We start from the raw sequence: 57,671 nt of genomic DNA, 5'->3' as shown, positions 1-57,671 counted from the left end.
CGCGACCAGGTGCGGGTAGCCGTCCGCCAGCGCGGCGGCCTCCTCGTCGGTGATCACGGTCGGCGGGTGGGCCCGGCGGAGCAGGTCGTGCTGCGCATCCTCGATGACCCTCTCGACAGCGTGCTGCTGAGCCGGGGTAGTGGCGGTGAGGTAGTGATCGCCCTCGACGGACGGAGTGTGATTCGGATCGATCGTGGCCCGCCCACTGCCCGACCAGGTGCTTTTGTCTCGCATGGCTTCGTGGGTGGTACGGATCCGCGAACGGTGGATCTTGAGGGGCAGTCCGTCGTTGCCGACGACCGCATGGCGAACGGCCCACCGCTGGACGGCAACCCGGTCAATCCTGCGGACGCGGCGATCGCCGCCAGCCCGGCTCACTCCCACCCAGAGTTTGCGGCGTTCCTCCGGGGTCACGAAGGTCCGCAGCAGTGCGGAGTGCGCGAGCCATTGTTCCAGCAGGCGGACCGCCCGACGGGGCAGGGTCAGGCTCTCCGCCGCGGTGCGGCGTTTGATGTAGGAGAGCAGGACCGTCGAGTCGCCAGCCCAGTCGATGTCCTCGAGAACCAAGTCGGCAATGCCGTCGGGGACGATGCCGGAGTAGATGCCCAACAGCAGCCGGTAGGCGATCAGCACATCCAGGTGTGGAAAGACCGCCCGGGTCGCGTCGTGGAAGCCGCCTCGGTTATGGACCACCGCCGCCGAGATACCCAGGCACTGGCCGAATTCACCGATACTGACGGGCCCGACCCGGGCCAGCAGCCAGTGCAGATTGCCCGGCTGCCAGCCGCCTTCAAGAGGATGCCGGCCGTCGGCGGCATCGGCGAGGGCCCGGCGGTGGGCGGCGTACGAATCGTCGGCCAAGGTCCGGCAGACCTCGGTCAGCCGGAGCCATTCCTCCTCCGGATAGGGCGGCAACGACTGGCGGAAGGGCTGGACGTTGAAGTGCCGCCCGGCAGCGAGCTCCAGCACTCCCTCCCCGAGGGTGCCGCCGCTCTGGGCATAGCCCTCCAGCAGGCTGCGGGTCATGGCCTCCAGCCTGGGTGGGCCGGGCATCCAGAACTCGGCCAGCTGTCCCCGTCGCAGGTGAGCGGCGCCACCGGTGAAGCCCTGAACCGCGAGGGTGCAGACCATGCTTCGCAGGGACTGGACGTAGAAATTGACGGTGCCCTCCGAGTCCGCGGTGCCGTGCGGATGGATCAGGTCCACGAGACCGATAGCCAGGTCCCGGGCCAGGTGCGGGTTGGGCAGTTCGTCCAGGAGGTAGTCGGCGCGGCTGCCGTCGCTGAACACGCAGGTGAGACCGAGGGGTTCGTCGATGAGCATGGTCGGCATCAGAGATCACCATCCTCGGTCTCGTCATCGAACTCGGCCGCGGCTTCCCGCTCGGCGGCCACGTCCTCGGTCAGCCCGGCCGCGGCTCCGGCCCCCTCGTATGCCTCCCGGTAGATGCGCGTCGTATCCAGGCGGCGGAGGTACTTTTCCGTAGTCAGAACAGTGGAATGACCCAGAAGATCACGAAGCACCAGCAGCGGGTCGGCCTTGCTCAGGTAGAAGACCAGGGCGGCGTCGGCGTCAGTGTCCCGCACGAGCTTCGCGGCCTGCCGGTAGTGCCCGGTGACCAGGTACTCCAAGGTCCTCATCGAAAAAGTGTGGCGGCATCGGTGGGGCCACACATGCGGGAACCGGGGCTCGAAACGGGCCCGGATCCGGTCGGATGTGCGCTCGAAGACCGTGCCCCAGGCCGTGAACGGGCCGCCGCCGTTCTTCACCGCCAGCAGGCACGAACCACCCTCCGGGGCGACCAGACGCCGCCGCTCGGCCGGAGTCAGCGACTCCCAGGGGCGCCGGACTCCGTTGATCAGCCCGCCCCGGGCGTCCGGCTCGCTCACCATCAGCGGTTCACCCCATCGCCGTGGCGGCCGCCAGAGCGAGCCGTCCGTCGTGGCGGCCCGGTCCAGGTCGACATAGTCGTGCAGCCCGGCCAGCGCCTCGTAAGAGGTCCACGTGGTGCGGAACTTCTTGCCCTTGGTGATCCCGGCCGGCACCGGGAACGGGAGGGAACCGCGGTCGGCTCCGGCGGCAGGGCGGGGATCTCCCAGGGCAGCAGGTAGGTGAACTCCTGCAGCCGCATCCCGGAGGCCAACGCGTGATCCCCAACCGCCCCATTACGGGTCAGCTCCCGCCCGTGAAAACCGGTGTCCTGCGAGCCGTCCGGCGCCAGCCCGCGCAGCCCCTTGCGGAACAGCTCGGAGAAGTCCGGCTCCAGGTACTTGATCGTCACATGCGGCTTCGGGGTGCGGCGGACCGCCAGATTCACCCTCACCTCCTGGCCTGTCCCGGCGAACAGGGCCCGCGCGGCCCGGTAGGTAAACGGCTCGGCCGTCGCGTACTCCTCGCTGATCGCCCACCGGTAGAACAGCGACAGGATGCTCATGTGCTGGCTCCACGTCGTCGCCGCAAACCGGGCCTTCAACGGACCCGCCGCCCGATGCTCGGCGTACCGACTCAACGCGGCCTTCAGCCGTACCCGCGAGTCGAACAGCCCCAGACCGTGCTCGGCCAGGAACTCCATCCACTCCTTGACCACCCGTGCGTAGTTCTCCCACGAGCTCGGCGCCGGCGCCCCGCTGGCCGGGAGCTCCCGCAGCCACCGGTTCACCACCGCTGTCGGACGCGGCGCGGCCGGACCGTCCTCGAAGCGCAGGTCATCGTCGAGGAGCACGGGCATCCCCTCGGCGATCAACGGCCGATGCTCGACGTCCCAGGACTGCCAGCCCCGAGACGAGAAGAAGTTCAGGATCATGAGCGCTGACAGTAGAAACACCACACAGTCGAGCGCAAAGCCCAAACACCCAGGTCGACTGCTCAGTTGCAGTCAATCGCCACACGGAAACTAAGCAGAGACAATGTGCCGCAGGTCGTGCCAGCGCCAGCGTCGAGCTGGCAGCAGTGGCGTGGTCTCGTCAGCGAGCGCGTTCATGCGCGTCCAGGCTCGGTGGCGGTAGCCCTTCCAGGCGTCAGCCCCCGGCATCAGACCGCCGCGGCAGACGAACAAGGTCAGGGCCTCCAGGCCGAACTCGCCCTCGAATACGGTGATCCGCCGCAGCTTGGCGTCCATGGCCGACATCTCGAACTCGCGGACAACACCGTCCAAGATGCCCCGCACCCGACCGCCGGCGACGTCGACGTCACCCACCACGAACAGGTCGCGGGCCTTGCGCTCCAGGCCCCGGGCGGCTTTGCGGACGATGTCCGGACGCTCGAGCATGCAGAAGAGATCAGCCGACCCGACCGCGTCCTCGGGGACGTAGATGGAACGCGCTTTGGCGTACTTCGCACAGGCTTGGACGGTGAACTCCGCTGCCCCGCCGGGCATTCCGGGCCACAGACCTATCTCAGGCAACAGCACCGTCGCCCACTCCCGCCACCGCGTCCCCGACCCCAGGGCGATATCGGCGCCCGCTCGATCGCGCAACGGGGACCACCCTCGGAAGGTTGGACTGATCTGAGCGTTGGGCAGTTGCCCGCCCAGCCCGACATCTCGGAGGTACCGGTACTGCTCGAACGTCAGGTGTCGGATGTCCATGCCCGAGCGGACTCGCGGCGCCAACGCGTTGCGTCCCCGGGCGGCCAGCCTGGCCGGGCGGTGCGTCAAGATCTTTCGGTCGACGAGGAAGCCGTAGAAGTCGTCAAGGACGAACGACTCGCGACTCCAGACCGACCCGCCGACCGGCTTCTTCTGCCATTGGGTCCGATGGCCGCGGTATGAGACGAGATCGGACTCGGTCGCTGACAACACATCGCTGTCTAGGCGGCCCAAGTGGTCGTCCAGTCGCCCGAGCACCCGCCCGTAGTCCTTCAGCGTGGTGGTATCCAGCAAGGCCGTCGAGAGGTATCCGCCGAACTCGCACAGAGGCGGGACCGGCATCTGTGTCTCCTCGTCGAGGTACACCGGCGTCCCGTCGAGGACACCCCGCCGTTTCAGCAGTGCGGCCACCTCCGCCGCGGAGATCACATCAGTGTCCAGGTATTTCTCCAGCAGCCCGGACTGCACAAAGGCAAGATCCACAATCGCCCCTCCCTCAGGGGCCTGAGAGGAACTCTCGTCGGCTCACCTGTCTCGCACCGCCACAACAGAGCGAGACTGAACCACACATCTCATGAGACAGATTTGAACAGCAGAAAGAAGAAGTGCGTCAGGATCAGCAGCGCGATCGAGGTCACCCCGAGCGACCGCAGACAGCGGTCCGCCAGCACCGGTTCGGGCCCGGCGTCGATGACGACGGCCGAGCCGTCCCCTCCCGCCAGGACCAGAGAATCCCCTTGGCCCACATCACACATGACGAGCCGCCACCCGGGCGGCGGCCAGCCGGTGATGGCGCGCGGGAGCGGTACGGGACGCAGCAGCGCGAGCAGTAGCAGGAGTGCTGCGGCCACGCAGAGCCAGGGGCGGTGCGCCAGCCGGCGGCCCAGCGTCACAACGGCCACCGTGAGCACGGCGAGCAGCAGGCCGCCGCCCCAGCCGCCGGGCCAGTCGACTCCGGCACCGGGCAGTGCGGCGCCTCGCCGGGCAACGGCCGCGATCCATCCGGTGGGCCACCCGGCGAGCCAGGCCAGCCCTTCGGCGGCCGGCATCGCGAACGGCGCGGCGGCCAGCGCCCCGAATCCGAGCACCGTGGCCGGGCCCACGGCGAGTTCGGCGAGCAGATTGCACGGGATCGCGACCAGGCTGACCTGTGAGGCGAGGACCACGATCACCGGAGCGCAGACCGCCTGCGCGGCGCCCGCCGCGCCCAGCGCCTCGGCGAGCCTCGGCGGCACCCGGCGGCGGCGCAGGGCCTCGCTCCATCGCGGGGAGATCGTCAGCAGCGCCCCGGTGGCCAGCACGGACAGCAGGAATCCGTAGGAGCCGGCCAGCCAGGGGTCGTAGAGGACGAGAAGCAGCACCGCCGCAGCGAGGGCCGGCAGCAGAGCGCGGCGGCGGCCGGTGCCGATCGCCAGCAGCGTGATCAGACCGCAGGCGGCGGCCCGCAGCACGCTCGGGTCCGGGCGGCAGACGATGACGAAGCCGACGGTGAGGAGCCCGCCGAGGACGGCGGTCGTGCGCAGCGGAATCCCGATCCGTGGGGCGAGCCCGCGCCGCTCGGTGCGGATGGCGATGCCGGGCGGACCGATGAGCAGCAGCAGGACGATGGTCAGGTTCGAGCCGGAGACCGCTGTCAGATGCGTCAGGTCCGTGGCCCGGAACGCCTCCCGCAGCTCGGGGGTGAGCCGTGAGGTGTCTCCGACGACGAGCCCGGGGAGCAGCGCGCGGGCATCGGACGGCAACCGGTCCGTCGCCGCACGCAGTCCCGCCCGGAGGCGGCCCGCGAAGCGCTGCGTCGCCGTGGGCGGGCCGGTAATGCGCGGTGGTCCGTGCACCGACAGGACGGCGGCGCTCCGGTCGCCGGACCGGGCGGGTGGTGAGAGCCGTCCGGCCACGGTGACGCGGGTCGACGGCAGCAGCCCGAGCCACGGACCTGGGGCCGCGGCTGAGGTGCCGTCACCTCCGGGCACGGACCCACCCCTGTGCGCATCCGGGTGCGCACCCGGATGCGCGCCCGAGTGAGCGCCCGGAGGCGGGCTCGTTTCGGCGATGACCAGGACGGGGGTACGGATCGCGGTGGTCGCACCGAGCGCGGTGACGCGGTCGGCCTCGGCCTCGACGATCACGGCGTCCGGAGCGCGGGCCGCCCCCCGGACGTGCGGGCGGGCCTGCCTAGGATCCCCGGTGATCGTCAACTCCACGACGGCGTGGGCATGGACAGCCGCCAGCGCCGGAAGCGGCCCGCGATGCCTGTCGGCCGCGTGAAGGGCCGCGACAGCCGTCGCCGCGGACGCGCACAGCAGCGCGGTGGCCGCGGCGGCGACCAGGCCGGCGGGCCTCCGCCGTCGGACCATCAGCAGCAACACCCCCAGTGCGGCGGCGGCCACGGCGCACCAGACCGCCACCCGGCCCGGCATCCCCAGGGCGACCGCCGACGCGAGCCACGCGGCGAGCGCGGGTGGCACGAGCCGCAGATCGCCGGGCCCGTCCTGGTGCGGATTGGACGCGCCGAGCGGTGACGCCGCCGCCGCGTGCACGGCAGATCGCGTCGTGCCCGCCGTAGGCACCGAACGTACCGGCACCGGACGCGCCGGAGCCGCTCGCCGGGGGCCCGCCCTGGGGCTGGTCACGGCTGGACCAGGGGCTTGAGGTCCGAGAAGCGCCGTTCTCCGATGCCGGTCACGTTGCGGAGTTGGTCGACGGAGGCGAAACCGCCGTGCTGGGCGCGGTAGTCGAGGATGTGCTGGGCCAGGACCGGGCCGACACCCGGGAGGGTCTCCAGCTGGGCGCCGGTCGCGGAGTTGAGGCTCACGGGACCGGCGGCCGGCGCACCGCCGCCCGGGACCGGCGCGGCAGGAGCGGCCGGGCCGCCGACGACGACCTGCTCTCCGTCGGAGAGCACCCGGGCGAGGTTCAGTGCGCTGGTGTCCGTGCCCGGGAGCGCCCCGCCCGCCGCCGCGAGGGCGTCGGCCACCCGGGACCCGGCGGGCAGCCGGAGCAACCCGGGCCTGCGGGCCTTGCCTGCGACGTCCACCGTCAGGATCGCCTTGGCACCCGCGGCGGCGGGCGGACCGGGGAGCACCTCCGGCCCCGGCCCCAGCCCCGGCCCCGGTCCCGGTCCCGGTCCCGGTCCCGACCTCGGCCCCCGCGACGCGATCGGGGACGCGCCGGGCGACGGACCGTCGATCCGCGCGGGTGCCGAGATCGTCCGCGGGCGGCCGGTCCAGAAGTGCTGCACCGCGAAACCGACGGCGACGGCCAGGACGACCAGCAGCGCGGCGGCGGTCCTGAACTCGATGCCGCAGCGCACATACAGCCAGCCGCGGAAAGCCCGGAGCCGTTCGATGGAGGTGGCACGGAACCGCCGCCCGGCTCCGGCAGGAACCGGTGCAGCGGCGGGAGTGGAAGGAGCAGCGGGAGCGGAGGAAGTGGCGGAGGAGGCGGCCGAGGCGGCGGGATCCGAGAGGGCGGCGGGAGCGGCGGGCGGTGGCGGGTACGGGCGCGGGCCCGGCGGATCGAAGAGCGTGGCCGCCCGCTGCAGCACCGTCCCCGGGCTCTTCCCGTTGCCCTGAAAACCCTGCAGGCCCGGGATGCCTCGGCTGCTGTGGGGCCCCTGGACGCCCGGGAATCCTTGGTCGTTCCGGCCGTCCCGGGCGTCCCGATTGCCGTGGGCGGCCCGGCTGCCCCGGCTACCCCGGGCGTCCCTACGGCGGCGGCTGATCGCGGTGAGCGCTGTTGTTCCCATGCCGCCGAAACTAAGCGGGATCACCGAACGAAGATGATCACTGCCAATTCCTGTGGATTACCGGCGGGTTGTGGACAACTCGCTCACTCAATGGGGTGAAATCACGGCCCCGAGCAGCCCCGGCCCCGCATGCGCGCCGATCACCGCGCCCACCTCGCTCACCACCAGCTCGTCCAGCCCCGGCACCCGCTCCCGCAGCCGTTCGGCCAGTGCCGCCGCACGGTCGGCGGCAGCCAGGTGGTGGACCGCGATCGCCACCCGGCGGGTCCCGGCCCGCTCCACGACGATCTCCTCCAGCCGGGTGATGGCCCGGGATGCCGTGCGGACCTTCTCCAGCGGCTCGATCCTGCCGTCCACGAGCTGCAGGATCGGCTTGACCGCCAGCGCCGACCCGAGCAGCGCCTGCGCGGCACCGATCCGGCCGCCGCGCCGCAGATAGTCCAGGGTGTCCACGTAGAAGAACGCCAGGGTGTCGGCCGCGCGCTTCTCAGCGGCGGCGACCACTTCGTCGGCCGTACCCCCGGAACCGGCGGTCTCGGCCGCCGCCAGGACCGTGAAACCGAGCGCCATCGCGACCATTCCGGTGTCCACGACCCGGACGGGAACGGGCGCGTCCCGTGCGGCGACCAGCGCCGCGTCGTAGGTGCCGGAGAACTCGGCGGACAGGTGCAGGGAGACGATGTGATCCGCCCCCGCGTCCGCGGCGGCCCGGTAACACGCGGCGAACTCCGCCGGGCTCGGCCGGGAGGTGGTCACAGGACGCCGCCGTTGCAGAGCTCTGGCGACGGCCGGAGCGGAGATCTCCGTGCCCTCCTCCAACGCTTCGTCGCCGATCACCACGGTCAGCGGAACGACGGTGATGCCGTGCCGGGCCAGCGCCTCCTGCGACAGGTAGGCCGTGGAATCCGTGACGATAGCGACATGCGGGGACATGAGCGGGAGGTTACCCGGGGGCCGGGCGTGGCGACAGTGCGGCCCGGGTCAAGATCGGCTGATGTGCTTGCGATCGTGCTTGGGATCCTGCTTGGGATCCTGCTTGGGGTCGAGCTTGGGATCCTGCTTGGGGTCGCCACCCGGAAGCGTGGTCGGCGCCCAGTGCCGCAGTGCTCCGGCCTCGATGTCGATCTGCTGTGCCAGCACGGCAAGATCGTCGTCGTTGAACTGCCGGGCCCGGTCCTGGGCGGCCCAGCGCAGCGAGTCGGCGGAGTGGGTGATCCGCTCGGCGCGCTCGGTCAGGCCGGGCAGCCGGTCGGCGATCCGCGCCTTGTCCGGCTCGCGCTCCAGCAGCTTCAGCTCCCCGTCGAGCACCCGCGCGTGGTCGTTGAGCCGGGCGAGCAGCGCGGCCGCCTCGGAGAGCGAGGCGTCCTCGGACGAACCGGCTTCCAGCGCGCGATGGGTGCTGTCGATGGAGGTGCGCAGGTCCAGGCGCAGTTGCGCCAGGTTTCCGGCCGGTCCCACCAGGGTGTAGCGGCGGGCCTTGAGCGCGGCGTCCTCGACGACCCGGCGGGCCTGCGCGCTGCTGCGTTCCACGCCGCGCTTCACCGCCCGAACGGTTCGCACCGCGGCCACGACGCCCAGCGCCACCAGCGACACGGTGAGCAGCAGCAGGACAGCGACGGCGATATCCACGGGTGCTCCTCCGGTCGGACGGGCGCGGGCAGCCGAACGGCCGCACGGTCAACGGTAAACGCACCGGGCGGATCGGTGGCTCCGTCGGAACCCCCAATCCGCCCGTAAGGGAAACCCCTGGTACCCGGCCACCCCCGCACCGCCGTATCCGGCCGCCCGCGGACGGACCCGCAGACGCCCGCGCACGGACCCGCGGACGGACCCGCAGACGCCCGCGCACGCACCGGCAGACGCCCGCGCACGCACCGGCCGACGCCCACGCACGCACCAGCCGGCCCGCCCGTCTCAGCCGATGACGATGTTGACCAGCTTCGGCGCCCGCACGATCACCTTGCGCACGGCCGCGCCGCCCAGCGCGGCGACCACACCCGCGTCGGCCAGCGCCAGCGCCTCCAGCTCCGCGTCGGAGATCGTCGGCGGCACCTCCAGGCGGGCCTTGACCTTGCCCTTGATCTGCACGACGCAGATCACGGCCTCGTCCTGGACCAGTGCCGGATCCGCGACCGGGAACGGCGCGTGGACCAGCGAGCCGTCGTGGCCCAGCTTGCGCCACAGCTCCTCGGCGATGTGCGGGGCCAGCGGGGCGACCAGCAGCACCAGCGGCTCGGCGACCGCGCGCGGCACCGGGCCGCCCGCCTTGGTCAGGAAGTTGTTCAGCTCGGTGACCTTGGCGATGGCGGTGTTGAAGCGCAGGCCCGCCATGTCATGGCCGACGCCGTCGATCGCCTTGTGCAGCGCCCGCAGCGTCGCCTCGTCGGGCTCACCGTCGGTGACGGTGACCTCACCGGTCTCCTCGTCGACGACATTGCGCCACAGCCGCTGCAGCAGCCGGTACTGGCCGACCACCGCGCGGGTGTCCCAGGGGCGCGAGACGTCCAGCGGGCCCATCGCCATCTCGTACAGCCGCAGCGTGTCCGCGCCGAACTCGGCGCAGATCTCGTCCGGCGTGACGGCGTTCTTCAGGGACTTGCCCATCTTGCCCAGGACGCGGCTGACGGGCTCGCCGTCGTGGAAGAACTTCCCGTCGCGCTCCTCGACCTCGGCCGCCGGGACCGGGAACTCCCGGCTGTCGCGGTAGACGAACGCCTGGATCATGCCCTGGTTGTACAGCTTGTGGAAAGGCTCGGAGGACGAGACGTGCCCCAGGTCGAACAGCACCTTGGACCAGAAGCGCGCGTACAGCAGGTGGAGCACAGCGTGCTCGGCGCCGCCGACGTACAGGTCGACGCCGCCGTGCGGCTGCCCCTCGCGCGGGCCCATCCAGTACTGCTCGATCTCGGGGTCGACCAGCCGCTCGCTGTTGTTCGGGTCCAGGTAGCGCAGCTCGTACCAGCAGGATCCGGCCCAGTTGGGCATGGTGTTGGTCTCGCGGCGGTAGCGCTTCGTCCCGTTGCCGTCGCCCAGGTCCAGCTCGGCGTTGACCCAGTCCGCGTTGCGGGACAGCGGGGTTTCCGGCTGGGTGTCCGCGTCGTTCGGGTCGAAGGTGCGCGGCGAGTAGTCGTCGACCTCCGGCAGCTCCAGCGGCAGCATCGACTCGGGCAGCGGGTGCGCCACGCCGTCCTCGTCGTAGACGATCGGGAAGGGCTCGCCCCAGTAGCGCTGCCGGCTGAACAGCCAGTCGCGCAGCCGGTAGTTGATGGTGCCCTCGCCGATGCAGTGCTCGGACAGCCACTCGGTGATCTTCGCCTTGGCGTCCACGACGCCCAGTCCGTCCAGCGAGAACTCGGCGTTGGCGGAGTTGACCAGCTTCGCCTCGTACGAGACGAAGGCGTCGTCCCACCTCGACGGGTCGGTGCCGCGGTCGTCGCTGGGCTGGACGACACAGCGCATCGGCAGCTCGAAGGCGCGGGCGAAGGCGAAGTCACGGGTGTCGTGCGCCGGGACGGCCATGATCGCGCCGGTTCCGTAGCCCATCAGCACATAGTCGGCGATGAAGACCGGGACGTCGTCCCCGCTGACCGGGTTGACGGCGTAGGCGCCGGTGAAGACGCCGGTCTTCACCTTGGCGTCGGCCTGCCGCTCCACGTCGGACTTGGCGGCCGCCTGCTTGCGGTACGCGGCCACGGCCTCGGCCGGGGTGGCGTGCCCGCCGGTCCATACGTGGTGGGTGCCCTCGGGCCAAGCGGCCGGGACGATCGACTCGACCAGCTCGTGCTCGGGCGCCAGCACCATGTAGGTGGCGCCGAACAGCGTGTCCTGGCGCGTCGTGAAGACGGTGATCTTCTCACCGGAGCCGGAGCCGGAACCGGAATCAGTACCGGAACCGGAACCAGAACCCGACCCCGAGCCAGAACCCGACCCGGAGCCGACGGCGAAGTCCACCCGGGCGCCCTCGGAGCGCCCGATCCAGTTGCGCTGCTGCAGCTTGATGGCCTCGGGCCAGTCCAGCGCGTCCAGGTCGTCGATCAGCCGGTCCGCGTAGGCGGTGATCCGCATGTTCCACTGGCGCAGCTTCGACTTGAAGACCGGGAAGTTGCCGCGCTCGGAGCGGCCGTCCGCGGTGACCTCCTCGTTGGACAGCACGGTGCCCAGCCCCGGGCACCAGTTGACCCGGGACTCCGACGCGTACGCCAGCCGGTACTCCCCCAGCAGGTCGGAGCGCTCGATGGCGCTCAGCGCGTCCCAGGCGCGGCCGTCCGGGGTCGGGCGGGCGCCGGAGGCGAACTGCTCGACCAGGGCGTCGACCGGGCGGGCCCGGCCGGCCTCCTCGTCGTACCAGGAGTTGAAGATCTGCAGGAAGATCCACTGGGTCCACTTGTAGTACGCCGGGTCGATCGTCTCGACCGACCGGCGGTTGTCGTGGCCCAGGCCCAGGCGGCGCAGCTGGCTCCGCATGGTCACGATGTTGGCTTCGGTGCTCACCCGCGGATGTGTCCCGGTCTGTACCGCGTACTGCTCGGCGGGCAGGCCGAAAGCGTCGAAGCCCAGGGTGTGCAGCACATTGTGGCCGGTCATGCGCTGGTGGCGGGCGTAGACATCGGTGGCGATGTAGCCCAGCGGGTGGCCGACGTGCAGTCCCGTGCCCGAGGGGTACGGGAACATGTCCATGATGAACTTTTTGGGCTTGGCGGCCAGCTCGGCGTCGCCCGCCAGGTCACCGCTGGGGTTCGGCGCCTCGTAGGTGCCCGCCGCCTCCCAGAAGTCCTGCCAGCGGGCCTCGATGTCGGCAGCCAGCTGAGCGGTGTACTTGAAGGTCGGCACAGTACGGTGCGGCTCGGCTGCCTCAGTGGCGGCGGTGGTCTCGCTGGCGGCGGTGGTCTCGCTCATCGTCCTCAAAGCTCCATCGTGATCATGACGGGCGTACGCCGCGTCTGCTGCCTGCCTGCGGAAACGAAAAAACCCCTCGCACAGGAGGGGCCGCCGCACTGACTCGGATCGTTGTCAGCGCGGCTTGCTAAGCAGAAGGCGTACGGCACGCATGGGGTCAGGTTACCGCAGCGCGCGAGGGGCCCGCCCCGGGGATTCCCCGGTGCGGGCCCGCGCACTGCATCAGCCGCTCAGCGGCGGTGGCGCCGCCACCGACTCAGCTGCTCAGTGGTGGTGGTTCTTCGGCGCGTACGAGGTCACGTAGTCGGCACCGGGGGTGCCGACGCCGGTGACGTCGTCGTAGCCGACCGTGGCGTGCAGCGACGCGTCCTTGCCGAGGCTGCGGAGCGAGACGGACGTGCCACCGGTCGCGTCGAGGCCGTTCTTGAAGTCGACGCGGACGACCGCCTGGTCACGTCCCTGTCCCAGCGGGTGGTCCGTGACGTCGTGGTAGGCCGAGGTGCCGTACCGGTCGTAGATGAGCGGGTTGGCGAAGCCGACCGGGATACCGTGCCGTGCCTGCTGCACGAGCGCCTGGACGCCCGCGATCACCGGGGCGGCGAGCGAGGTGCCGCCGATCCGGTACTCGCTGTACTGCAGCGACCCGTCCGGGTAGGACTGGGTCTGGCCGACGAGGAAGCCGGTGTTCGGGTCGGCGACGGCCGCGATGTCGGGCTGGACGCGCTGCTTGACGCCGCCGCCGTTGGCGAGAGCGAGCGAGTCCGGCACGATGCCCCGCTGGTAGAACGGCTGCGCGTAGAGCTTGCTGGTGCCGCCACCCGCGCCCGAGGTGTAGGCGCCGGGGAAGCCGGTCCAGCTGTTGCCGTCAGCCGACAGGGCGGCCTTCTCGGTGCCCCAGCCGGTCTCCCACTGGTACTTCTCCCCCTTGCCCACGTTCAGCGAGGTGCCGCCGACGGAGGTGGCCCACGGGGAGTTTCCGGGGGTGTCGGACTGCTTCACACCGGTCTTGGCGACGTTGTCGCCGGAGTCACCGGAGGAGAAGTAGAAGCCGATGCCCTCGACAGCGCCCTGCTGGAAGACCTGGTCGTAGGCCGCGGCCACGTCCGGGGTCTCATTGGCCTCGACGTCGCCCCACGAGTTGGAGACGATGTCGGCCAGCCGGCCGTCGACGACCTTGTTCAGGGCGTCGAGCAGGTCGTTGTCCTGGCAGGACGCGCCACCGACGTAGACGATGTCGGCGTCCGGTGCCACGGCGTGCACGGCCTCGACGTCGAGAGTCTCCTCGCCGTACCAGCCGCCCGCGTCGCAGGCCACGGTCGAGTTGTAGTCGCTGGGCAGCACCTGGGAGAGCTGGCCCTTGCGGTACGCCTTGTCACCGTTGTTCTTCGCGTACTTCTGGGCGTCCTGGACGATGTACGGAGACGCGTACGCATCCGTGATCGCGACCGTGACGTCCTTGCCGGTGAAGCCCTTCGCGCCGTAGGCGGCGCGCAGGTCCTTGCCGGTGTAGCCCTTGATCGCGTACGGCGCCTTGTTGCCGTACGCGGAGGGCAGGTTCTGGTTGGTCTTCGACCCGTAATAGGTCGAGAACGGCCCGGCGTTCTTGAAGACCGCGCCGGGAGGCGGCAGCGCCTCGTCGTGCTTGGACAGCTTGGGAGCGTTGTCCAGGCCGACGACCGTGAGCACCGCACCGTTCAGCGCGGCCGGCGCGGAGGCCGTCGACGCCGGGGCGTGGTACGTCTTGCCGTCCTTGGCGAAGTTGTGCAGCTGGGTGCCGAACGCCTTCTCCGCGGCCTTTGCGTCGCCCGACACCGTGATGTAGTGCTGGCTGGTGCCAGTCACCTTGAGGCCTGAGGATTTCAGCCAGGCGGTGACCTGGGCTATCTGGTCCTTCGTCGCGCCGAAGCGCTCCTGGGCCTGTGCCGCGGTCAAGTACTTGCCGTAGGACGCCGAGTTCGGGTCGGAGACCGAGGTCGCGTAGGCCGTGAGGCCCTTCGCGTCACGGCCCGCGAGGTAGACCCGGGCGGTGACGCCACTGGCGTCCGCCGTGGCGCCCTTGTCTGCCTGAGAGGTCGCCCACAGCGGCTTGGTGCCACTGAGCAGCTGCCTGCCGTGCGGTTGGTCAGCCTGCGCGGCGGGTGTGCCCAGCGCGAGCGCGCCGGCCATCAGCGGCAGCGCGGCGGCCACCGCCAGTCCGGCACGAGTTCTTTTGCGCTCAAATCTCATGAAGCCCCCATGCGAAGCGAGTTGTCGCCTGATGCGGTGTCGCCGCTATGCGTACGGCTCGTACCGCAGAGCGCCACTCTTTCGCCGAACAGTTCATGTCAGGGGCATGCAATTGCCAAGAGCAGGCCAAGGAAACGCCATTGAACGGCAATCGGCGGGAGCTGAGCATGCGTCAGCAGGGATTGGCGGGAGCCGGGGGGCGATCCGCGTGAGACGAAGGGGAATCCGGCACCCGAACGGACCGACGTTAGCAGCGGCGGCCCCGGCGCGGCCGGAGTTGTCGGAAGCCGGGCGGCGGACCGCGGCGGCCCGCCTAACGTCCCCGCCATGCGAATGCGCAACCACCGTGGGTACCGGGAGCGTCGGGAGCACCGGGCACGCGGCATCAACAACGGGACGGCGCCGGAGTCCGCGCGGACCCTGCCCCGTATCGCGGTGGGCGCCGCGACCGCCGCCGTCGTCCTCGCCCTGGCCCTCACCTCGGGGCCGGGGATGCGCGGATTCCTGGACTTCACCTCGGGCGTACTCACCCTGGTCTCGCTCACCGCGACCGTCGTCTGGGGTCTGATCTCCACCGACCGGTTGCTGCTGGGCCCGAGGCACCGGCTGCTCGCCCAGGCCGTGCACCGCGCCACCGCCATCGGCGCGCTCGGCTTCCTGGCCCTGCACGTCTCGGTACAGGTCGCGGTCGGACGGGTCCCGGTCTCGGGCGCGCTGCTGCCCTCCGGTCTGCTGCCGTTCGGCGCCCGGGGCAGCGCGGTGCTGATCGCGCTCGGCACCCTGTCCGGCTACCTCATGGTGCTCGCCGCCGCGACGGGCGCGCTGCGCAGCGCCTTCGCCGGACGGGGCAGGGCCGGACGGTGGCGGGTGCTGCACTCCTGCGCGTACGTGGCCTGGTGCCTGGCGATCGTGCACGGCCTCAAGGCCGGCCGCGCGCCCGCCGGCTGGGTGGTCGCCGCGTACGCCCTGTGCCTGACGGCCGTCGCCGTCGCGCTCGTCGTACGGCTGCGCTCGCCCCTCGGCGGCCGGGACGGAGGACGCGGCCGGGGCCACGCACGCGGAACGCACCGCGCCGACCGCCCCGACCGCCCCGCCGTCGAACCCTCTCGGCAGCGGCCTCCTCTCGCGATCGACGCCCCACGGCGGCCGCGGCTGCCCGCGGAGCGGCGATGAGCGGCCCGCTGCCCGTCGTGCGTTCCATCGGCCTGCCCCGGCTGACCGCCGGCTTCGAACTGGCCGAACGCCTCGACCGGGTGGCGCACCTGTCGGTGCACGGACCGCTGCCGTCCCTCAGCGAGAGCCTGCTGACCGCTCTCGCCGGGCAGATCGACCTGCGCGGGCGCGGCGGCGCCGCCTTCCCCTTCGCGAGAAAGCTGCGCGCCGTCGCCGACGCCGCGCGCCGCCGCGGCGACAGGACCTGCGTCGTCGTCAACGGCTGCGAGGGCGAACCCGCCTGCCGCAAGGACGCCGTACTACTGGCGCGCGCACCCCATCTGGTGCTGGACGGGGCGCTGTTGGCCGTCGACGCACTGGACGCGCGGCAGCTCGTCATCGGCGTCACCCAGGAGTCGGTGGAGCGGTCCGTACGCGAGGCCCTCGCCGAACGCGGCCTCGGCGAACGCCGTGGCCGGCCGCTCAGGGCGCGCGTCGTGCGGCTGCCGGAGCGCTTCGTGTCCGGCGAGGCCTCGGCGCTGATCCGCGCCGCCGACGGCGGACCGCCGCTGCCGCCCGGCCGCCGCACCCACGCGAGCGACGCGGGAGTCGGGGGCCTGCCGACCCTGCTCTCCAACACGGAGACGTTCGCCCAGCTCGCGGTCGCCGCCCGGCTCGGCGCAGGGCGTTTCGCCGCCACCGGCATCGCCGCAGAACCCGGCACCGTGCTGCTCACCGTCTCCGGCTCGGTGCCGGCCCCGGCTCTCGTCGAGACGCCGACCGGCGTCCCGCTGTCGTACGTGCTGCAGCTGTGCGGGGCCGGAGTGGGCCAGGGCGTTCTCGTCGGCGGCTACCACGGCGGCTGGATGGACCCGGTCGCCGCCTCGCTGGCCGCCGTCTCCCGGGAGAGCATGACGGCGCACTCCGCCACCCTCGGCGCCGGCGCCATGCTCCCGCTGGCCCCCGGCACCTGCCCGCTCGGTGAGACGCTGCGCGTCGCCCAGTGGCTGGCCGCCGAGTCCTCCGGCCAGTGCGGGCCCTGCCGGCTGGGTCTTCCCGCACTCGCCGGCGCCCTGTCCGACGTCCTGGGCGGCGGCGGACAGGGCGCGCTCGAAGCCGTACGCCGCTCCGCCCATGCCGTACGCGGACGCGGTGCCTGCCGGCACCCCGACGGGGCCTCGCGCTTCCTGCTCTCCGGCGTCAGCGCCTTCACCGACGACCTCGCCGCCCATGTACTCGGCGGCGGCTGCGGCCGCCCCACCACCGGGGAGCTTCCGCTGCCGGACGAGGAGCGCGGGGCGCGGCTCGCCGTGGACTGGACGCTGTGCCAGGGCCACGGACTGTGCGCGGGCCTCCTGCCGGAGCTCGTACGGCTCGACGGCGACGGCTATCCGTCGCTGGCCGGCACTCCTGTGCCGGGGCACCTGCGGGCGGCGGCGGTACGGGCGCTACGCCGCTGCCCGGCGCTGGCCCTGCGCCTCGAATAGCCCAGGCCCCGGACCCAGGCCCCGGACCCCGGCCCCGAACAGCAGAGTGTGGGGGAACGGTACGGGGGAACGCGAAGAAGGTCCGGTCGCCTGGACGGCGGACCGGACCTTCTTGATTGTGGAGCTACGGAGAATTGAACTCCGGACCTCTTGCATGCCATGCAAGCGCTCTACCAACTGAGCTACAGCCCCGCGTTTCAGCCCCGCCGGGTTCCCCCGGCGACTCGGCATACATTACACGGCCCTGGGGGTGTTTCGCCAAATCGTTTGCCGGGGCCCGGGGGCCCCACCTGGACGAACCGTTACCACTGCTGTTCGGCCGCCGGTCCAGGTACTGTCGGCAATCCGTGCCCAGTTCTCACCGGCCGCCCCGTGCCCCCCACCAGTCTCCTGGAGCAGCGCACTGTGACAGCGACGCAGCTGACCGCCGACACCCGCATTCTGGCGGCCAGGACGTTCATACTGCGGCGCCCGACGCTGCTCGCCGCCGCTTTCTGCCTGGTGTCGTTCGCCGCCTTCTGGGCGGCGCAGCGCGCCTCGCACGTGTCGATGATCGACCTCATGGTCTACCGGGCGGAGGGGGCGACCGCGAGGTCCGGTGGCGATCTGTACGACATGCGGGCCACCTACGCGAATCTCCCGACCACGTATCCGCCGTTCGCCGCGCTGGTGTTCATGCCGCTGACCTGGATCGGCGTGGGCGGGATGCGGGCCGCGGCGACGGTGGTGAACCTGGGTCTGCTGGTGGCGCTGGTGCATCTGTCGCTGCGGCTGACCGGGCGTCCGCTCAAGCTGCCGACCGCCGCGGTGACGCTGGCCCTGGCGTCCCTCGCGGTGTGGTGCGAGCCGGTGTGGACGACGCTGCGGTACGGGCAGATCAACCTGCTGCTGGCCGTGCTGGTGCTGTGGGACCTGACGCGGCGGGCCGACCACCGCTGGGCGGGCTTCGGGATCGGGATCGCGGCGGGGATCAAACTGACGCCCGCGCTGTTCGCGGTTTTCCTGGCGCTGGCCGGCGCGGCCCTGGGGTGGCGGCGGCTGCGCCGTGGCCACAGTCCGTGGAACGTGCACCTGCGGCGGGCCGCGGTGGCCGTCGTGACGTTCATCGGGACGGTGGCGATGGCCGCGGTGGCACTGCCGCACGACTCACGGCGGTTCTGGACCGAGATGCTCTTCGCGGCGGACCGGGTCGGCTTCAGCGAGGACACCGCCAACCAGTCGCTGCGCGGGATCTTCGCCCGCGCCCTGCACACCGGCGACCCGGGGTACGGCTGGCTGCTGGCGGCGGCCGTCGTCGGCTCCGCCGGTCTGGCCATCGCGGTCGCCGCGCTGCTCGCCGGGGACCGGTTCCCGCACAGCCCGGCCTGGGCGACGCTGGCGTGCGCGGTGACCGCGCTGCTGGTCAGCCCGGTCTCCTGGTCCCACCACTGGGTGTGGGGAGTGCCGATGGTCGTACTGCTGGGCACCGAGGCGCTGCGCCGCCGCGACGCGGTGTGGGGGGCGGGGGCGGCCCTGACGGGGCTGGCGTTCTGCTCGTTCCTGCTGTGGATGGTCCCGCACGGCACCGGGCGGTTCGAGCTGGGCCAGAACACCGGTCAGATGGCGCTGTCCGCGATCTACCCGGCGGTCGGCGCGGCGTTCCTCGCGGTGGCCGGCACGTTGGCGTTCCAGGCCTTTCGCGCGCGTCCTCCGGGCCGGCGGCCGGCCCCGGCGCCCGCGATGCGGGCGCGGCGGCCGGCCGCGTACGACTACGTCAACCGCTGACGACGACCGACGACCGCTGACAGCCGAGCGCTGACCGCCGGCTACTGGCCGCGCCGCAGTCCCGCGAGCCCCGCCGCCAGCGCCCCCACCGCCGCCGTGACGGCCAGCGCCGCCGCCGTGACCGCGAAGGCGTGGGCCGAGGGGTGCGGTCCCGCGACGCCGAGGCGGTTCAGGAAGAACGTGCCGAAGGTGGCCACGCCCATGAGCATGCCGAGCTGGGTGACGGTGGCCAGCAGCCCGCTGGCGTCGGCCGCGTCCTGCGGGTCCACGGTTCCCAGCGCGCGGGTGAGGGTGGCGCTGAACGCAGCTCCCAGCCCCGCGCCGATACCGGCCAGCCCGGCGAGGAGCGCGAACCCGCCGTGGCCGCCGCCGCGCAGCGCCAGGCCGAGCACCGCGAAGGAGGCCGCCGCCACGGTGAATCCCACCGGGGGCAGCGCAGGGTGCCAACGCAGCGGCAGACGACGCCAGTTGAGGCCGACCGCGCCGAAGGCCACCGCGGCGACGGCGAACGTGAGACCGGTGCGCAGCGCGCTGTCTCCCAGCCCGGTCTGCAGATGCAGGGCGATGCTGAACAGGAAGCCCGCGTTCACCGCCATGGCCAGGCCGATCGCCGTCGCCGCCCGCGCCATCCCCGGCGCCCGCAGCACCCGCCCGGACACCAGCGGAGCGCCGCCGCGCCGCGCCAGCCGGGACTCCAGCACCACGAACAGCCCGAACAGCGCCACGCTCGAGCCCAGGCAGACCCAGCCCCACACCGGCCAGCCCTCTTCCTCGCCGAGCACCAGCGGCACCGTGAACAGCGTCACCGCCGCGGCCAGCGTCACCAGGCCCGGCAGGTCGAGGCCGCGCCGCCGCGCCGGCGCACTGCGCACGTCGGCCGGGATCACCCGCGGCGCGACGACCAGCATGACCAGCCCGATCGGCACGTTCACCAGGAACACCGGCCGCCAGCCGGTGCCGAACAGGTCCGCGCTGACCAGCACGCCGCCGAGAGACTGGCCGACCGCAGCGCCCGAGGCGAGCACCGCCGAGTAGACGCTGAGGGCCTTCGACCGCGCCTCGCCGGTGAACGTCAGCTGGATCAGGCTGAGCACCTGCGGGATCATCAGGGCCGAGCCGGCGCCCTGGACGAACCGGAAGCCGATCAGCTCCCCCGTGGACTGCGCGAGCCCGCAGGCCAGCGACGAGGCCGTGAACAGGGCAAGGCCGGTCAGGAAGGCCCGCCGGTGCCCGAACAGGTCACCCAGCCGTGCGCCGGTGATCAGCAGCACGGCGTACGCGATGGTGTAGCCGGCCACGATCAGCTGCAGGCCCGCGCCCGAGGCGTGCAGATCGGTACGGATGGTGGGCGCGGCGACGTTCACGATGAAGACGTCGAGCAGGGCCATGAACTGGCCCGTCAGGATGATGCCCAGCAGCAGGCCGGTGCGCGGGCGCCGTACGGCGCCGGTAGTGGTCTCCTTGTCGGTGACAGGGTTCGGGAGCACGGAATTCGTCATGCCCGTCAGCCTGCGGGCGGCGCGCTACTGGTAACGAGAGCCCTGTGATGCTGGTACTGGCAGCACCTGGCAAGCCGCTCCGGTCCCGGGGAGTATGGACACCATGCCTCCCCGCCGCACCGAGCTGGCCGCCTTCCTCCGCAGCCGCCGCGCCCGCATCACCCCCGCGGACGTCGGCATGCCGCCGGGGCTGCGGCGCCGTACGCCCGGACTGCGCCGCGAGGAGGTCGCGCAGCTCGCCGGGGTCGGTGTCACCTGGTACACGTGGCTGGAGCAGGGCCGCCCGATCAACGCGAGCGTGCAGGTGCTGGACGCGGTCGGCCGGGTGCTCCAGTTCGACGTGACCGAGCGCGAGCACCTCTACCGGCTGGCCGGGGTGCCGTTCGTCCGCCAGGACGTCTCCGACGCGGAAGTGGTCGGCGACGAGGTGCAGGGCATCCTCGACGCCCTCGACCCGCTGCCCGCCGTCGTCTACAGCGCGCGCTACGACGTCCAGGCGTCCAACGCCGCGTACCGCGACATCTGGCCGGCGACCTCGTTCATCCCCCGCTCGGAACGCAATGTGCTGCTGAAGCTGTTCACCGTCCCGGAGTGCTGCTCGACGATGGTGAACAGCGAGGAGGAGCTGCCCCGGATGGTCGGGCAGCTGCGCGCCTCCTACGGACGGCACGTCGGCGAGCCGGCCTGGGAGTCGTTCATCGCGCGCCTCATCCACGAGAGCCCGGAATTCGCTCAGATGTGGGCCCGCGGCGATGTGGCCTCGCCCGGATCGCGGCTCAAGTTGTTCCGGCACGCGTCGGTCGGCCTGCTCAGCCTGACCTTGGTCTCGCTGGCCATCGACGGCATGGCCGAGCACCGGATGATCGTCTACACCCCGGGCGACGAGGAGAGCCGGGCGCAGATCGAGCGGCTGCGCGCCCTGGAGGACCCGATGATCGGCTGCCCGGTGCATGGGCGGAGGGTCTCGCAGATCGTGGCGGACCGGGCGGCGGGGGCGGCCCGCGAGGCCTGGGAACAAGAAGATCCCGCCCGGTCGCGATGACCGGACGGGATCCTGATTGTGGAGCTACGGAGAATTGAACTCCGGACCTCTTGCATGCCATGCAAGCGCTCTACCAACTGAGCTACAGCCCCGCCGTTTCCAGTGCGGTTCGCGCTGGGAACGAGAAGAAGCTTAACCGGTATTCGGGGCAGAAGCGAAATCCGCCCGGTGATCCCGGGACGCCGGCTCAGCTGTCGTCGCCGAGCACCGGTTCCGGCAGGGTGCCCGCGTTGTGCTCCAGCAGACGCCAGCCGCGCGCGCCCTCGCCCAGCACCGACCAGCAGCAGTTCGACAGACCGCCGAGAGCCTCCCAGTGGCCCGGTTCCAGACCCAGCAGCCGGCCGATCGTGGTGCGGATCGTGCCGCCGTGGCTGACCACGACGAGAGTGCCGCCGTCGGCCAGCTTCTCGGCCTCGCTCAGCACCACGGGAGCCGCCCGGTCGGCGACCTCGGTCTCCAGCTCGCCGCCGCCGCGCCGTACGGGCTCGCCGCGCTTCCAGGCGGCGTACTGCTCGCCGTGCAGCGCCACGATCTCCGTATGGGTCAGACCCTGCCAGTCACCCGCGTACGTCTCGCGCAGCCCCTCGTAGTGGGTCACGCCGAGACGGGTCACCGCGGCCAGCTCGGCGGCCGTGGCGGAGGCCCGCTGCAGATCGGACGCGATGATCGCGGCCGGTTCCAGTGCACCGAGCAACCGGGCCGAGCGACGGGCCTGGGCGAGACCGTCCGCGGTCAGCGGGATGTCGGTACTGCCCTGGAAGCGCTGCTCCAGGTTCCACTCGGTCTGGCCGTGCCGCCACAGAACGATCCGGCGGCCGCGGCCCTTGGTGTGCCCGTTCAGCTCAGGTCTCCGTCCGCTTCGGCGGCGTACAGCTTCGCGTGCTCCTCGCCCTTGCCACGGGTCGCGACGGCGTCGGCGGGCAGCTCGATCTCGGGGCAGTCCTTCCAGAGCCGCTCGAGGGCGTAGAAGACCCGCTCCTCGGAGTGCTGGACGTGGACCACGATGTCGATGTAGTCGAGCAGCACCCAGCGGCCGTCGCGCTCGCCCTCGCGGCGCACCGGCTTGGTGCCCAGCTCCTTGAGGAGCGCTTCCTCGATACCGTCGACGATGCCCTTGACCTGCCGGTCGTTCGGGGCGGAGGCCACCAGGAACGCGTCGGTGATGGAGAGGACGTCGCTGACGTCGTAGGCGATGATGTCGTGCGCGAGCTTGTCGGCGGCGGCCTGCGCGGCGGCCTTGATGAGCTCGATGGAGTGGTCAGTGGCGGTCACAGGTGAGGCTTTCGGGTCGAGGGCGTGTCTCTCCAGGGTCTCACGCCCCACGGACAGCCCCCGACCCGTTATACGTCACTGCTGGTCAGGCCACCTGAGCCGGTTCCTGGCCGGTCCTCAGGGGGTCCCCGGCGGGTCCTCAGCCCTTGTAGTCCTTGCCGAGGACGACCGTGATGTCCGCATTGGCCGCGACCGTTCCCTTCTTGACCGCGCCCGCCGGCAGACCCAGCGTCTTCGCCACGTCGTCCGCCGCCGCCTTGCGGGCGTCGGTGCCGTAGACGACCTCGGAGGCCGCCTGCGTCGAGGCGGCCGTGCCGCCCGCCACGTAGATGTACGAGCCGCCGTTCAGGATCGCGGCCTGGGCCAGGCCCGGCGCCTTCTTGTCGCCGGTGGCGTCCTTGACCATCACCCGTGGCTGCGCCGTGGACCCGGCGTTCTTCACCGTGCCGCCGAGCACGTCCTTCACCACGCTCTCGGTGGCCTGCGCGCTGAGCGTTCCGTTCTGCTGCACCGGGAGCAGCGCGGTGCTGTACGCCCCCGTCTTGGCCTGTTCCGCGAGCTGCGCCAGGGAGGCGCCGAGCGCGTTGGCGGGCAGTGAGGGGTCGGGGATCGAGTTCAGCGACTCGACAGTCTTGGTCGCCATGGCCGCGTCACTGGGCATCTTCGCCAGCACGGCCTGCATCACCTGGCCGAAGCGCATCAGCTGCTTCGCCTGCGCCTCGCCGGGCCCGCGGTGGATCGCGTACGCGACGGCGGCCTGGCCGTTGAGCTCCTGCGCCTTGCCCTCGTTGACCAGGACCTTGTCGCCGTCCTTCTTCGCCCCGTGCACCGTCGCGTCGGTGTCCACCGTGATGCCGCCGAGGGACTCGACGAGGATTTCCAGATACGGGGTGTCCAGCCGCCAGCTGCCCTTGATGTCCGAGCCGAGCAGGGTGTTCAGCCCCTGCCGGGTCGGCTCCTGGCCCTGGTCGATCTGCTTGCCAAGGGTGGTCGCGCCGCCGTCGTCCGTACTGAGCGACAGCGCGTTCGGCAGCAACACGGTGGTGCCCTTGCCGGTGGTCCGGTTGCTGACCAGCAGCGCGGTGGAGGACTCCGTGCCGTCCACCGGCCGCAGGTTCACCACAATCACATCGCGCTTCTGGCCCGCGCCGGGCGCCGCCGTGCTCGTCCCGGTGTCGCCGAGACCGGGGATCCGGCCGGCCTTCCAGAGGTAGCCGACCCCGCCGACCAGCGCCAGGACGACGAGCAGCACCAGCGCGATCTTGCGCTTGCGGCCCTTCCGCTTGCGCTCGTCACGGCGCTCGGTGCGGGACTCCGAGAACTTCAGCCAGTCGATGACCTCTTCCGACTCCTCGTCGTCCTCGTCGACGAACGCGAACTGCTCGGTCCTGTAGTCCTGGCCGTCCTGCTGTGCCTGCTGTTGCCGGTTCTGCGGCGCGGAGTCGGGTGCGGGGCCGGGACCCGGGATGATCGGCGCGGGAACCGCGGCAGGCGCCTCGTAGTACGGCTGCGGGGCCGGCTGGTCGTACCGGGGCTCCTGGTACTGCGGCGGTTGCTGGTACTGCGGCTGCGCGTACTGGGGGTCCGCGTACTGCTGCTGCGGGGTCCAGCCCTGCTGCTGCCCGGCGTACGTCTGCGACGGGTCCGCGGAGTACGGGTCGGCGTATCCCGGCTGTTGCTGTTGCTGTTGCTGCTGTTGCTGCTGCTGTTGCTGCTGTGACTGCTGCTGCGGGGACTGCGGCTGGGGCGGGCTCTGCGGCTGCCGCGCATACGGGTCGTAGCCGTACTGCTGCTGGTAGTAAGGGTCCTGAGGCGCGGGTGGGTCCTGCGGGGCGTACGGGTCCTGACCGTTCTCAGGACCGCCCTCGGCGAATTGCCAACGGGGGTTTGCGTCGTTCACGAGGACCCCTTCACTGCGATGCGAGCTACCCGGCGTCCCGGTACAGCTTGCGCTTGTCGATGTAGCGCACCACTCCGTCCGGCACCAAGTACCAGACCGGATCACCCTTGGCGACCCGCTGGCGGCAGTCCGTCGACGAGATCGCCAGCGCGGGGACCTCGACCAGCGAGACCCCGCCCTCCGGGAAGCCCGGATCCGACAGGGTATGCCCAGGACGGGTCACTCCGATGAAGTGCGCGAGGGAGAAGAGCTCCTCGGCGTCCCGCCAGGAGAAGATCTGATTGAGCGCGTCCGCACCCGTGATGAAGAACAGATCCGCGTCGGCGTGCTCGGCGCGCAGGTCCCGCAGGGTGTCGATGGTGTACGTCTTGCCGCCGCGGTCGATGTCGCTGCGGCTCACCGAGAACTGCGGGTTGGACGCAGTGGCGATCACCGTCATCAGATAGCGGTCCTCGGGGGGCGACACCGCCTTGTGGGCCTTCTGCCACGGCTGTCCGGTCGGCACGAAGACGACCTCGTCGAGCTGGAACAGGCTCGCCACCTCGCTGGCGGCGACCAGGTGACCGTGGTGGACGGGGTCGAACGTGCCGCCCATCACGCCGATCCGCTTCTTCACGCGCTCAGCCATCGCGGAGACTAGTCCCGGTTGAAGCGGGTCGTGATCCACAGCAGGAGCAGCAGCGCGAACAGCGCGCCGCCGCCGGTGAGATACGGGCTGAGACTCTCGTGGTTCCCCCCACCCGACGCCTCGGCGAGAGTGGTCAGTGCGGCAGCTGCGTGTGACGTCATGGTCGGCAGGACCTTTGCGGTTTTGAGGGCGGACGGGAAGACTCACGCACATCGTACGGGCGGGCCCTGTGGAACTTCGCGCAGGCTCCGCGCGTCCAGAGTATGTACCGGTTGGCTATCAGGGGGTTGGGTCACCATGTCCGTGCCGAACGATCCGCGCGACTCCAACGAGACCGACGGCGGTGCCGAGAGGGTGCCCAGCCGCACGCGCAAGCGCTTCCCGGGGATCTCCTCGCGAGCGTACGAGCATCCCGCCGACCGGTCCGCGCTCGTCGCGCTCCGCAAGCTGACCGGCTTCGACACCGTCTTCAAGGCACTGAGCGGACTGCTCCCCGAGCGTTCGCTGCGACTGCTCTTCCTGTCGGACTCCGTCCGGGTGAGCGACCAGCAGTTCGCGCACCTCAATGCCATGCTGCTCGACGCCTGCCACATCCTGGACCTGGAGAAGGTCCCCACGATGTACGTCACGCAGGACCCGCAGCCGAACGCGATGTGCATCGGCATGGACGCGCCGATCATCGTGGTCACCACCGGCCTGGTCGAACTGCTCGACGAGGAGGAGATGCGGGCCGTCGTGGGCCATGAGGTGGGCCACGCGCTGTCCGGCCACTCCGTGTACCGCACGATCCTGCTGTTCCTGACGAATCTGGCGCTGCGGGTCGCGTGGATACCGCTGGGCAACCTCGCGATCCTGGCGATCATCACGGCGCTGCGCGAGTGGTTCCGCAAGTCCGAGCTGTCGGCCGACCGGGCCGGGCTGCTGGTCGGTCAGGACCTGCAGGCGTCCATGCGCGGGCTGATGAAGATCGCCGGCGGAAACCACCTGCACGAGATGAACGTGGACGCGTTCTTGAAGCAGGCCGACGAGTACGAGTCCGCGGGCGACCTGCGCGACTCCGTCCTGAAGATCCTGAACGTCCTGCCGCGCAGCCACCCGTTCACCACGGTGCGCGCCGCCGAGCTGAAGAAGTGGGCCGCCAGCCGCGACTACCAGCGGCTGATGGACGGGCACTACCCGCGCAGGACCGAGGACAAGGACACCTCGGTCTACGACACCTTCAAGGAGTCGGCGAACCACTACGCGGAGAACGTCAAGACCAGCAAGGACCCGCTGATGGGCCTGATCCGCGACATCTCCACGGGTGCGGGCGACATCGGCGGCAAGCTGCGGGACAAGTTCGGCGGCGGGGGCACCCAGACCCGCACTCAGGAGCGGCCGGCGGACGAGGCGCAGGACGGGCCGGAGGACACCCCGGGAGACCGGCCGGAGAACGGCCCGCGCGCCGAGTGACCGGGGCCGGGTGACCCGCGCCAGGGGACCCGGGGGCCTAGGGAGCGGCGGCGGATGCGGTGGAGCGCGCTGCCGGGCGACCGGCGGAGCCGTCCGCCAGCGCCGCGCAGACCGCGGCGGGCGGCCGGCCGCGGTCGTTCGGATCGGCGGCGGTCGGGCCCAGCGGCGACTGGCCGGCCAGCAGCGGCCGGAGGTAGGCGGCCGGGGCCGTCGCCGAGCAGGACATCGGCCCGGCGGCGACATCGGCCTGCGTCACCTCGATGTGGTGGTCCCGCAGGTCGTCACGGTCGAAGCGGAACCGCATATCGCGCCGCACGGTGAACAGCGAGGTGGCGCCCTGTGCCGGGTCGGCGCCGGCGCCGGCGCTCTGCACCGCGTACACGAAGGTGTGGTCCGCCACGACCTCCAGCCGGTCGTCGCTGACCTGGCTCACGGTGATGGTGCCGCTCACCCGCACCTTCGGATCGGCCAGCCGCACCCTGACCGGATCGAAGCGCACCAGCCAGCCGGTCGCCTCGTGCAGTCCGTCGTCGGCCGGAGCGCTCAGGCTGCGGTCGAACTGGTCGACCTGGCCGGGATCGATCAGATTGCGGACGGTGCGCACATCGCCGCCCGTCACCGATCCCGGGTCGAGGGACGAGGCGACCAGGTACTCCTTGGCGGTGCTGAGCGCCTGCATCACCTGGCTCTCCGTGAAGTCGCCGACACGGCGCGCGGTCGGCAGCGGCAGGCCCTCGGCGCCGGCCCGGTAGTGGCCGGCCGGCTGGTTCTCGTAGAGCGACGTCCCGCTCACGGACGGTACCGGCCCCGGCGGCACCAACGGGATCAGCGTGATCCGTAGCGGCTCCACCGCGGCAGGCGCAGAATTGCTGTACGGGTGACGTATGCCCAGGTAGATCGCGGTACCGAAGGCGATGGCGATGAGTACGACCAGGAGCAGCGCCTGACGCGGGGCGCTGCTGACGGGCCACACCCGGCGGACGCGCACCGCCCGCGACGTGCCGTCGAGCCGCTCGCGGGCCGAGTACTCCTGGATCCGGGCAGCACGGACGAACGATTCGTCGAAGACGACGGATCGGTACTCGTCCTCACCGCCTGCCGGGACTCCTTCAGGGGTCCCCTCAGGAGGGTCTCCAGGACCGGCCATACCACAAGGTTAAGTCTCCGGAGGCACATATAAACGCCGTGATACGCGACAACTTCTGACATGAAATCAGGGCAGCTGGGTAGCGGCCACCGGCGGCAGGGTCTGGGTGCCGATCCGGCCGCTCGACGGCGGCGCCGGTACGGCCGGCTGGCGGCCGCCGCCCGCGCCCCGGTAGACGGCCGCGAACGTCAGCGCCACCACGCCGATGCCCATCAGAACGGCCAGCAGCCAGGCCACCGACCGGTGCCATCGCACGCTGCCGCCGCGGTACGGGCGGCCTTCGGCCATCCGGGCGTGCTGCAGATACAGGTCGTCCGATTCGCTGTCGTCGTATCGGACGGGATCGACCGGCACAGAACCGGTGACGGCCTCCGCCTCCGCGCGTGCCCGGGCGGCGGCGAGCATCCGCTGCCGCGCGGTGGGCTCGTGGACGGGGGCGGACCGTATGAAGTCCTCGTCGAAGACCAGGGATGCGAACTCGTCATCATCCGGCATCGGACCAGGGTAGTCCGGGCGGCGCCGGTTTGGGCAGGGAGCGGATGAAATACGCGCCCCGCCCGGTCAGTTGGCATCACCCGAACGGGCGTATGGACCGACCGCCTAACGGATGTGACCGTCGCCGGTCACGATGTACTTGGTCGACGTCAGCTCCGGCAGGCCCATCGGGCCCCGGGCGTGCAGCTTCTGGGTGGAGATGCCGATCTCCGCGCCGAAGCCGAACTGACTGCCGTCGGTGAACCGTGTCGAGGCGTTGACGGCGACCACCGCGGAGTCCACCAGTTGGGTGAAGCGGCGGGCGGCGGGCTGCGAACCGGTGACGATGGCCTCGGTGTGGCCGGACGACCACAGCCGGATGTGGTGGACGGCCGCGTCCAGGGAGTCCACGACGCCCGCGGCGATGTCGTAGCTCAGATACTCGGTCTCCCAGTCCTCCATCGTGACCGGCACCACGGTGGCCTTGGTCCCCGCCCGCGCGGCCAGCGCCACCACCCGCTCGTCGCCGTGCACGGTCACCCCGGCCTCGGCCAGCGCCGCCAGCGCCAGCGGCAGGAACTCCGCGGCGATGTCCTGGTGCACCAGGAGGGTCTCGGCGGAGTTGCAGACGCTGGGGCGCTGCGCCTTGGAGTTGATGAGCACCTCGACGGCCATCGCGAGATCGGCCTGCGCGTCCACGTAGACATGGCAGTTGCCGGTACCGGTCTCGATGACCGGCACCGTCGACTGTTCGACGACCGTCCTGATCAGCGATGCTCCGCCGCGCGGAATGAGGACGTCGACCATGCCGCGGGCCCGCATCAGCTCCTTGACGGACTCCCGGCTCTCGCCGGGGACCAGCTGCACCGCGTCGGCCGGCAGCCCCGCGCCCCCGACCGCGTCGCGCACCACCTTCACCAGCGCCTCGTTCGAGGCGTACGCGGAGGACGAGCCGCGCAGCAGCACCGCGTTCCCGGACTTCAGGCACAGCGCGGCCGCGTCCACGGTCACATTCGGCCGGGCCTCGTAGATGATGCCGACCACGCCGAGCGGCACCCGCACCTGGCGCAGGTCGAGCCCGTTGGGCAGCGTCGAGCCGCGGACGATCTCGCCGACCGGGTCCGGCAGGCCCGCCACATGGCGCACATCGGCGGCGATGGCCGCCACCCGCTCGCGGGTCAGCGTCAGCCGGTCGATGACCGTCTCGCTGGTCCCCGCGGCCCGCGCCTGTGCCACGTCCCGCGCGTTCGCCTCGACGATCTCCTTCGTCCGCACCACCAGCGCGTCCGCGATGGCGAGCAGCGCGTCGTCCTTCACCGAGCGCGGCAGCGGTGCCAGGTCGGCCGCGGCGGCCCTGGCCCGGTAGGCAGCCCGCAGCACGGCGGACTCGGGCAGGGGGGAGGGCAGGGAGGCGGTGTGATGGCTGCTACTGCTCATACCAGGCAGCCTACGGCTCGTTTCGGGGACGCCGGAACGTGATTCCGGCCGTTGAGACGGCCCTCCCCTCGGCCTCAAACGCCGGCCGGGCTCCAACCATGGCCTCAAACGCCGGCCGGGCTGAAACGGAGGCCTCGGGCTCCCGTCGGACCGAAACTGTGGCCTCGAACGCCGGCCGGGCTGAATCGGCCGAGGCGGTCACCCCGAGGCCACGCCGGGCCAAGCCGATCGCCCAGGCCCCCGCCAGGCCGCCGGCAGCGGCTAGAACGGGTGTACGCCCACCGGGACGGCCGGTGGGGGGCCGTAGCCTTCGGCTATGCGTTGGTGGTAGGTCTCACGGTCGATGACCTCGAGGCCGACCGTCTCCCACGGTGGGAGATTGGCTGTCGAGCGGTGTTCGCCCCACAGCCGCAGCGCGATGGCCGCGGCATCGTGGAGATCACGGGCCTCCTCCCAGTACCGGATTTCGGCGTGGTCGGTGGCATAGCGGCTGGTCAGCAGGAACGGGTGGTCGTGCGCGAGCTGCTCCAGCGCGCGTCTGACCTCCGGGAGCGGGGCCCCGGGCCCGGAAACGCTGAGCGTGACGTGCCAGAGCCGGGAGGTGGTGCGTGGCTCCGGCGGATGGCCCGCACTGGTGTCCGCTCCGCTGTCGACGCTGACCAGTGCCCGTTCCGTCGTCCCCCGGGGGAACGAACCTGGGCGCCCTCGTCTCACCGGCGGCCTCCCTGTGGCGTTCTGCTTTGCGAGCGCCCGCCCGTCCCCGCGGCGGTATTGGCGACTCCTCCGCTTCAAAGTTGACCAGGGTGCGGGCTACCGCGTGGCCGTTTTCGACAAGAAGTCCCCTACCGGGTCAGCTTGGCCGGCCCGCCGGGTCGGCCCCGCGGCCGCCCCGGGTCAGTGCTGGTGCAGCACGACGAGGTCGTCACGGTGCACGACCTCACGCTCGTACGCAGGGCCGAGTTCGCGGGCGAGGTCGTGGGTGGAGCGGCCGAGCAGCGCGGGCAGTTCCCTGGCGTCGAAGTTGACGAGGCCGCGGGCGACGGCGCGACCGGACTCGTCGAGCAGGTCGACCGGGTCGCCGGCCACGAACTGCCCCTCGACGCCGGTCAGTCCGGCCGGCAGCAGCGAGGTGCGGCGTTCGGTGACGGCCTTCACCGCGCCCGGGTCCAGCCGCAGCGCGCCGCGCGGGGTGGAGGCGTGGGCGAGCCACAGCAGCCGGTCGGCGGACCGCTTGCCGGTGCGGTGGAAGAGCGTGCCGGTGTGCCGCCCGGCGAGGGCGTCGGCGACGTGGGTGGCGGAGGTGAGCACGACGGGGATGCCGGCCGCGGCGGCGATACGGGCCGCCTCGACCTTGGTGACCATCCCGCCGGTGCCGACCCCGGCCTTGCCCGCGCTGCCGATGGTGACGCCCTCGAGGTCCGCCGGTCCCGCGACCTCGTCGATCCGGGTGGCTCCCGGCGTGCGCGGGTCCCCGTCGTAGAGCCCGTCCACGTCGGAGAGGAGCACCAGCAGATCGGCGCGGACCAGGTGGGCGACGAGAGCCGCGAGCCGGTCGTTGTCGCCGAACCGGATCTCGTCGGTGGCGACGGTGTCGTTCTCGTTGACGACCGGCACCGCGCCCATGACGAGCAGCTGGTCCAGGGTCCGGTACGCGTTCCGGTAGTGGGCGCGGCGGCTGATGTCGTCGGAGGTCAGCAGCACCTGGCCGACCCGCACCCCGTACCGGGCGAAGGACGCGGTGTAGCGCGCCACCAGCAGCCCCTGGCCGACGCTGGCGGCGGCCTGCTGCCGGGCCAGGTCGCGCGGGCGGCGGGCCAGTCCGAGGGGAGCGAGTCCGGCGGCGATGGCGCCGGAGGAGACCAGCACTATCTCCTTCGGGCCGCTGTCACGCGCTGTGGCCAGCACATCCACGAGCGCGTCGACGCGGTCCGCGTCCAGCCCGCCGGCCGCCGTGGTCAGCGATGAGGAACCGACCTTGACCACGACCCTGCGGGCCTTCACCACGTCCTGCCGCGCCGCTGCCACGTACGTCCCCTGTGCTCGCCTGTGCCCGTCGGTCTGCCTGCCCCGATCCGTGCAATCTACGTGATCCGGGGCATCACGCGGCCTGGCGTATCGCGCCCTGGACACCCGCGTCCCGGACCCGCCGGGCCGCGCGGTGCCCGGGACTCAGGCCTGCGGCTCCCCGCGGCTCAGGCCTGCGGCCCGGGGTGCCTCAGCTGCCAGCCGGCCCAGGCCGAGGTCACCATCTGCCGGACGTCGTACTGGGCGGACCAGCCGAGTTCCTTGCCGATCAGCTCGGCGGAGGCGACGACCCGGGCCGGGTCTCCGGCCCGGCGCGGGACGACCTCGGCGGCCAGGTCGGTGTGGCCGGAGATCTCGCGGATGAGGTCGATCATCTCCGCCACCGACACGCCCTCGCCGGTCCCGATGTTGAGCTTGAGGGACGCCGAGGGGTCGGCGGTCAGCCGCCGCGCCGCCGCGACATGAGCGGAGGCGACGTCCTCGATGTGGATGTAGTCACGGACGCAGGTGCCGTCCGGCGTCGGGTAGTCGTCACCGAAGATCAGCGGCGGCTTGCCCTGGGCCAGTCGCTCGAACACCATCGGCACCAGGTTGAAGATCCCCGGGTCGCCGAGCTCCGCGGAGGCGGCGCCCGCCACGTTGAAGTAGCGCAGCGAGGCGGTGGCCATGCCGTGCGCCTTGCCCACGGCGCTGACCAGCCACTCGCCCGCGAGCTTGGTCTCGCCGTACGGGCTCATCGGGTCGCAGGGCGTCCGCTCGGTGACCAGGTCGACGTCCGGCATGCCGTAGACCGCGGCGGAGGAGGAGAAGAGGAAGCGGCCCACCCCGGCCTCGGCGGCGGCCTCCAGGACCGTCTGCAGACCGGTGACGTTCTCGCGGTAGTAGTGCAGCGGGAGCTCGACCGACTCACCGACCTGCTTCTTCGCCGCGATGTGCACGACCCCGGTCACCGCGTGTTCGCGGAGCACCCGGTCCAGGACCGACCGGTCCAGCACCGTGCCCAGTTCCAGGGGCACTCCGGCGGGCAGCCGCGCCGCGTCGCCGGTACTGAGGTCGTCGAGAACGACCACTTGTTCGCCGCTGTCGACAAGCGCCTTGACGACATGAGATCCGATATAGCCGGCGCCGCCGGTGATCATCCAGGTCATTCGGTCAGTCTAAGTCGGAGGGTAGCCATGCGATAAACTGCGGGTGAACCCTCAGCAGGCTGCGCTCCCAGGAGCAGGACCTCGGTTCGTCAGTGCCCGCCACGGAAAGGTTGTCCTGCCCCATGGTCCCTCGGCTCTCGGTGGTCGTGCCGATTTACAACGTCGAGACGTTTCTCGAGGAGTGCCTCGAGTCCCTCGCCGGTCAGACTCTCCGTGAGCTCGAAGTCATCATGGTCAACGACGGTTCGACCGACAGAAGTAGTGAGATCGCCGCCGCCTTCGCCGCCCGTGACCCGCGTTTCCGCCTCGTCGAGCAGACCAACGGCGGCCTCGGACACGCCCGCAACACCGGTGTGCGCAACTGCACCCCCGGGGTGGGGTACCTCACTTTCGTCGACAGCGACGACGTCATTCCCGATTACGCGTACGAGCACTTCGTGACGACCCTGGACGAGACCGGGTCCGATTTCGCCTCCGGCAATGTGTTCGTGCTGGACTCGACGGGGACCGCGCAGTCGGCGATGCACCGCAAGGCTACCGCGACGACACGGCTGAAGACCCACATCACCCGGGACCCGGCCCTGATCGCCGACCGGCTGGCTCCCAACAAGGTGTTCCGCCGCACCTTCTGGGACAAATACGCCATGGCCTTCCCCGAGGGCGTGCTGTACGAGGACACTCCGCTGACCGTCCCGGCCCACTTCCGGGCCAACAGCGTCGACATCCTCGGCGAGCCGACGTACTACTGGCGGCAGCGCGAGGGCGGCGCGGCACCGTCCATCACCCAGCGCCGCACCGAGCTGAAGTCGGTCCGCGACCGCGTGGCCGCCGTCGACTCGGTGAGCCGGTTCCTCGCTGCGCAGCCGGGCAAGGAATACCGCAAGTACAAGCGCTGGTACGACGAGACGGCCCTCGCCAGCGACATCCGGATCTTCATCAACGTGCTCCCCGACGCCGACCAGGAGTTCCGCGAGCTCTTCATGAAGGTCGCCTCGGACTTCCTGAGCCGGGTCGATCCCCGCGCCCTGGACGCGCTGCCGGCCCTCATGCGGCTGAAGTGGCACCTGATCCAGCACGGCAAGCTGGACGAGCTGCTCGAAGTCCTGTCGTACGAGAAGAAGGAGACCGGCGCCTCGCTGCCGGTCGTCCGGCGGTTCCGCCGCTACGGCAAGTTCCCCTTCTTCGGGAACCGCGCCGTCGGTGTGCCGAAGCACGTCTACCGCCTCAAGCAGGAACTGGCGCTGCGCACCAAGGTGTCCTCGATCACCTGGCACGGCGACGACCTGCACATCGAGGGCTTCTCCTACGTCAGCAACCTGAACGTCCACAAGCGGCGGATGTCGCTGAAGGTCATCGCGCTGCGCAACAGCAAGTCCCGGCGCACGCTGGTCATTCCGGCCCGTACCGTCTTCCGCCCCGAGGCCACCTCCACCTCCGGGCAGAACCGCTACTCGTACGACTGGTCCGGTTTCGAGCTGAAGGTCAACTCGCTGAAGCTGCGGCACCGGGGCCAGTGGACCGAGTCCACCTGGCGTTTCGCGATCGGCAACCTCAGCCGCGGCCTGCTGCGCAAGGGCGCCCTGAACCCCGGCGCCTTCGGCTCCGGCACCCACCCGCCGGTCCACTACGTCGACGAGGAGACGCGGATCGTTCCGCTGTTCATCGGCGGCCGGCTGCGGCTGCGGGTGGAGAAGGTCCGCGCCCGGGTGACCGGGCACGAGCTGGCCGACGGGTTCATCGAGGTCCGCGGGATGGCGCCCGGTGTGCTGCCCGAGGGCAGCCGGCTGTCCATGCAGCACCTCAAGACCCCGAGCTCGCACGACTACCCGCTGGAGATCACCGGCACCGCCCCCAAGGGGCAGACGGCCTTCACCGTGCGGATCCCGGTGGACGACATCGTCGACGGCCGGATGACCGAGACCTCCATGCAGTCGCTCAAGGGGCCGGACAGCGAGACCTGGCGTACCGAGATCGTCGTCCCCGGCGAGGCCAAGTCGCGGCAGCTGATCGCCGACGACGATCTGGCGCCGGGCCGCTACGCCCTCGCCCCGTCGGCGTCCGGTCTGCCGCGCGAGCTGGCGCTGCACCGCAACGCGCCGGGCTATCTGCTGCTCAGCGACCGGATCGTGCGGCCCGTCGTGGACCGCCTCAGCTGGCAGTCGGACGGTTCGCTGCTGGTCGAGGGCGAGTGCCCGACCAGCGCCACCGACCCGGCGAACCTGGTGCTGATGCACCGGGCCCACCACGAGGAGAAGATGTTCCCCGTGGAGGTGGCCGACGGCCGTTTCTCCTCCACCCTCACCGTGCACGCCGTCCCGGGCATGGCCGGCACGCTGCCGCTGCGTCCCGGCCGCTGGAACCTGATGTTCCAGAACTCCGTGCGGGGCAACGAGCGCACCCCGGTCGTCATCAGCCCCGCGCTGATCGACGAACTGCCCGCCGAGACCTTGGTCGGCGGCCGCAAGTACGTCGCGGCCGCGCACGCCTACGACCGGCTGGCTCTCGAGGTCACCGCCTCGCTGCGGACCGACGAGCAGGGCCCGTACCGGCAGCGCCAGCTGCGCACGCAGTTCTACCCCGAGGCCCGCACCCAGCCGCTGCGCGAGTCCGTGCTGTACGACAGCTACACCGGCAAGCAGTTCTCGGACTCCCCGCGCGCCGTGTTCGAGGAGCTGATGCGGCGCGGCGACGACCTGGAGCACCTGTGGGTCGTCCGCGACGAGCAGGTCGAACTGCCGCCGGGCGCCAAGGCCGTGCGCATGTGGGGCCGCGAGTGGTTCGAAGCACTGGCCCGCAGCCGGTACATCGTCACCAACGCCCACCTGCCGTACTGGCTGAAGCGGCGCGAGGGCCAGGTCGTCGTCCAGGCGTGGCACGGCACCCCGCTGAAGAAGATCGGCCATGACATCGAGGACGTCCAGTTCACCAATGGGCGGTATCTCGAGAACGTGGCCAAGGAGTCGAAGAGCTGGAGCTTCATCGTCTCCCCCAACCGTTTCAGCACCCCGATCCTGAAGCGCGCGTTCGCCTTCGAGGGCGAGCTGCTCGAAGCGGGCTACCCGCGCAACGACATGCTCTACACCCCGGAGCGCGACGAGATCGCCGAGCGGGTACGGGAGCGCATCGGGCTCCCCGCCGGCAAGAAGGTCGTGCTCTACGCCCCGACCTGGCGCGATGACCAGTACTATGGCCCCGGCCGCTACAAGCTCGACCTCCAGGTCGATCTGGTGAAGGCGAAGGAAGCCCTCGGCGATGACTTCGTTCTGCTGATCCGCCGTCACCCGAACGTGGTGGACACGGTGCCGGGCGCGGGCGAGGGCTTCGTCTGGGACGTCTCGGAGTATCCGGAGATCGGCGAGCTGTTCCTCGCGGCGGATGTGCTCATCACGGACTACTCGTCGCTGATGTTCGACTACGCGAACACCGGGCGTCCGATGCTGTTCTTCACCTATGACCTGGCGCACTACCGCGACCAACTGCGGGGCTTCTACTTCGACTTCGAGAAGGAGGCCCCCGGGCCGCTGATCTCCACGTCGGACGAGCTGATCGCCTCGCTCAAGGAGCTGGACGCGGTGACCGACCGGTACAAGGACGCGTACAAGAAGTTCCAGGACATCTTCTGCGATCTGGACGACGGCCATGCCGCAGGACGGGTCATCGACCGTATGCAGGAACTGGCCAAGGAGGCATAGCCCTCCCCGCGCCGTCCCACACGAAAGGGTGGGCCACCCCTCGGGGTGGCCCACCCTTTCGTGTGGGCGGGATGAGACGGATTCGCGTGAGGCGGGCCGCTACCGGCCGAGCAGTCTGCGCATCCGGGCCTCGGCGACCCTGCGGGCGCCCTGCATCCCGTCGGCGACCCGCAGGACCAGGGCGCGGCCCCCGGTGATGTGCGTCTGGACCAGCAGCACCCGTCCGGTGGGGCGCACCACGATGCCCCGGCGGGGGCTCTGGTCGTCGGAGGCGCGTACCTCCACCGGGGTGCTGCCGCCGTCCGCGTACCGGATCTCGGCCCGTACGTTCCAGACGCCCAGCTTCCCGGCGCAGGCGAGATCCCCGGTCGACAGCCGTATGTCGGCGGTCCAGCCGTCGCCGTCCGGGACCAGCGGTGCCTCCACGCCGACCAGCGGCCTGCTGTGGGTCCGCTCCTCCAGTTCGACGTGGATGCTGCGCGGGCCGAGCTCGGCGAGCCGCCCGTACAGCTCGTGCACCCGCAGGCTCAGCCGGGTGCTGCCGCCGGCCCTGACCCGGCCGTCGACGGCCACCGGCAGTTCGGCGGTCGCCAGCAGGCCGAGGCCCACGGGGGGCGCGGCCGGGTCGTACGGGGGGGCCAGCCGCGGCGGACGGGCGGTCAGTTCCACCAGGCGGCTGAGGCCGGCAGGTTCCGGCGAGGCCAGGATCGCAGCGGCGATCCAGCGGGAGACGACGCCCGCACACGCGATGCCCTCCGCGTCGAACCCGGCGAGGTGGTCGCGGGTGATCCGCCACCAGTCGGCCACGTACTCCTCGCCGCGCTGCGGGAGTTCCCGCAGATACAGCGGCACGTCGTAGTCGGCGAACTTGGCCTGCGCGTGCAGTGCCAGCTCATCGCGCCCGGCGGCGCGGAGCACCTCCACGACACCGCGGTGGGCGGTGACGCGGTGCTGCCAGTTCTTGATGAGGCCGCGGCTCAGCGAGATCGACAGCTTCGCCGCCTGCCGGCGCACATGCCAGATGTAGACGAGCTCGTCGGTCACGGCCAGCCGCGGGTCGGCGGCGTAGACCCGTGCGGTGAAGACGAAGTCCTCGTAGTGAAAGGCGCCGTCGGGGAAGGTGATGGCGTGCCCGATCAGGAACTTCCTGCGGTAGAGCTTGTTGACCGACAGGGTGTCCCACAGGAATTCCGGCCGCTCCTCGATCCCCGCGAGTACGGTTCCGGGCAGATCGGCGCCCGCCGACCGGTCGTACAGCTTCGGGGCCCAGACCGTGGTCGGGCCGTCGGGCAGCTCACGGCGCAGGCACTGGCCCGCGACGACGTCGGCGCCCTCCCGCTCGGCGATCGTCAGCAGAGTGCGGACGGCGCCCGGGGGCAGCACGTCATCGCTGTCCAGGAAGAGCACATACGGGAAGGCAGCGGCGGCGAGGCCGTCGTTGCGCGGTGTCCCGCAGCCCCCGCTGTTGGTCTCCCGCAGCAGCAGCCGGAGCCGGGGGTCGGCGGTGAGCGGCTGGAGCGCGTCGAGCGTCCCGTCCGTCGAACAGTCGTCGACGACGATCACCTCGCCGACCTCCGGCCCCTGGGCGAGCGCGGATTCCACGGCGCCCACCACCCGGGCGGCGTCGTTGTAGACGATCACAACGATGCTGACGTTTCCCATACCCGACCCCATGTCCCTGACCACCCGGAGATCCTCTCATCCGGAGCGGACCGGACAGGACACCCCTCCGAACGCCCCCGGCAGCACTGCCCGGGGGTGGTTCGAAGGACGCCTCAGAAGGCCTCGAAGTCGTCGAACTCCTGCTGCGCGTCGTCCTTGCCGTCCTTGTCGCCCTTGTCGCGGCGGCGGTTCACGGCCGGGCGCGGCGGGTCGAAGCGGTGGTCCTCGCCGCGGCGGCCGAGCATCTCGGCGCCGGCGGCCATCGTCGGCTCCCAGTCGAAGACGACCGCGTTCTCCTCCTCGCCGATGATGATCTCGTCGCCCGCCTGGGCTCCGGCCTTCACCAGCCGCTCCTCGACGCCGAGGCGCGAGAGGCGGTCCGCGAGATAGCCGACGGCCTCGTCGTTGGAGAAGTCGGTCTGCCGCACCCAGCGCTCGGGCTTCTCGCCGCGCACGCGGTAGGAGCCCTCCTCCTCGGTGACGGTGAAGCCGGCGTCGTCCACCGCGACCGGGCGGATGACGACCCGGGTCGACTCCTGCGCGGGCTTGGCGGCACGGGTTTCGGCGACGATCTTCGCCAGGGCGAAGGACAGCTCGCGCAGGCCCAGCCGGGAGACGGCCGAGACCTCGAAGACCTGGTAGCCGCGGGCCTCGAGGTCCGGGCGGATGATGTCGGCGAGGTCCTTGCCGTCCGGAACGTCGATCTTGTTCAGAACGACGATGCGCGGCCGGTCCTCCAGGCCCCCGTACTCGGCCAGCTCGGCCTCGATGATGTCGAGGTCGGTCGCCGGGTCGCGGTCGGCCTCCAGCGTCGCGGTGTCCAGGATGTGCACGAGCACCGAGCAGCGCTCGACGTGCCGCAGGAACTCCAGGCCCAGACCGCGGCCCTGGCTGGCGCCCGGGATCAGGCCGGGGACGTCGGCGATCGTGTAGACGATCTCGCCGGCGGTGACCACGCCCAGGTTCGGGACCAGGGTGGTGAAGGGGTAGTCGGCGATCTTCGGCTTGGCGGCCGAGAGCACGGAGATGAGCGAGGACTTGCCCGCGCTCGGGTAGCCGACCAGCGCCACGTCGGCGACGGTCTTGAGCTCCAGGACGATGTCCCGGCTCCTGCCGGGCTCGCCGAGCAGCGCGAAGCCGGGCGCCTTGCGGCGGGCCGAGGCCAGCGCCGCGTTGCCCAGACCGCCGCGGCCGCCCTGGCCCGCGATGAACGTGGTGCCCTGGCCGACGAGGTCGGCGAGCACATTGCCGTCCCTGTCGAGGACGACGGTGCCGTCGGGGACCGGCAGCACCAGGTCCTGGCCATCGGCGCCGGTGCGGTTGCCGCCCGCGCCGCCCTTGCCGTTGGTGGCCTTGCGGTGCGGGGTGTGGTGGTAGTCGAGGAGCGTCGTGACGTCCTGGTCCACGACCAGGATCACATCGCCGCCACGGCCGCCGGTGCCGCCGTCCGGACCGCCGAGCGGCTTGAACTTCTCCCGGTGAACGGAGGCGCAGCCGTGGCCTCCGTTACCCGCGGCGGCATGCAGCTCGACGCGGTCCACGAAGGTGGTCATACGGATTGCCTCCAGATAAATACGGGATTGTCTCAGTACTAACGCACCAAGGGCGGACCCTCTTCCCGCGCGCGGTGCGCGTCGGGGAAGGGGGATCCGCCCTCAGTGGTGTCTGGGTTCGTCGCGGAGAGCCGTACTTAGACGGCGACCGGAACGATGTTCACGACCCTGCGGCCACGCGCGGTGCCGAACTCGACCACACCAGCGGCGAGGGCGAACAGCGTGTCGTCCTTGCCACGGCCCATGTTGGAACCGGGGTGGAAGTGCGTGCCACGCTGGCGGACGATGATCTCGCCGGCGTTGACGGCCTGGCCGCCGAAACGCTTCACGCCGAGAAACTGAGCGTTGGAGTCACGTCCGTTACGGGTGGACGATGCACCCTTCTTGTGTGCCATGTCTTCTCAGTCCCTTACTTCGCAGCCGCGGGGATACCGGTGATCTTGATCGCCGTGTACTGCTGACGGTGACCCTGACGACGGCGGTAGCCGGTCTTGTTCTTGTACCGCAGGATGTCGATCTTGACACCCTTGTGGTGGTCCACGATCTCGGCCGCGACCTTGATACCGGCCAGGACCCACGGGTCACTGGTGACGGAGTCGCCATCGACGACGAGCAGCGTCGAGAGCTCGACCGCGTCGCCCACCTTGCCGGTGGAAATCTTGTCAACCTCGACGACATCGCCAACGGCCACCTTGTGCTGGCGGCCGCCGCTGCGCACGATTGCGTACACGCGGAACTCACTCTCAAGCTCGAATCGGGTACTCCTGAAGCCAGCCATCCCTGTCCAGCATTGGGGGGCCTCTCCCGGCGGACCGGGAGGGATTTGCTCAGGAGCGGGCGCAAAAACGCCGAAGGCCAAGGCTACGGGGCCCTTGGCGCAGGGTCAAACCGGGTGGTGAACCAGCCGGCGGTCGTAGTGCCGAAGGGCGGGCCCGAGGTCTCCGGGCCCGCCCTTCCCCGTCTCAGGACGGCTTGTCACCCCAGCAGTCGGGCTACTCGGCGTCGGCCGCGTCGGCGGTCTTCTTGGCGGCCGCCTTCTTGGCCGGTGCCTTCTTGGCGACGGTCTTCTTGGCCGCCGTCTTCTTCGCTACGGCCTTCTTCGCCGCCGGCGCCTTCTTCGCGGCCGCCTTGCGCGGCGCCCGCTTCTTGGGCTCCGCGACGGCCCCGGTGGCCTCAGCGGCCTCCAGGACGGCCTCTGCGGGCTCGCCGGCGGGCTCGGGGCTGACGACCACCACAGCGGCGTCCTCGCCTGCGGGAGCGGTCACCTCGCGGGTCGCACGGCGACGGGCGCGGACCGGGACGGGCTCGGCGACGGGCTCCGCCGCCACGACCGGCTCCGGCGCCGGCTCGACGACCGGCGCGGCCGCCACCACAGTGACGGGCTCGGCCTCGGAGGAGGCCGGGGAACCCGCCGGGGCGCTCACCTTGCGGGTGGCACGGCGGCGCGTACGGGCCGGAGCCGCGGTCTGCGCATCGGCGACGGGCACGGTGACGGGCGCAGGCGCAGGCGCAGGCTCGGGCTCGGCCACCCGCACCGGCTCCGGCTCGACGACCGGCACGATGACGGCCTCGACCGCCAGCGCGCTGACGCGCTCGTTCACCGGCTCGGCGACCGGCGCCAGCTGGGCCGCGAACGGCGCGCCCGCCGGGGCGGTGACCTTGCGGGTCGCCCGGCGGCGGCCACGGCCACGCGTCGTCGCCGCGGCTTCCGCCTCTGCCGCGCTGCTGAACCACTCGTCGTCGGTCGCGACCGTCGGCACCAGCTCGGCCTCGGTCACCGCGACGGGCTCCAGCTCGGGGTACTCGTCCGCGTCCTCGTGCGCCTCGTACTCGTCGTTCTCGTCGTTCTCGGTGTCGTGCTCGTGGGTGTGCTCGTCGCCCGAACCGATCCCGGCCTTGCCGCGGCGCTTGCGCTTGCCGCCGCCACCGGTGGTCGTGGCCTGGTCCATGTGGACGATGACGCCACGCCCGTTGCAGTGCACGCAGACCTCGGAGAACGACTCCAGCAGGCCCTGGCCGACTCGCTTGCGGGTCATCTGCACCAGACCCAGCGAGGTCACCTCGGCGACCTGGTGCTTGGTCCGGTCCCGGCCCAGGCACTCCAGCAGCCGCCGCATGACGAGGTCGCGGTTGGACTCCAGGACCATGTCGATGAAGTCGATGACGACGATGCCGCCCAGGTCGCGCAGCCGCAGCTGGCGCACGATCTCCTCGGCCGCCTCCAGGTTGTTCCTGGTGACGGTCTCCTCGAGATTGCCGCCCTGCCCGGTGAACTTGCCGGTGTTGACGTCGACGACGATCATCGCCTCGGTCTTGTCGATCACCAGCGAACCGCCGGACGGCAGCCAGACCTTGCGGTCCAGCGCCTTCAGCAGTTGCTCGTCGATCCGGTACGTCGCGAAGACGTCGACCTCGGAGGTCCAGCGCGACAGCCGGTCGGTCAGGTCGGGGGCGACCTGGCTGACGTACTCGTGGATGGTGCCCCACGCCTCGTCACCGCTGACGAGGACCTTGGTGAAGTCCTCGTTGAAGATGTCGCGGACGACGCGGACGGTCATGTCCGGCTCGCCGTAGAGCAGCGTCGGAGCGTTGCCGCTCTTCGCCTTCTTCTGGATGTCGTCCCACTGGCCCTGCAGCCGTTCGACGTCGCGGCGCAGCTCGTCCTCGCTCGCACCCTCGGCGGCGGTGCGCACGATGACGCCCGCGTCCTCGGGGACGATCTTCTTGAGGATGGCCTTGAGCCGGGCGCGCTCGGTGTCGGGCAGCTTGCGGCTGATGCCGGTCATCGAGCCCTCGGGCACGTAGACCAGGTAGCGGCCGGGCAGCGAGACCTGGCTGGTGAGGCGGGCGCCCTTGTGACCGATCGGGTCCTTGGTGACCTGTACCAGCACGGACTGGCCGGACTTCAGCGCGCTTTCGATCCGGCGCGGGCCGTTGGCCATGCCGAGCGCCTCAAAGTTGACCTCACCGGCGTACAGCACCGCGTTGCGGCCCTTGCCGATGTCGACGAAGGCGGCCTCCATGGACGGCAGCACGTTCTGGACCTTGCCCAGGTAGACGTTGCCGACGTACGAGGTGGCCTGCTCCTTGTTCACGTAGTGCTCGACGAGGACGTCGTCCTCCAGCACGCCGATCTGGGTGCGCTCACCGCTCTGCCGGACGACCATGACGCGCTCGACGGCCTCGCGGCGGGCCAGGAACTCCGCCTCGGTGATGATCGGGACGCGGCGGCGGCCCTGCTCGCGGCCCTCACGGCGGCGCTGCTTCTTCGCCTCCATGCGGGTGGAGCCCTTGATGGACGTCACCTCGTCGAAGCCAGTGCCCAGGCTGGGCTCGGCGGTCTTGGCGCGCGGCTCACGGACCTTGACGACCGTACGCTCCGGGTCGTCGGCGCCCGTGCCGTCCTCGCCACCGGAGTCGCCACTGCGGCGACGGCGACGGCGGCGGCGACGGCTGCTGGTGGAGCCGTGCTCGTCATCGTCGGAGGCGTTGTCCGACGCCTCGGCGTCGGCGTCGTACTCGCCCTCTTCGTCCTCGGCGGACGGCTCGTCACCGTCGGCGGCGTCGCCACGGCGACGGCGGCGGCCGCCCCTGCGGCGACGGCGCGACGGGCGGTCGTCCGACTCGTCGTCGTCCTCGTCGGAGACGGCCTCCTCCTCGGACACCGCGTCGGCGGTCTCCTCCTCGGCCTCCACCGGTGCGGCCTCGATCACGGTGTCCTCGGCCGGGGCGCCACGACGGCGACGGCGGCGGCGCGAGCCGGCCTCCGGCTCCTCGTCCTCGTCACGGACCCGGGCGGCCGGAGCCTGCGGCTCCTCCTGGACCGGGGCGGCGGAGACGGAAACGGGGGCGGTGACGGTCTCGGGCGCCTGGAAGACCGGCGGCTGGAAGACCATCGTGGGCGGGCGCACCGCACGGCGGCGGCCACGGGCCGGCGCCGGCTCGGCCGGGACGTCCTCGGGCTCGACGGCCACGGGTGCCTCGACCACGGCGGGCTCTACGGGCTCGGCGACGGGCGCGACGGGCCGGGTGGCCTCTACGGTCTGCTCTGCGGCGACCGCGCGCTTACGGGTGCGGCGGTTGCGGGCCGGGGCTTCCGCCTCGGCCGGCTCGGCCACGGGCTCGTCAACGGGGGTGAACTGGGGGGCGGCCGCCTCGGCGGTCCCCTTCCGGGTGGCGCGGCGGGCGGCACGGGGCGCCTCGGCGTCCTCCTCGGCCGGCACGACGGCCTGCGCGGCCGGTGCGCTCTGCGCGGCGGTGTCGTCCTTCGGTGCCAGCGCGCCCGGCTTCAACCGGCGGGCGCCGTCCCCGGCGGGGGGCGACGACGGCGCGGAGGGCGCGGTGCGCTTGCGGGAGGAGCGGCGGCCACGGCCCGGGGCCTCGGCCTCGGGTGCGGCGGGCGCGGCGATCGGGGAGGACGCGGCGGACGGCGCTGCGGCGGCGGGCGCCTCTTCGGCGAACTGCGGGGCGGCGGCGGGCGCGGCGACCTTACGGGTCGCGCGACGGCGGGCCCGGGTCGGGGCGGCCAGGTCCACAGCCGGTTCCGCGACCGGATCCTCGGCGGCGGCCGGGGTCTCGGCGGCGGCCGGGGTCTCGGCGGCTGCCGTCTCCTCCGCTGCCTGCGGGGCCTCCGCCGGAGCGGCGACCTTGCGGGTCGCACGGCGGCGGGCGCGGGGCGGCGCGGCTGAGGTGTCGGGGGCGTCAGCGGCCTCGGCGGCGGCTTCGGCCGGTACGGCGGGTTCTGCGGCCGGGCTCTCGGCCGCGGCGTCCGGAACCGCGGGTGCGCCGGCCGGGGCCGTCACCTTGCGGGTCGCACGACGACGCGCGCGGGGCGGCGCGGCGGAGGAGTCATCGGCGTCGGCGGACGCGCCGGACGCCGGTTCTGCGGCCGGGGCGGCCGCGGAGGTGTCCGTGGCCGGTATGGCCGGCGCGGTGGGCGGGCCCGCCGGGCGGGATACCGCGCGGCGGCGACGGCGGGGGGCCGTGGCTTCTTCGCTGGGGGTGGCGCCGTTGTCCGGCGCCTCGTTGGGCTCGTTGTGATCGAGCATTCGGGCAGTGCTCCCGTCATGCTCCCGGGCGCCGCGCTCTGTTCCGGTGGCGGCGGGCCGCGACGTCGGTCGTGGTGCCGCTGTCCGGGGGCGCGGGCGCCGCACGGGAGCTGTTGTCTCGCTCGTCGGCACGCCTGTGACGGGCCGACGAAAGTCTCATCAGGTCAGCGTCGCCGGGCCCGGGTGGCTCCCTGGCGCGTCGGCAACACGTCGACGGCGTTCCTACGCGGAAGCTTCCCCAGCCTTCGGCGGGGAGTCCCCACTCGGCACCGTCGCGGCGTCGCGATCTGGCGCGAGCGGGTCGGTGACCGTCCCGGACTCTTCGTGGAGCGGCCCCTGCGCCAGCCTGGTCACCGCAGTGGGGACCGGCGGCGCGAGGTCGGCCGTCACACGGAGGCCGGACAGGACGTCGTCGGGTCGCACGGCAGGTGTCAAGTGCCGAACAACTAGGCGCAGTATCGCACAGGCGGCAGGCCCGGGCCTATCGGCACCCTGTTCGAGCGCGTCAACCGGTACGACTTCGAGTCGGGTGACGGCGCCGCGCGCGTCGAAGGTACGCATGCCGTTCTTGGTCTTCCGCTCGACCTCGACGGTCTCGGCGGCGAGGAAGAGCGCGACCGCGCGCTCCGCCTCGGCCGGCTCGACGCCGTCGAGCCGGAGCTGCCAGACGGATGCCTGCAGCCGCTCGGCGAGGCCTGAGGTACGGGCCTCCACCGCCTCGGTGATGTCGAGCCCGGTGGGCAGCGACTCGTCGAGCAGGAGCCGGAGCTTCTCGGGGTCGCGGGTCTCGGTGAGGCCGATCTCGAGGTATTCGGCCTCACTGCCGACGCCGGTGGGTGCGGCGTTGGCGTACGAGACCTTGGGGTGCGGGGTGAAGCCCGCCGAGTACGCCATGGGCACCTCGGCGCGGCGCAGGGCCCGCTCGAAGGCGCGCTGAAAATCGCGGTGACTGGTGAACCGGAGGCGGCCGCGCTTGGTGTAGCGCAGGCGGATGCGCTGCACCGCGAGTGCGGGCGGCGGGCCTTCGGGCTGTCGCTTGCCCAGTGTCGTTCAGTCCCTCATGCGTCTGTGGGGGCCCTGTCGGGGCCCGTTTGTCATACCCAAGGTTACGCCGCGTCGCACACAGGTGGTTACGGGCCGTGCGGCGCGAGCGGGCCCGCGGGGTTTCAGGCAATGTTCATCCGCCCCTCCGGCCACCGCCATAACGGTCTCGTATTCATAACGGGTCTGGACCAGAACCATTCCGTGGGACCGGCCCGCGGATGTGATGAAGGAGCCCCCCGAATGAGTCCTGAGCTCTCCCGGCGCACCCTGCTCGGCAGTGCCGCCGGAGCGGCGATGCTGTCCGCGCTGCCGCTGAGCGTGCAGACCGCGCTGGCCGCCCCGCCAAGCCCAGCAGGCTGGAGGACATCCAGCACGTGGTGATCCTGATGGAGGAGAACCGCGCGTTCGACCACTACTTCGGCACGATGGCCGGCATCCGCGGCTTCGGCGACCGAACCGCCGTACGCGGCGTCAACGGCCGGCCGGTCTTCCACCAGCCGGACGCCTCCCGCAAGGACGGCTGGCTCTCGCCGTTCGCCATGAACGCGGCACACACCAACGCCTACCGGCAGGGTGCCCCCGCCTTCGGCTACGTCGATTCCATGAGCGCGCGCAACGACGGCCTGGCCGACGGCTATGTGTCCCGGCGCGGCGGCGGCTGGCTCGGCCAGGGCTACTACGAGCCGGCCGACATGCCCTTCTACAACGCGCTGGCCTCGGTGTTCACCATCTGTGACCACTACCACGCGTCGATGGAGACCAGCACCAACCCCAACCGCGAGCACTTCATGACGGGCACCAGCGGCGGCACCGTCCGGGATGTCGTCGTGCACGACAACACCGAGACCGCCGACGGCTATGAGTGGACGACCTACGCGGAGCGGCTGGAGGCGGGCCGGCGTCAGCTGGAGGACGTACCAGGCGCACGACAACTTCGACGACAACGCGCTCGCCTGGTTCGCGGCCTTCCACCAGGCCAAGCCCGGCGAGCCGCTCTACGAGCGGGGCCTGCGGATGGTCGGGGACGCCGCGCAGAGCGGCGACCCGTTCGCGATGGGCGACGCCCTCGTCGCGGCCTTCGCCGCCGATGTGAAGGCCGACACACTGCCCCAGGTGTCATGGCTGGTGGCGCCCGCCGCGCTGTCGGAGCACGCCGACTACGCGCCGCCGAACGGTGAGGACCTGACCGCCCGGCTGCTCGGCGCGCTCGCGGACAACCCGGCGGTGTGGGCGAAGACCGTCTTCATCCTCAACTACGACGAGCACGGCGGCTTCTTCGACCACCTGCTGCCGCCCGTCCCCCCGGTCGCGGCCGGCCGCGGAAAGAGCACGGTCTCGCCGGACGGCGAGGTCGTGATGCGGGTGACCAAGGCCGGCAGAACGTACCACCGGGTGGTCAGCCAGCAGGGAAAGTACCGGGTGCGGGCCGCCGACGGGTCGCGGACCTGGTCCGACGTACTGCCGGAGGGCGAGAGCGTGGTATCCGGCCCGTATCCGCTGGGCCTGGGCACCCGCGTGCCGATGATCGTCGCCTCGCCCTGGACCCGGGGCGGGGTCGTCGACTCGACGGTCTTCGACCACACCTCCGTGATCCGGTTCCTGGAGCGGCGCTTCGGCGTGCGCGAGCCGAACATCAGCCCCTGGCGGCGGGAGGTCACCGGCGACCTCCTGTCGGTCTTCGACTTCTCCGGCGACAACCCGGTGTGGCCCGCGCTGCCCGACACCAGCGGCAACAAGAAGAAGGCCGAGGACGCCGGCTCGCGCCCCGCGCCCACCGTGCCCAGCCCACAGGCCCTCCCCCAGCAGCAGCGCGGGACCCGGCCCGCGCGTGCCCTGCCGTACGCACTGCGGGTGCGGCCCCAGGTGCGCAAGGGACGGCTGGAGCTGGACCTCCGCAACCGCGGCGGGCAGGGCGCGGTGCTCGCCGCGTACCCCGCCCCCGGCGAGAAGCCGCGCTTCTACACCGTCGGCGTGCAGGGCCGGCTCTCCGACACCTGGACGATCGACGCCGGCGGCTACGACCTGCGGGTCCACGGCCCGAGCGGCTCGCTGTGGCACTTCCGCGGCGCAGAGCAGCGACTCGAGGCCCAGGCCACCGAGGACACCGACCATCGCCGGGTCGAGTCGGACTGACCAACGACGAGCGCACCGCCCGGACGTTCCTGATCGGCGATCTGGCGTACGGCAACGGCATCCGCGAGGTGCGGGTAGGCAGCGGCGGCAGCCGTACGGTGACGGGCTTCGACTCCCACTACCGCCAGGAGGCCCCGCAGACCGCGACGGTCACGGCCGTCTTCGACACCGGCGAGGAGAAGGTGCTCCTCACCTACAGCGGCGCCGCCACGGGCAACGACAACGCGGGCCTCGACATGGAGAACCAGCTCGTGGCACGGGAGTTGGCCGTACCGGCCGGAGCGAAGTCCGTGACCCTGAAGTTCCGCATGTTCAAAGCGGGCAACAACTGGTACTGGGCCATCGACCACATCCGGCTGGCCACGAAGGCGATCACCGGCTGACGGCGGCGTGGGCGCCGGGCGCGCTGCCGGGCACTCATGCGCGCACGGTACGGGAAATCGGCCGGAAGCCAGAAGCGGTCTCGCGTCCGTACGGCGGGGTCACCCCTTTTCGGGGCCCCGCCGCACGTCCGTCAGACGTCGGATGTCGGATGTCAGGCGTCAGGCGTCAGGCGTCGGACGTCGGACCTCCGTCAGACGACCGCCGCCGCCGTGTCCTGCTCGGTGTCGGGATCGATCCCCTGGAGGTACTCCTCGGTGATCTCCTTCGGCCCGAAGGGCCAGACCTTCTCGAAGCGGGCCCACAGGACGAAGGCAACACAGCCGAGGGCGACCCAGGCCAGGGACCATTCGATGGGGTGCCGGCCGGGCGAGCTCTTGTCCGCGTAGCCGTAGATGACGAGCCACCCGACTAGCGCGATGATGCTCGGCAGCGGGTAGAGCCACATCTTGTACGGCCGGTGCAGACCGGGCTGGCGGCGGCGCAGCACCGAGACGGCGAGGATCTGCGCGAGGGCCTGGACGATCACCATGACCGTGGTGAGCAGCTGGATGAGGGTGTTCAGGTCGGTGTGGCGGCCAATGAGGAAGCCGACGGCGGTGACGGCGCCCATGGTGGCCAGGCCCAGCACCGGGAAGCGGTGCTTGGCGTGCAGCTTCCCGTACTGGCGGAAGAAGACGCGGTCGCGGGCCGCGTCGTAGGGGACCCGGGAGCCGCCGAGGAGTCCGGTGAAGACCGAGGCGAAGGCGGTGATCAGGATGAGGACGGTGACGGTGTCGGCGGCGCCCTTGCCCCAGGTCTTCTCCATGACCGCGGAGGCGACCGACGAGGAGGCGATGTCGTCGGCGTTGAGCATCCGGTGCCAGTCGATGACGCCGAGGGTGCCTATCTGGAGCAGCAGGTAGATCCCCATGATGCCGAGGATCGAGAAGATGATGGAGCGCGGCAGGATGCGGCCGGGGTCCTTGATCTCGGCGCCCATGTACGCGGTGGTGTTGTAGCCGAGGTAGTCGTAGATGCCGATGGTCAGGCCCGCGGCGAAGCCGATCCAGAAGGTGTGGCTGGTCAGTTCGAAGGCGTGCGCGGGGTAGGTGAACGCCAGGTCCGTGTCGAAGTGGGTGAACGCCGCGAAGATGACGAGCGCGACCGAAAGGATCATCACGCCCCACATGACGGCGGTGATGCGGGCGATGTGCTCGATGCCGCGCCACAGCAGCAGGATGGTGAGCGCGATCATACCGAGCCCGATGGCGTCCCCCGTGTTCTGGCCCATGTCGGGCGCCAGATAGCCGAGGTACTGGACGAAGCCGACGACGCCGGTGGACATGATCAGCGGGATGAAGAGCATGGCCGTCCAGACGAACAGGAACGGCATGAGCTTGCCCGAGCGGTACTGGAACGCCTGCCGGAGGTAGACGTAGGAGCCTCCGGAGCCGGGCATGGACGCGCCCATCTCGGCCCAGATGAGGCCGTCGGCCAGAGCCAGGAGGGCGCCGGCGAGGAAGCCGATCACAGCCTGCGGTCCGCCGAACGCGGCGACCATCAGGGGGATGGTGACGAAGGGTCCGATGCCGCACATCTGGCTCATGTTGATGGCGGTGGCCTGGAACAGGCCGATACGGCGGACGAAGCCGCCGGGGGGTGGCGGGGAGCCGGACACGGTGCCTCCCTGGGCAGGTGACGGGGACGGGGAACGAGCTGCCGTTTCGCCAGTGCAGGGGTTCGCCTCGGCGCCGGGCGTGCTTAAGTTAAGTATCTTTACTTGATGCGTCAAGGGGTCACGGCGATATGCATGAGAATGGTTCGATGAGCAGCAGCGACGGCGGTGCCGAACAGCCCTGGAACCGGCAGCGCCTGCGCAGCACCAACGAGCGGCTCCTGCTGGAGCGGCTGCGGACCGGCGGCGCCGCCTCCCGCGCCCAACTCGCCCGCGAGACCGGGCTGTCCAAGCCGACGGTCTCCAGCGCCCTCGCCTTCCTCGAACTGGCCGGGCTGGTCCGCGAGGCCGGTCTGCACGCCCCGGAACGCGGCCGGGTCGCCGTGCTCTACGCCCCCGACGCCTCGGCGGGCTACGCGCTCGGCATTGACATCGGCCGCGCCTGGCTGCGGGTTGCACTCGCCGACCTCGACGGAGCCGTCGTCGCCCGCGCCGATGTGCGCAACCGGGCCCGCACCTCCGCCGCGATGGCCGACCTCGTGGTCGCCACCGCCCACCGGGTCGTCGCCGATTCCGGCGTCGCCCCCGCCAAGGTCGCCCACGCGGTCGTCGGCACTCCCGGCGTGTACGACGAGGCGCAGCGGCGCGTGCGGTACGCCCAGCATCTGCCCGGCTGGGGCCGGGCCGGTCTCTTCGACCGGATGCGGGACGAACTCGGCGTCCCGCTGGCCGTCCACAACGACGCGAATCTGGCGGCGCTCGGCGAGTACACCTTCGGTGTCGGCGCGGGCAGCAGGCTCTTCGTCTACATCATGATCGGCACCGGCCTCGGCATGGGCGTGGTGGCCGAGGGCCGGCTGTTCACCGGGGCGCACGGCGCCGCAGGTGAGATCGGCTATCTGCCCTGGCCCGGCCGGCACAAGCCGGACACCCTGGAGGATGCGGTCGCGGCCGACGCCGTCGTCCAGGCCGCCCGCGACCTGGGCATGAGCGGCCCGCTGACCGCCAAGGACGTCTTCGAGGCCGCCCGAGCCGGTGACCCCGCCGCGGTCGCGGCCGTCCGCCAGGAGGGCGAACGGCTCGCGCACACCGTCGCCGCGGTCGCCGCGGTCCTGGACCCGGACCTCGTGGTGCTCGGCGGCGGCGTCGGCCACAGCGCCGACCTGCTGCTCAGTACGGTGCGGGACACCCTGCGGGCGCTCACGCCGCTACGGCCGAAGATCGTGCCGAGCGCGCTCGGGGAGGACGCGGTGGTGCTGGGCGCCGTTGCCACGGCGCTCGACACGGCGCGGGACGTGGTCTTCGAGCAGCGCTCGGCCCCGCAGTAGTGGCCTCAAGCGCCGGCCGGCGCTTGAGGCCATCCCCTACTTCACCGTGAGCGGCAGAAGCTTCTTCCCCGTCGGGCCGATCTGGATGTCCAGGTCGAGCTGAGGGCAGACGCCGCAATCAAAACACGGGGTCCAGCGGCAGTCCTCGACCTCGGTCTCGTCGAGGGACTCCTGCCAGTCCTGCCACAGCCAGTCCTTGTCGAGGCCGGAGTCGAGGTGGTCCCAGGGCAGGACCTCTTCCTCGGTCCGCTCGCGGGTGGTGTACCAGTCGAGGTCGACGCCGGTCGCGGGGAGCGCCTTGCCGACGGCCCGCATCCAGCGGTCGTAGCTGAAGTGCTCGCGCCAGCCGTCGAACCGGCCGCCGTCCTCGTACACGGCACGGATGACGGCACCGATCCGGCGGTCGCCGCGCGAGAGCATGCCCTCCACGATGCCGGGCTTGCCGTCGTGGTAACGGAAGCCGATGTTCCGGCCGTACTTCTTGTCGTTGCGGATCGCGTCCCGCAGCTTGGCGAGCCGGGCGTCGGTCTCCTCGACGCCGAGCTGCCCCGCCCACTGGAACGGCGTGTGCGGCTTGGGTACGAAGCCGCCGATGGAGACCGTGCAGCGGATGTCGTTCTGCCCGGTGACCTCGCGGCCCTTCTGGATGACGTTGCGCGCCATGTCGGCGATCTGCAGGACGTCCTCGTCGGTCTCGGTGGGGAGGCCGACCATGAAGTACAGCTTCACCTGGCGCCAGCCGTTGCCGTACGCGGTGGCGACGGTACGGATCAGGTCCTCTTCCGAGACCATCTTGTTGATGACCTTGCGGATCCGCTCGCTGCCGCCTTCCGGGGCGAACGTCAGGCCGGACCGGCGGCCGTTGCGGGTCAGCTCGTTGGCGAGGTCGATGTTGAAGGCGTCGACGCGGGTGGAGGGCAGCGACAGGCCGATCTTGTCGTCCGTGTAGCGATCCGCGAGGCCCTTGGCGATCTCGCCGATCTCGCTGTGGTCCGCGGAGGACAGCGAGAGCAGGCCGACCTCCTCGAAACCGGTGGCCTTCAGACCCTTCTCGACCATCTCGCCGATGCCGGTGATGCTTCGCTCCCGCACGGGGCGCGTGATCATGCCGGCCTGGCAGAAACGGCAGCCGCGGGTGCAGCCGCGGAAGATCTCCACCGACATCCGCTCATGGACGGTCTCGGCGAGCGGGACCAGCGGCTGCTTCGGGTAGGGCCACTCGTCGAGGTCCATGACGGTGTGCTTGGACACCCGCCACGGCACGCCGGAGCGGTTCGGGACGACGCGGGAGATCCGGCCGTCTTCCAAGTACTCGACGTCGTAGAACTTCGGGACGTACACCCCGCCGGTCTTCGCGAGCCGGAACAGCAACTCGTCACGGCCGCCGGGGCGGCCCTCGGCCTTCCAGGCGCGGATGATGTCGGTGATCGCCAGGACGGCCTGCTCGCCGTCGCCGATCACCGCCGCGTCGATGAACTCGGCGATCGGTTCGGGGTTGAAGGCGGCGTGGCCGCCCGCGAGCACGATCGGGTCGTCGAGCGTGCGGTCCTTGGCCTCCAGCGGGATGCCCGCGAGGTCGAGGGCGGCCAGCATGTTGGTGTAGCCCAGCTCGGTGGAGAAGCTCAGGCCGAACACGTCGAACGCCTTGACCGGACGGTGTGCGTCGACCGTGAACTGCGGGACCTGGTGCTCGCGCATCAGCGCCTCCAGGTCCGGCCACACGCTGTACGTGCGCTCGGCGAGAACGCCCTCGCGCTCGTTGAGCACCTCGTAAAGGATCATGACGCCCTGGTTGGGCAGCCCGACCTCGTAGGCGTCCGGGTACATCAGCGCCCAGCGCACATCGCAGGAATCCCACGGCTTGACGGTGGAGTTCAGCTCCCCACCGACGTACTGGATGGGCTTCTGGACATGCGGGAGAAGCGCTTCCAAGCGGGGGAAGACCGACTCGACAGGCATCAGAGATGTCTTTCATCAGCGGGCAGGGTTGACCCTCAAGACTAGCGTGCCTTCCGGGCCGCACTCGCCGGAGCGGAACCGCGCACTGCGCGCGGGCCACGTCACGGCCAGCGGTCGGCCTTCTCCCAGAGCTGCGGCAGGTGCTCCTCCACCTCGGTCGCGCGGGCCCGCTCCAGCTGGCTGAGGGCGCCGTACGGGAAGGCGCTCTCGCCCGCCGCGACGGCCTCCTCCGCGAGCCGGGCGATCGTGACCCGGCACATCACGCTGTCCTGGTGTTCGCCGAGCAGGGACTGCACGGACTTCATCCGGGAGGTGTGCCGTTTCTCCGGGGCTCCGAGCACCGGCTGGGCGGCCTCGGCGCAGTACCGGGCGCGCTTGGCGGCCTTACGGGCCTCGTGCAGCGCCACGTCGCGCTCCTGGCCGGGGCCGAGGGCCAGCGCGGCCTCCACCAGCTTCCGCAGCCGGCGGTGGTCGTGGTGCACGGCCTTCTCCATGGCGGCGGGCGCGGGCGCCTTGGCGTCCTCCAGGTACGGCGGGTCCGCGAGCAGGGTCTCGACGGCGTCGAGCACGCTGAAGTAGTGCGAGCCGCCGAGCACCCGCACCACTGCGGCGTGGGTCTCACCGTGCGCGCCGGTGCCCTCCGCGAGCAACCGGTTCCGCAGCGCCACGCCGGCCAGCGACGGGTCCAGCTCCGCGAGCCGCGCCGCCAGCCGCTCGGCCAGTACTTCGCGGTCCCGCTCCATGCCCAGCACCGTCCCGAGCCACTTCAGCTCCTCGCCGAGCGGATCGGTCACGGCACGGTCCAGCTCCCCGCGGAAGCTCTTCAGGGCGCTGCGCATCCGCCGGGCCGCGACCCGCATCTGGTGCACGGCGTCGGGCTCGGCCCGCCGGACCTCGGGGTCGAGGGCGATCAGGGCGCGCAGCTGTTCGTGCAGATAGGCCAGGGCGGCGTCCCCTGCCGTGTGGAGGGCGGCGGGCGGCTCGGGCGGAACGGGAGCGGCCGTCAGCCGGTCGCCGAGCGCACGGGCGAGCTTGGAGGACGACGCCGACCGCTGGATTCCCGCGGCGGCCAGCCGCTCCTCGACCGCGTCCAGCAGCGCGGGTTTACCGCCGATGAGCTCGACCTCGAACTCGGTCCAGGTGATCGCTACGGCCTTGTCCCCCGGCCCCGCGCCCAGCAGCTGCGCCGTGACATGGTCGTGCGCGATCTCCGCGAGCGGCTCCCCCGCCGCGTCGAGCAGATGCCGCCGCTCCCGGTGGTTCTTGAGCCGGACGACGGGCACCAGTTTCTGCCCGCGGGTGTGCACGGCCACCTCGGCCGCCAGGTCCTTCGGTACGGTGCGGGTCGCGCGCCCGAGCGGGGCGTGCACTTCGGTGCGGGTGTCGGCCTCGGTGGTCGGCAGTTTCAGGTGCCAGCCCGCGTCGTCCCCGCCAGTACGCCGCCGCAGGGTGATCCGGCGCGCCGCGAGGCGCAGGTCCGCGGTGTCGAAGTAGACCGCGTCCAGTTCCGCCGGATCCAGGTCACAGCTGCCGAAGACCTTGGACAGCCCGCTGAGATCGGGCTGCTCGAACCGGCCGTCCGCTTCGTACTTGCGCTCGGTCTCCCGCACACGCTTACCCATGAAGGGACCGTAGTCGTGGGTTCCGCTCCGGGCAATGGGGCAGATCCCGGTCAGGCCGACATGGGGCGCTGCATGCGGACCGCCTGCAACAGCCCGATGGCGATCCAGATCGCGAACATCGACGAGCCCCCGTAGGACACGAAGGGCAGCGGCAGACCCGCGACCGGCATGATGCCGAGCGTCATCCCGATGTTCTCGAACGCCTGGAAGGCAAACCAGGCGACGATGCCGGCCGCCACGATCGTGCCGTACAGGTCCGTGGCGCTGCGGGCGATCGAGCAGGCCCGCCAGACGATCATCCCGAGCAGGACGATGATCGCGGCGGCCCCGACGAAGCCCAGTTCCTCGCCCGCGACGGTGAAGACGAAGTCGGTCTGCTGCTCGGGCACGAACTGGCCGGTGGTCTGGCTGCCGTGGAAGAGCCCCTTGCCGAACAGTCCGCCCGAGCCGATGGCGATGAGCGCCTGGTGGGTGTTGTAGCCGACGCCCGCCGGGTCGAGGGCGGGGTTGGCGAACGCGGCGAACCGGTCCACCTGGTACTTGTCCAGCACGCCGAGCTGCCAGATCAGGCCGGCGCCCACCGCGCCCAGCGAGAGCAGGCCCGCCACCCAGCGGTTGGAGGCGCCGGAGGCGAGCAGCACACCGAGGACGATCACCGCCATGACCATCACCGAGCCGAGGTCCGGCATCATCAGGATGATCGCTATCGGCAGCGCGGCCCAGCCGAGGGCCTGCAGGACCGTGCGGTGGTCGGGGTGGACACGGTCGCCCGCGTCCACCCGTGCGGACAGCAGCATCGCCATGCTCAGGATGATGGTGAGCTTCACGAACTCGGACGGCTGGAGCGAGAAGCCGCCGCCGATCACGATCCAGGAGTGCGCGCCGTTGATCGTGCTGCCCAGCGGGCTGAGCACGGCCAGGATCAGCAGCACCGAGATCCCGTACAGGACGGGCACGACACCGCGCAGCCGGCGGTGGCCGAGCGCCACCACGCTTGCGGCGAGACCGAAGCCGATCCCGGTGTTCATCAGGTGGCGCAGCAGGAAGTAGTACTGGTCGCCGTGGGTGAGATTGGTGCGGCCGCGGGTCGCCGAGTAGACCAGCAGCGTGCCGATCCCGGACAGCGCGAGCGCCGCGCCGAGCAGGACCCAGTCCATCCGGCGCAGTATCGAGTCCCGGGCGAGCAGTTTGCCCAGAGCGCTGCGTTCGGGGGTGAAGCGCCGGATCGTGTAGCCGTGGGTGGTCATGAGAGATACCGCCTGCCGAACAGAGCCTTGTCGCCGCGGCCGGGGGTGAGCGCGGCGAGCAGGGGACCACCGGCGAGCGCGTCGGGCGCGCCGGCCGGCGGGGCGAACGTGCTGACGGCGGAGGCGGGCTGGACGACCGTGCCGTCGTCGGCGAGCTTCGGCAGGTTCTTCTCGGGCGCCGGCAGCAGCGCCTTCTTGCTGTCGATCGAGCCGTTCGGCTGGATGCCGTACATCGCCTCGTAGATTTTGCGGATCGCGGGGCCCGAGCCGCCGGAGCCGGTGCCGCCCTGCGAGATCGTCATGACGATCGCGTAGTCCTTGGTGTACGTCGTCAGCCAGGACGTGGTCTGCTTGCCGTCGACCTCGGCGGTGCCGGTCTTGGCGTGCAGCTGGATCTTCTCCTGCGGCCAGCCGCCGAAGCGCCAGGCGGCGGTACCGCTGGTCACGACGCCCGCGGTGGCCTCGTTGATGTACTTCAGCGTCTCCGCGCTGTCCGGCAGCTTGCCGGACACCTTGGGCGCGATGGGTGTGACCGTTTTGCCGTCGGCGCTGACGATCGCCTTCCCTATGGTCGGCTGGTAGAGCGTGCCGCCGTTGGACAGGGCCGAGTAGATCCGCGCCATCTGGACCGGGGTGACGAGGGTGTCGCCCTGGCCGATCGCGAAGTTGACCGAGTCACCGGCGCGCATCACATTGCCGTCCTGGCAGTTCTCGCGGGCGATCTTGGTCGCGTAGTCCTGCTTGCTGGTCTTCCCCTCGCGGCACCAGTAGTCCACGTTGGCCTCGTAGTAGGACTGCTTCCACTGGCGGTCGGGGACCCGGCCCTTGACCTCGCCCGGCAGGTCGATGCCGGTCTTGGCTCCGAGGCCGAACTGGTGGGCGGTCTTGTAGAAGAAGTCCTTGGGGTTCTTGGGCTTCACGCCACCGTCCGCGAGCCACTGGTTGTACGAGAGGCCGTAGAAAACGGTGTCGCAGGAGATCTCCAGCGCCTTGCCGAGATTGATCGAGCCGAAGCTCTCGCCCTCGAAGTTCTTGAACACGCGGCCGCCGATGGTCATCGACGAGGTGCAGGGGTAGGCGCCGTCGAGCGGGTACCCGGCGTTGACCGCCGCCGAGGTGGAGACCACCTTGAAGGTCGAGCCGGGTGCCGACAGGCCCTGGATGGCCCGGTTCAGCAGCGGGTAGTTGGAGTCCTTACCGGTGAGCTGCTGGTAGTCGGCCGCGGAGATGCCGCCGACCCAGGAGTTGGGGTTGTACGTCGGGGCGCTGGCCATCGCGATGACCTGGCCGGTGTGTACGTCCATCACCGTGACCGCGCCCGAGTCGGCCTTGTAGTTGGTCTCGGTGACCTTGTCGTAGGTCTTGCGGGCCTCCTGCATCGCCGCGTCCAGCTCCTGCTCGGCGACGGCCTGGACGCGTGAGTCGATGCTGGTCACCAGGTTGGAGCCGGACTGGGCGGGAGTGT

The 57,671-nt window shown here is 71.3% G+C and carries 42 protein-coding genes, 2 tRNA genes and 2 pseudogenes (2 of these 46 running past the window's edge); 11 read left to right on the top strand and 35 right to left on the bottom strand.

The annotated features are described in order from the left end of the window. The 10 genes from QMK24_RS01185 to QMK24_RS01145 form a co-directional block, all read right to left on the bottom strand. Positions 1-1,332, bottom strand: the 5' portion of a protein-coding gene (locus QMK24_RS01185; protein ID WP_283463106.1) for a hypothetical protein. Its footprint begins 384 nt before the window's first position; the window shows 1,332 of its 1,716 coding nt (coding positions 1-1,332); the start codon lies at positions 1,330-1,332; the stop codon falls past the left edge of the window. Next, positions 1,332-1,892, bottom strand: coding sequence for a site-specific integrase (locus QMK24_RS41410; protein ID WP_349307818.1), 561 nt, complete (start codon positions 1,890-1,892; stop codon positions 1,332-1,334). The genes QMK24_RS01185 and QMK24_RS41410 overlap by 1 nt, the downstream gene beginning before the upstream one ends. Beyond that, a complete protein-coding gene (locus QMK24_RS41405; RefSeq protein ID WP_349307819.1) occupies positions 1,892-2,803 on the bottom strand; it encodes a site-specific integrase in 912 nt (303 codons plus the stop codon). Before QMK24_RS41405 ends, QMK24_RS41410 begins: the two co-directional genes overlap by 1 nt. Positions 2,804-2,893: 90 nt before the next feature. After that, positions 2,894-4,069, bottom strand: a complete 1,176-nt coding sequence (locus tag QMK24_RS01175) for a site-specific integrase (RefSeq protein ID WP_283463105.1) — start codon at positions 4,067-4,069, stop codon at positions 2,894-2,896. Positions 4,070-4,158: 89 nt separating this feature from the next. Further along, entirely contained in the window at positions 4,159-6,123 is a 1,965-nt protein-coding gene (locus tag QMK24_RS01170; protein WP_502962461.1) for a ComEC/Rec2 family competence protein, read from the bottom strand. 89 nt (positions 6,124-6,212) lie between these two features. Next, positions 6,213-7,331, bottom strand: a complete 1,119-nt coding sequence (locus QMK24_RS01165) for a ComEA family DNA-binding protein (RefSeq protein ID WP_283463104.1) — start codon at positions 7,329-7,331, stop codon at positions 6,213-6,215. An 87-nt stretch (positions 7,332-7,418) separates the two neighbouring features. Then, positions 7,419-8,264 carry a DegV family protein gene (locus QMK24_RS01160; protein ID WP_283463103.1) on the bottom strand — a complete coding sequence of 282 codons (846 nt, stop codon included), beginning with the start codon at positions 8,262-8,264 and terminating at the stop codon, positions 7,419-7,421. A gap of 48 nt (positions 8,265-8,312) precedes the next feature. Next, entirely contained in the window at positions 8,313-8,960 is a 648-nt protein-coding gene (locus tag QMK24_RS01155; protein ID WP_283463102.1) for a hypothetical protein, read from the bottom strand. A gap of 285 nt (positions 8,961-9,245) precedes the next feature. Continuing rightward, positions 9,246-12,227: a leucine--tRNA ligase gene (gene leuS / locus QMK24_RS01150; RefSeq protein WP_283463101.1), complete on the bottom strand. Its 2,982-nt coding sequence runs from the start codon at positions 12,225-12,227 to the stop codon at positions 9,246-9,248. A 264-nt stretch (positions 12,228-12,491) separates the two neighbouring features. Then, positions 12,492-14,453, bottom strand: coding sequence for a S53 family peptidase (locus QMK24_RS01145; protein ID WP_283463100.1), 1,962 nt, complete (start codon positions 14,451-14,453; stop codon positions 12,492-12,494). 327 nt (positions 14,454-14,780) lie between these two features. Between QMK24_RS01145 and QMK24_RS41400 the strand changes: the two genes are divergently transcribed. After that, positions 14,781-15,626, top strand: a complete 846-nt coding sequence (locus QMK24_RS41400) for a hypothetical protein (protein ID WP_349307820.1) — start codon at positions 14,781-14,783, stop codon at positions 15,624-15,626. Continuing rightward, positions 15,623-17,159: pseudogene (locus QMK24_RS01135) on the top strand (NADH-ubiquinone oxidoreductase-F iron-sulfur binding region domain-containing protein); the annotation flags it as partial. The gene QMK24_RS41400 and the pseudogene QMK24_RS01135, both read left to right, overlap by 4 nt. A gap of 52 nt (positions 17,160-17,211) precedes the next feature. On the opposite strand, the gene QMK24_RS01130 reads toward QMK24_RS01135, so the two are convergent. After that, a tRNA-Ala gene (locus tag QMK24_RS01130) sits at positions 17,212-17,284 on the bottom strand. Between the two features lie 213 nt (positions 17,285-17,497). Between QMK24_RS01130 and QMK24_RS01125 the strand changes: the two genes are divergently transcribed. Next, complete coding sequence (locus QMK24_RS01125; protein ID WP_283463098.1) at positions 17,498-18,856, top strand: glycosyltransferase 87 family protein; 1,359 nt, start codon at positions 17,498-17,500, stop codon at positions 18,854-18,856. Positions 18,857-18,897: 41 nt separating this feature from the next. On the opposite strand, the gene QMK24_RS01120 is transcribed toward QMK24_RS01125, so the two are convergent. Then, positions 18,898-20,355, bottom strand: a complete 1,458-nt coding sequence (locus QMK24_RS01120) for an MFS transporter (RefSeq protein ID WP_283463097.1) — start codon at positions 20,353-20,355, stop codon at positions 18,898-18,900. 94 nt (positions 20,356-20,449) lie between these two features. Here QMK24_RS01120 and QMK24_RS01115 point away from each other — a divergent pair, with 94 nt between their 5' ends. Further along, complete coding sequence (locus QMK24_RS01115; RefSeq protein WP_502962462.1) at positions 20,450-21,397, top strand: helix-turn-helix transcriptional regulator; 948 nt, start codon at positions 20,450-20,452, stop codon at positions 21,395-21,397. 19 nt (positions 21,398-21,416) lie between these two features. On the opposite strand, the gene QMK24_RS01110 is transcribed toward QMK24_RS01115, so the two are convergent. From QMK24_RS01110 to QMK24_RS01085, 6 genes are all read right to left on the bottom strand, one after another. Beyond that, positions 21,417-21,489, bottom strand: a tRNA-Ala gene (locus QMK24_RS01110). A 95-nt stretch (positions 21,490-21,584) separates the two neighbouring features. After that, positions 21,585-22,238 carry a histidine phosphatase family protein gene (locus tag QMK24_RS01105; protein WP_283463132.1) on the bottom strand — a complete coding sequence of 218 codons (654 nt, stop codon included), beginning with the start codon at positions 22,236-22,238 and terminating at the stop codon, positions 21,585-21,587. Then, entirely contained in the window at positions 22,235-22,669 is a 435-nt protein-coding gene (gene rsfS / locus QMK24_RS01100; protein ID WP_138353142.1) for a ribosome silencing factor, read from the bottom strand. The genes QMK24_RS01105 and rsfS overlap by 4 nt, the downstream gene beginning before the upstream one ends. Before the next feature lie 139 nt (positions 22,670-22,808). Continuing rightward, positions 22,809-24,569, bottom strand: a complete 1,761-nt coding sequence (locus QMK24_RS01095; RefSeq protein ID WP_283463095.1) for an LCP family protein — start codon at positions 24,567-24,569, stop codon at positions 22,809-22,811. Between the two features lie 25 nt (positions 24,570-24,594). Next, the gene (gene nadD / locus QMK24_RS01090; protein ID WP_283463094.1) at positions 24,595-25,197 is read right to left on the bottom strand and encodes a nicotinate-nucleotide adenylyltransferase; all 603 of its coding nucleotides are present in this window, start codon (positions 25,195-25,197) and stop codon (positions 24,595-24,597) included. Positions 25,198-25,205: 8 nt separating this feature from the next. Continuing rightward, positions 25,206-25,358 carry a hypothetical protein gene (locus QMK24_RS01085; RefSeq protein ID WP_283463093.1) on the bottom strand — a complete coding sequence of 51 codons (153 nt, stop codon included), beginning with the start codon at positions 25,356-25,358 and terminating at the stop codon, positions 25,206-25,208. 136 nt (positions 25,359-25,494) lie between these two features. Between QMK24_RS01085 and QMK24_RS01080 the strand changes: the two genes are divergently transcribed. After that, positions 25,495-26,649, top strand: coding sequence for a M48 family metallopeptidase (locus QMK24_RS01080; RefSeq protein ID WP_283463092.1), 1,155 nt, complete (start codon positions 25,495-25,497; stop codon positions 26,647-26,649). Positions 26,650-26,686: 37 nt separating this feature from the next. Here the strand turns inward: QMK24_RS01080 and QMK24_RS01075 are convergent, their stop codons facing one another. The 6 genes from QMK24_RS01075 to galE form a co-directional block, all read right to left on the bottom strand. Beyond that, positions 26,687-27,796: an SCO2583 family membrane protein gene (locus QMK24_RS01075; RefSeq protein WP_283463091.1), complete on the bottom strand. Its 1,110-nt coding sequence runs from the start codon at positions 27,794-27,796 to the stop codon at positions 26,687-26,689. A gap of 66 nt (positions 27,797-27,862) precedes the next feature. After that, the gene (locus QMK24_RS01070; protein ID WP_283463090.1) at positions 27,863-28,291 is read right to left on the bottom strand and encodes an SCO2583/SCO2584 N-terminal domain-containing protein; all 429 of its coding nucleotides are present in this window, start codon (positions 28,289-28,291) and stop codon (positions 27,863-27,865) included. A gap of 105 nt (positions 28,292-28,396) precedes the next feature. Continuing rightward, positions 28,397-29,707: a glutamate-5-semialdehyde dehydrogenase gene (locus tag QMK24_RS01065; RefSeq protein ID WP_283463089.1), complete on the bottom strand. Its 1,311-nt coding sequence runs from the start codon at positions 29,705-29,707 to the stop codon at positions 28,397-28,399. A gap of 261 nt (positions 29,708-29,968) precedes the next feature. Next, positions 29,969-30,421 carry a DUF8830 family protein gene (locus tag QMK24_RS01060; RefSeq protein WP_283463088.1) on the bottom strand — a complete coding sequence of 151 codons (453 nt, stop codon included), beginning with the start codon at positions 30,419-30,421 and terminating at the stop codon, positions 29,969-29,971. A gap of 180 nt (positions 30,422-30,601) precedes the next feature. Then, positions 30,602-31,732, bottom strand: a complete 1,131-nt coding sequence (gene proB, locus QMK24_RS01055; protein ID WP_283463087.1) for a glutamate 5-kinase — start codon at positions 31,730-31,732, stop codon at positions 30,602-30,604. A gap of 167 nt (positions 31,733-31,899) precedes the next feature. Beyond that, positions 31,900-32,880 carry a UDP-glucose 4-epimerase GalE gene (gene galE, locus QMK24_RS01050; protein ID WP_283463086.1) on the bottom strand — a complete coding sequence of 327 codons (981 nt, stop codon included), beginning with the start codon at positions 32,878-32,880 and terminating at the stop codon, positions 31,900-31,902. Between the two features lie 122 nt (positions 32,881-33,002). On the opposite strand from galE, the gene QMK24_RS01045 reads away from it, so the two are divergent. Further along, a complete protein-coding gene (locus QMK24_RS01045) occupies positions 33,003-36,572 on the top strand; it encodes a bifunctional glycosyltransferase/CDP-glycerol:glycerophosphate glycerophosphotransferase (protein ID WP_283463085.1) in 3,570 nt (1,189 codons plus the stop codon). A 99-nt stretch (positions 36,573-36,671) separates the two neighbouring features. Here QMK24_RS01045 and QMK24_RS01040 read toward each other — a convergent pair whose 3' ends face one another. The 6 genes from QMK24_RS01040 to QMK24_RS01015 form a co-directional block, all read right to left on the bottom strand. Beyond that, positions 36,672-38,234: a glycosyltransferase family 2 protein gene (locus QMK24_RS01040; protein ID WP_283463084.1), complete on the bottom strand. Its 1,563-nt coding sequence runs from the start codon at positions 38,232-38,234 to the stop codon at positions 36,672-36,674. A 113-nt stretch (positions 38,235-38,347) separates the two neighbouring features. Further along, the gene (gene obgE, locus QMK24_RS01035) at positions 38,348-39,787 is read right to left on the bottom strand and encodes a GTPase ObgE (RefSeq protein WP_283463083.1); all 1,440 of its coding nucleotides are present in this window, start codon (positions 39,785-39,787) and stop codon (positions 38,348-38,350) included. Between the two features lie 137 nt (positions 39,788-39,924). Beyond that, entirely contained in the window at positions 39,925-40,182 is a 258-nt protein-coding gene (gene rpmA, locus QMK24_RS01030) for a 50S ribosomal protein L27 (protein WP_283463082.1), read from the bottom strand. Between the two features lie 14 nt (positions 40,183-40,196). After that, positions 40,197-40,517, bottom strand: a complete 321-nt coding sequence (gene rplU, locus QMK24_RS01025) for a 50S ribosomal protein L21 (protein WP_138359423.1) — start codon at positions 40,515-40,517, stop codon at positions 40,197-40,199. A gap of 262 nt (positions 40,518-40,779) precedes the next feature. After that, complete coding sequence (locus QMK24_RS01020) at positions 40,780-44,835, bottom strand: Rne/Rng family ribonuclease (RefSeq protein WP_283463081.1); 4,056 nt, start codon at positions 44,833-44,835, stop codon at positions 40,780-40,782. A 222-nt stretch (positions 44,836-45,057) separates the two neighbouring features. Then, positions 45,058-45,837, bottom strand: coding sequence for a TIGR03936 family radical SAM-associated protein (locus QMK24_RS01015; RefSeq protein ID WP_283463080.1), 780 nt, complete (start codon positions 45,835-45,837; stop codon positions 45,058-45,060). A 282-nt stretch (positions 45,838-46,119) separates the two neighbouring features. Here QMK24_RS01015 and QMK24_RS01010 point away from each other — a divergent pair, with 282 nt between their 5' ends. The 4 genes and pseudogenes from QMK24_RS01010 (at position 46,120) to QMK24_RS00995 (ending at position 48,395) form a co-directional block, all read left to right on the top strand. Next, complete coding sequence (locus tag QMK24_RS01010) at positions 46,120-46,260, top strand: hypothetical protein (RefSeq protein WP_283463079.1); 141 nt, start codon at positions 46,120-46,122, stop codon at positions 46,258-46,260. Positions 46,261-46,265: 5 nt separating this feature from the next. Further along, positions 46,266-46,712 (top strand): annotated as a pseudogene (locus QMK24_RS01005) (alkaline phosphatase family protein); the annotation flags it as partial. Then, positions 46,699-48,012 (top strand): alkaline phosphatase family protein, encoded by a 1,314-nt coding sequence (locus tag QMK24_RS01000; RefSeq protein WP_349361982.1) that lies wholly within the window; start codon positions 46,699-46,701, stop codon positions 48,010-48,012. The pseudogene QMK24_RS01005 and the gene QMK24_RS01000, both read left to right, overlap by 14 nt. Positions 48,013-48,080: 68 nt before the next feature. Beyond that, entirely contained in the window at positions 48,081-48,395 is a 315-nt protein-coding gene (locus QMK24_RS00995) for a hypothetical protein (RefSeq protein WP_283463077.1), read from the top strand. Between the two features lie 191 nt (positions 48,396-48,586). Here QMK24_RS00995 and QMK24_RS00990 read toward each other — a convergent pair whose 3' ends face one another. Then, positions 48,587-50,053, bottom strand: coding sequence for an APC family permease (locus QMK24_RS00990; protein ID WP_283463076.1), 1,467 nt, complete (start codon positions 50,051-50,053; stop codon positions 48,587-48,589). A gap of 128 nt (positions 50,054-50,181) precedes the next feature. Between QMK24_RS00990 and QMK24_RS00985 the strand changes: the two genes are divergently transcribed. Further along, positions 50,182-51,378 (top strand): ROK family transcriptional regulator, encoded by a 1,197-nt coding sequence (locus QMK24_RS00985; protein ID WP_502962463.1) that lies wholly within the window; start codon positions 50,182-50,184, stop codon positions 51,376-51,378. 36 nt (positions 51,379-51,414) lie between these two features. Here the strand turns inward: QMK24_RS00985 and QMK24_RS00980 are convergent, their stop codons facing one another. The 4 genes from QMK24_RS00980 to mrdA form a co-directional block, all read right to left on the bottom strand. After that, positions 51,415-53,337 (bottom strand): TIGR03960 family B12-binding radical SAM protein, encoded by a 1,923-nt coding sequence (locus QMK24_RS00980; RefSeq protein WP_283463074.1) that lies wholly within the window; start codon positions 53,335-53,337, stop codon positions 51,415-51,417. Positions 53,338-53,438: 101 nt separating this feature from the next. Further along, positions 53,439-54,959 (bottom strand): CYTH and CHAD domain-containing protein, encoded by a 1,521-nt coding sequence (locus tag QMK24_RS00975; protein ID WP_283463073.1) that lies wholly within the window; start codon positions 54,957-54,959, stop codon positions 53,439-53,441. A gap of 50 nt (positions 54,960-55,009) precedes the next feature. Beyond that, on the bottom strand, positions 55,010-56,206 hold the full coding sequence (rodA, locus tag QMK24_RS00970) for a rod shape-determining protein RodA (protein WP_283463072.1): 1,197 nt from the start codon (positions 56,204-56,206) through the stop codon (positions 55,010-55,012). Further along, a protein-coding gene (gene mrdA / locus QMK24_RS00965; RefSeq protein ID WP_283463071.1) for a penicillin-binding protein 2 crosses the window boundary here: on the bottom strand, positions 56,203-57,671 show its 3' portion. It continues 745 nt past the right edge of the window; 1,469 of the gene's 2,214 nt are visible here — the last part of the coding sequence; its start codon lies beyond the right edge, outside the window — the gene reads right to left on this strand; its stop codon occupies positions 56,203-56,205. The genes rodA and mrdA overlap by 4 nt, the downstream gene beginning before the upstream one ends.

Origin of the sequence: Streptomyces sp. PH10-H1, from assembly GCF_030063355.1 — a bacterium.
GTDB lineage: Bacteria > Actinomycetota > Actinomycetes > Streptomycetales > Streptomycetaceae > Actinacidiphila.
Note: the sequence above shows the minus strand (reverse complement) of the source record. Positions and strands in the feature narration are given on the sequence as shown.

What these genes read in the sequence shown, in the direction of transcription:
- QMK24_RS41410 (WP_349307818.1), bottom strand. Translation starts at nt 1,892, where the DNA reads ATGGTGAGCGAGCCGGACGCCCGGGGCGGGCTGATCAACGGAGTCCGG.
- QMK24_RS41405 (WP_349307819.1), bottom strand. Translation starts at nt 2,803, where the DNA reads ATGATCCTGAACTTCTTCTCGTCTCGGGGCTGGCAGTCCTGGGACGTC.
- QMK24_RS01165 (WP_283463104.1), bottom strand. Translation starts at nt 7,331, where the DNA reads ATGGGAACAACAGCGCTCACCGCGATCAGCCGCCGCCGTAGGGACGCC.
- QMK24_RS01160 (WP_283463103.1), bottom strand. Translation starts at nt 8,264, where the DNA reads ATGTCCCCGCATGTCGCTATCGTCACGGATTCCACGGCCTACCTGTCG.
- leuS (WP_283463101.1), bottom strand. Translation starts at nt 12,227, where the DNA reads ATGAGCGAGACCACCGCCGCCAGCGAGACCACCGCCGCCACTGAGGCA.
- QMK24_RS01145 (WP_283463100.1), bottom strand. Translation starts at nt 14,453, where the DNA reads ATGAGATTTGAGCGCAAAAGAACTCGTGCCGGACTGGCGGTGGCCGCC.
- QMK24_RS41400 (WP_349307820.1), top strand. Translation starts at nt 14,781, where the DNA reads ATGCGAATGCGCAACCACCGTGGGTACCGGGAGCGTCGGGAGCACCGG.
- QMK24_RS01120 (WP_283463097.1), bottom strand. Translation starts at nt 20,355, where the DNA reads ATGACGAATTCCGTGCTCCCGAACCCTGTCACCGACAAGGAGACCACT.
- QMK24_RS01115 (WP_502962462.1), top strand. Translation starts at nt 20,450, where the DNA reads ATGGACACCATGCCTCCCCGCCGCACCGAGCTGGCCGCCTTCCTCCGC.
- nadD (WP_283463094.1), bottom strand. Translation starts at nt 25,197, where the DNA reads ATGGCTGAGCGCGTGAAGAAGCGGATCGGCGTGATGGGCGGCACGTTC.
- QMK24_RS01085 (WP_283463093.1), bottom strand. Translation starts at nt 25,358, where the DNA reads ATGACGTCACACGCAGCTGCCGCACTGACCACTCTCGCCGAGGCGTCG.
- QMK24_RS01080 (WP_283463092.1), top strand. Translation starts at nt 25,495, where the DNA reads ATGTCCGTGCCGAACGATCCGCGCGACTCCAACGAGACCGACGGCGGT.
- QMK24_RS01075 (WP_283463091.1), bottom strand. Translation starts at nt 27,796, where the DNA reads ATGGCCGGTCCTGGAGACCCTCCTGAGGGGACCCCTGAAGGAGTCCCG.
- QMK24_RS01070 (WP_283463090.1), bottom strand. Translation starts at nt 28,291, where the DNA reads ATGCCGGATGATGACGAGTTCGCATCCCTGGTCTTCGACGAGGACTTC.
- QMK24_RS01065 (WP_283463089.1), bottom strand. Translation starts at nt 29,707, where the DNA reads ATGAGCAGTAGCAGCCATCACACCGCCTCCCTGCCCTCCCCCCTGCCC.
- galE (WP_283463086.1), bottom strand. Translation starts at nt 32,880, where the DNA reads ATGACCTGGATGATCACCGGCGGCGCCGGCTATATCGGATCTCATGTC.
- QMK24_RS01045 (WP_283463085.1), top strand. Translation starts at nt 33,003, where the DNA reads ATGGTCCCTCGGCTCTCGGTGGTCGTGCCGATTTACAACGTCGAGACG.
- QMK24_RS01040 (WP_283463084.1), bottom strand. Translation starts at nt 38,234, where the DNA reads ATGGGAAACGTCAGCATCGTTGTGATCGTCTACAACGACGCCGCCCGG.
- obgE (WP_283463083.1), bottom strand. Translation starts at nt 39,787, where the DNA reads ATGACCACCTTCGTGGACCGCGTCGAGCTGCATGCCGCCGCGGGTAAC.
- rpmA (WP_283463082.1), bottom strand. Translation starts at nt 40,182, where the DNA reads ATGGCACACAAGAAGGGTGCATCGTCCACCCGTAACGGACGTGACTCC.
- QMK24_RS01020 (WP_283463081.1), bottom strand. Translation starts at nt 44,835, where the DNA reads ATGCTCGATCACAACGAGCCCAACGAGGCGCCGGACAACGGCGCCACC.
- QMK24_RS01010 (WP_283463079.1), top strand. Translation starts at nt 46,120, where the DNA reads ATGAGTCCTGAGCTCTCCCGGCGCACCCTGCTCGGCAGTGCCGCCGGA.
- QMK24_RS01000 (WP_349361982.1), top strand. Translation starts at nt 46,699, where the DNA reads ATGTCGTCGTGCACGACAACACCGAGACCGCCGACGGCTATGAGTGGA.
- QMK24_RS00985 (WP_502962463.1), top strand. Translation starts at nt 50,182, where the DNA reads ATGCATGAGAATGGTTCGATGAGCAGCAGCGACGGCGGTGCCGAACAG.
- QMK24_RS00980 (WP_283463074.1), bottom strand. Translation starts at nt 53,337, where the DNA reads ATGCCTGTCGAGTCGGTCTTCCCCCGCTTGGAAGCGCTTCTCCCGCAT.
- QMK24_RS00975 (WP_283463073.1), bottom strand. Translation starts at nt 54,959, where the DNA reads ATGGGTAAGCGTGTGCGGGAGACCGAGCGCAAGTACGAAGCGGACGGC.
- rodA (WP_283463072.1), bottom strand. Translation starts at nt 56,206, where the DNA reads ATGACCACCCACGGCTACACGATCCGGCGCTTCACCCCCGAACGCAGC.